The sequence below is a fragment of the Sedimenticola hydrogenitrophicus genome, from assembly GCF_025175675.1.
GTDB classification, from domain to species: Bacteria; Pseudomonadota; Gammaproteobacteria; order Chromatiales; family Chromatiaceae; genus Sedimenticola; species Sedimenticola hydrogenitrophicus.
This window is the reverse complement of the sequence record NZ_JANIOA010000040.1, coordinates 1-42,054: the sequence shown is the minus strand read 5'-3', so window position 1 is coordinate 42,054 and position 42,054 is coordinate 1. Positions and strand designations below refer to the sequence as shown.

Here is a 42,054-nt window from a genome sequence, read left to right as displayed (position 1 = left end):
CAGACTGCTGATCCAGGCGGCGGTCTCCTTTGGTTTAAGCAGCAGCGAACCGGCGGGCGCGGCGCTGCGCTCAGGCATTTTAAAACCGAGTGTGTTCTTCATCTCCATGAGATCGTTATCATCCTGACAAACAAATGGATTCAACTGCTTGCTGAATACGGAAACTGGACGCTTACTATTTATTCGCCGGTTATCGCAAGCAATGTGAAAGTAGGCCAACAATCAATAATGCCGGCTTGAATAAATTGCCCCAGTGTTCGCTAACCGTCCGGTTGTTCCACTCCCGGCCTTTGCAACGGTCAATCCGTAACACCAGATGATACTGTTGGACATCACCGCACAGGTACGGATGTCAATGGCAAAGACGCCGATCAACTTACGCAACCGGGGGGTCACCCAGGTTCTACGGTGCTTATAGTAATTGCCGGACGTGTCTTCACTTCGGAGAAAGACCCGTCGTACACGACAGCTGATGCGGTGATAGTAAGGTATGGCGACCTGGCAGAGACACTTGCTTCTTGCGTGGGTCATGACTTCCTCCTTGAAGTATTTTTATTCGTAGCGATAGAGTCTACGGATTATCAAATGCTTGTCAATTAAATTGTAGGTGTCTCAGTTTACCCAGCGGGATTTGTTGACGACTGTTGTTGCGGGATAGGTCTATTGCCGGCGGTCACAATACAGGTTTTTCGCAACGCACGTCCTGGCTGATACGCAACCGCTTTTTCGCCACAACGCCGGTGATGTCCGCCTCGACAGACTTCTGGTTCAGGATAACAAGGTACAGCAGACCCACAATTCTATGGGTGCAGGGGGAAGGCGCCCAGGCCGAATAGCCTCATCCTGAAATATTTCACCCGTGAATAGGGTCACCTAGGGAGAAGTGGACGGGCGGCAAAGCCGAGTCTGCCTCTATACTCCTGAAATGGTGTTGAATTCTAAGCCGACAGCATTATGGTTGTTGGCCATGCGGTTGAATTGAAGGGAGAATATTGTGAATCATAAGGCGATACTTATACTAACCGTGAGCGCGCTCCTCGGTGCAGCCGATGTTGCCGCGGAGAAAGCGGTATTGGCGGGTGGCTGCTTCTGGTGCATGGAGGCCGACTTCGAGAAGCTCGAGGGGGTGACCGATGTCATCTCCGGTTTTACCGGCGGCACGGCGGAGAACCCCACCTACAACGGCGATCACACTGGCCACTACGAGGCCGTGGAGATCACCTACGATCCGGACAAGGTCAGTTATGAGCAGTTGTTGGATCACTACTGGGTTAATGTCGATCCGTTCGACGATGGTGGACAGTTCTGTGACCGGGGTCCGAGTTACCTGAGCGCCATCTTTGTCGCCAACGAGCGGGAGCGCGCGCTTGCCGAACAGTCGAAAACGAAAGTGGCGGCGCAATTTCCCGACCAGGAGGTGGTGACGCCAATCCTGGATGCGGCCACCTTTTATCCCATCAAGGGCGACGAGAGCTATCACCAGGATTACTACAAGAACAATCCGGTCCGCTACAACTTTTACCGCTGGAACTGCGGTCGTGATCAGCGGCTGAAGAAGATCTGGGGGGACAAGGCGACCCATTGAGCCGACAGGGGTTACGTCTTTCCGCTTGCACCCATCCGGTTTCCCGGTAAAAACAAACGGCCCTCACTCGAGGGCCGAAACGTTATAGTTATATTGATTGCTTCTTAGTGGAACTATTTACCGGCGATCTCTTCCAGCGACTTGGCGCGGATGATCTGGCCGTCCAGAGCCGAGTCCTTGCTGTTGCGGCCGAAGGCGACGCTCATCAGCTGGCTGTAGTAGACCACCGGCATGTTGAACTTGCTGCCGAAGCGGGCGTTGATCTGGTCCTGGTAGATCTCCACGTTGGCCTGGCACAGCGGGCACGGGGTGGCGATCAGGTCGGCACCGTGGTCGTAGGCCGCCTCGATGATGCCGTGGATCATCTCCTGGGACTTCTCCGGCTCGGAGAAGGCCAGGGCGCCGCCGCAGCACTGCACCTTCTTCTCGTAGGTGGGGATGGAGTCGGCGCCCACGCTCTCGATCAGGTGGTCCAGGTAGACCGGGTTCTCGAACGACTCCTCGGCGATGCCGAACGGGCGGTTGGTCTGGCAGCCGACATAGCTGGCGATCTTCAGCCCCTGCAGCGGTTTCTTCACCTTCGCCTTGATCGCCTCGAAACCGATGTCCTCCACCAGCACTTCCACCATGTGGCGCACCGGGGTCTGGTTGTTCAGTTTCAGGTTGATCTCGTTCAGCGCGGTGTTGGCGTCGCGGAACATGTTGGCGTCTTCATGCAGGCGCTCTTTCGCCTCGCGGGTGGAGAGCCAGCAGGCGGCGCAGGTGGCGACGATCTCCTGGCCCGGGTTGTGCTGCTCGGAGAGCGCGATATTGCGCGCCGACAGGGTCAGGCGCGGCAGCTCGCCGCCACCGCCGTAGCCGATCGAGGCGCCGCAGCAGTTCCAGTCCGGGATCTCGTTGAGCTGGATGTCCAGCTCGTCGCACATGGTCTGGGTGGCGCGCATCATGTTGGATGATGAGGCCCCTGTCTGTGAGGAGCATCCCGGGTAGTATGAGACTTCTTTCTTAGCCATCTTGGTCGGTCCTCACTTAGCTGTTGCCCTGGATTTTGGCATCTTCGATCTCCTGGGCCTTCTTGATCATCTTCTGCAGACCGCCGGTGTCCTTGATGCTGTGGCCGCCAAAGAACTCCATGGCATTCATGCGCTTGGCCTTCATCATGTTCTGGCCCAGCTGCTTGTTGGCGAGGGCGTTCTTGATGCCCTGGCCGAAGCCGTCCTTGAAGTAGATGGCGAGGCCCAGCTTCAGCTCGTTGACCCGGCCCTTCTTCATCAGGTTGTCCCAGAAGATCTGCGAGAACTGTGCGGTTGGCTGGTTCTTCGGCACCAGGCCGAGGCGTTTGGCGTAGTGCGCCAGGCCGTGCATGATGTGGGTGATGGGCAGGCCGCGTGGGCAGCGTGCGATACAGTTGTAGCAGGAGGTACACATCCACATGGCGTCGGACGAGAGCACCGCCTCGCGCTTGCCGGCGCGGATCATCATGAACAGTTTCTGCGGGGTGTGCTCCCAGGCGTTGCCCAGCGGGCAGGAACCGGCGCAGACGCCGCACTGCATGCACATCTTGACCCATTCGCCCTCTTCGACGTTGGCCTCAACCTCCTTGAGGAAGCTGTTGTGGTACCTTTCGGTCATTGCGCTATTTAAATCGCTCATAATCCGTATCCCCTAGAACTTGAACGGGCTCAGGCCGATCTTCTCGACCGTCTCAGCCATATCGTTGATCAGCTTGGGCGCACGCTCGATATCGGTGATTGCCACCTCGTAGACCACGACCCGCTCCGGCTCCAGGTTGAGGGAGGAGAGGGTGTCCCCCACCTTGTCCATGCGTTCATGGGCCATGGCCGAGCCACGCACAAAGTGACACTGATAGTCGTCGCCCTTGGCGCAACCCATCAGCACGATGCCGTCATAGCCGCTGTTGAGCGAGTCGGTGATCCAGGAGAGGCTGACCGAGCCGAGGCAGCGCACCGGGATGACCCGGGCCCAGGGGTTGATCTCGACACCGTTCATGCCGGCCTGGTCGAGCGCCGGGTAGGCGTCGTTCTCGCACGCCAGCACCAGGATACGCGGCTTCTCGTCGAACTCCTCCGGCACCTCCACGTTCTTGATCTGCTGGTTGACCGACTCCACCGAGTAGTTCTCGAACGAGATCACGCGCACCGGGCAGGCGCCCATGCAAGTGCCGCAACGGCGGCAGCGTGACTCGTTGAACAGCGGGTAGCCCTTCTCGTCCTCGTTGATGGCGCCGAACGGACACTCCACGGTGCAACGTTTGCACTGGGTGCAGCCATCCATACGGAAGCTGGGGAACGACAGGTCGCCGGCACGCGGATGGGCGGCCATGCCCTTGCCGGCATTCTCCGCCGCCTGGATCGCCTTCATTGCGGCACCGGCGGCGTCATCCTGCGCCTGGCGCATGTCCATGGGACGGCGCAGCGGACCGGCGGCGTAGATGCCGGTGCGGCGGGTCTCATAGGGGAAGCAGATGAAGTGCGAATCGGTGAAGCCGTTCTTCAGATGCGGCAGGTCGGTCCCCTGGCGATAGTCCAGGTTGAGGATCGAGTCGACCGTCACGGTCGGTGCCCTGGGCGTCTCGCTGGCGGCCTCCGCCTTCTCGTCGATGACGATCGGCACGGCGTAGGGATCGGGACCGGAGTTGGGCATCATGCCCACGTCCAGGACCACCAGATCGGCCTGCATGCTGGTCTCCTCGTCCAGGATCAGGTCCTGGAACTTGACCTCCAGGCTGTCGCCGGGGACCACTTCGCTGACCTGGGCCTTGGAGAAGGTAATCATCTTCTCCTGGCCGGCGCGGTAGAAGTCCTCGCCGGCGGCACCTGGGGTGCGCAGGTTGTTGAACAGGATGGTGGTGTCGCAATCGCTGTTCTGATCCTTGAAGTACATCGCCTGCTTGATGGCGATCAGGTCACCGATACCGGAGTGGTACGACAGCTGACCCTCTTCGCTGGAACTCTGGCCGACGTTCTGTACGAAGGCAACCGCCTTCACTTCCTTGCCGTCGGAGGGGCGCTTGACGGGTCCGCCGGCGGCGGCCTTGACCAGCTTTTCCAGCTCGGCATTGGTAACGATGTCCGGGCTGCTGCTGTAGCCGTACTGCTGCAGGTTGGAGGGATCGTACAGCTTGAAACCGGTAGCCTGGATAATGGCGCCGAAGGTCTCGTTGCTGACGGCACCGGATTCGGTGGCGATATCCACATTGAAGCGGCCGGGCGCGCCGGCGGTCTTGGCCACGGTGCTGTTGAGGTGCACGGTGATCAGGCCGCTGGCCTCGATGGCCGCGATCATCTCGGCCACGCCGGTATCGCGCGGCTCCTTGTAAGGTGAACGGGTGGGGATGGCCTTGGCGTAGCCGGCCGCCTGACCGCCCAGGGCGCCCTGCTTCTCGACGATGTGCACCGGATAACCGGCCGCCGCGGATTCCAGCGCCGCGGTCATGCCGGTGATGCCGCCGCCCACCACCAGGATGGTCTTGTTCAGGCTCTGTTCGCCGGAGGCGTGGGGCAGCTTCAGGGAGCGCAGTTCGGCGCAGGCCATGCGGATGTAGTCGTCCGCCATCTCCTGGGTGGTCTCCTGGTGCTCCGGTGCATCCGGGCGCACCCAGATGACGCCCTCGCGCAGATTGGCGCGGGTCATGGCGACTTCAGGGAAGTTGAAGGCCTCCACCTTGGCGCGCCGCGAGCAGGCGGCGATCATGATGTGGCTGGCACCCTCACTGCTGATGTCGTCCCGGATCATCTGCACTCCTTCGCTGCTGCAGAGCATCTCATGCTGCTTGCAAGACTGCATCTTGCCTTCGCGGGTGGCAATCATCTCCAGCTGGCTGGAGTCCAGTCGCTCACCGATTCCGCAGCCTGTGCAGATATAACCGGCAAATTTCTTTTCGTCAGACACGTTGTTAACCCTCCGTTCCGGCGACGCGGTTTACTACCTGAATGGCGCGCAGTGCGGCGCCTGTGGCCTGCTGGACCGCGCGATTCACATCCAGCGCATCGGAAGAGCAGCCGGCTGCAAAGATACCGCCGTTTTCTGTTGCGGGCTCGATGAAGCCCTCTTCATTGATCACGATATCCACCGGGAAGCTGGCCTTGTCGACGCTGGGCTGCATGCCCACCGCCAGCACCACCAGGTCATGCTCGTTGGCATAGCGGTGATAACCCTCGGTATCCACCCCGTTCAGCACCGGGTTGCTGTTTTCCTTGTTCTGGGTGATCGAGGCGACCTTGGACTTGATGAAGGAGACGTTGGGATTCTCCCGCACCGCCTGGTAAAAATCCTCGAACCGGTCGATAGCGCGGATATCGATGTAGTAGATGGTGGACTTACCCTCGTCGCCCAGCGCCTCCTGCACATAATGGGTCTGCTTCAGGGTGGCCATGCAGCAGATGCGCGAGCAGTGCAGCAGGTGGTTCTTGTCACGCGAACCGGCGCACTGGATGAAGGCGATGTTCTTCGCCACCTCGCCATCGGAGGGGCGCAAAATCTTGCCGCCGGTCGGTCCGTTGGGATCGGCCATGCGCTCGAATTCCACATTGGTGACGACATTCTGGAAGCGGTCATAACCGTAGGGCTGGATCTTGTTGGCGTCGTACGGCTGCCAGCCGGTGGCCCAGACCACGGCGCCGGCCTTGAAGGAGACCGTCTCTTCCTGCATCTCCAGATCGACCGCGTTCACCTTGCAGGCTGTCTTGGCCTTTTCCGCCTCGTCGGTGCCGAGGATCGCCGGGTCGATCACGTAGCGTTGCGGATGAGCCATGCGGTGCGGCAGGTAGGCTCCCTTGCGCTTGCCCAGGCCGTAGTTGAACTCATCGTCAAACTCGGCGCTGACCGCCCGGGCGCAGTCGCCGCAACCGGTGCAGTTATCATTCACGTAGCGGGGACTGATCTTCACGCTGGCGGTGTAGTTGCCCGCGTCGCCCTGGATGTCGGTCACCTCGGCCATGGTCAGGATGGTCAGGTTGGGGTTCATCTTCGCCCGGCGCTGATTGATTTCCAGTCCACAGGTGGGGAAGCAGAGCTTGGGGAAATATTTGTACAGCTGGGTGACACGACCACCAACATAGGGACGTTTTTCAACCAGGACGACCTGCTTTCCTGTTTCGGCGGCTTCCAGGGCGGCGGTGAGGCCGCTGATACCGCCACCGACCACCAGGATGGTCTGGTTGGTTGCAATTACTTCCGTCATGGATGTTCCTCCGTCGCGGAAAGGGTTCAATCGATTATCTGGGCTGACAAGGGATCCCGATGGGAATTGCGGTCACCATTCAGGGTACGTAAAAACCCATAATTTAGAATTTGGTAAGATACTCTTCTCGGTTCGATCCCGCCAGATTAAACCGGTGTTGCGGCAATCGAAATTTCCGATGCGTGCATAGGTACGTTGTATCAGGTGCGGCCCGGATATGAATAATGTTGATGGGTGTGGGCGGACTATACTCTGGATATGGGAATCTGATGAATCCGGCGGCGACGGGCCATTGATGGCGACCGGGGGGCGTAGCGAACCGCGGCGGTCGTCGTCGGGCGAAACCGGGGGTGTCGCGATCCCCGCCAGCAGAACACTATGCCAACCCAGGAAAATAATAAGGAGAACTGCCGTGGCCGAGAGCACCAATCCCTATCTCCTGCCCGGACGTACACCATTGCCCAAGGGTGACGATACTTTCGAACCCAGGCGCTTCAAGCAGCTGATGGAGCAGTTGCCGATCGGCAATATCGGCCAGGTCGCGCAGGATTTACATCAGCTATTGCAGCGGATGAACGCCTCGATAATGCCGGTGGCCAGCCGGGTGAGCAATCTGGAGGCGCTGGCGAACTCGTTAATGGTGGTGCTGGAGGCGCTGGAGAAGGGTTATGCCCGGATACCGCTGCCACTCAGCCGGCGGGCGACGCTAATGGCCGACATGCACGGCAGCCTGTGCATCCTGGCCACCCAGGGTTACAAGGTGGTGCTCGATCAGTATCACCTGGAGCATTTAACCGGGCAGTTGCTGCACAAGGCCAATCGTGCCTTGGCCCTGCACCGGGTACTCTATTTCCTCGGCCGGCGGCTGCTGCAGGAGTACCAGCTCTATCGGCCGGCACCCGCCCACATCTGGCGGGAGATTCATGGTATCCACCACTACGCCTGCGACCAGAAACTGGCGGACCGGCAGGTGGGAAATCTGGATAGGCGCCTGCCCACGCAAGCCACGGTAAATGATCTTTACAAGCAGATATTACTGCTCTCCCTGGCGGGCCCCTATCGGCTGCTGCAGGGGGAAGCTGTGCGGGTCTATCTGGCGCTGCCGCGCTGGGTGCCGGAGGCGCGGCTGCTGGATCTGGGCCGTTCGAGTAGCGACGACGGCCCCTTTATCGTGGATATCGGCAGCGATGAGCCGCCTCGACGTATGGGGGGCGAGCGCGATCATCAGGTGCAGCGTGGCTGGGTGCTGGACACCAGCGATCTGGCGGTCGGCCTGGCCTCCGAGTTGGAGGCGGTGGACGCCCTGCATGGCGCCATGCGGCCCCAGGATGCCCCGGACAAGATCTCACCCGATCTGTTGGCGCGGCTGATGCTGATCTGGGGGATCGGATCCAGTCGGGTGACCGAGCGAGACCAGACGGAGGGAGAGGTGGTTCTGGTCCGGGGCCTGGAGGCAATTTACCGCGAGTTGGGTGGCGAGCGGATAGCCGACGCCGGCGCCAACCCCGGTGCCTTCAATTCAGCCGGTCCACGGAAAGAAACCAGTAAGGCCGCCCGCGGCATACCCCGTTCCGACCTGAGTGCGGATGAGCATGTGATTGCCGGCGCCGGGTCCACCGCCAAGGTCGGAGAGGTTCCGTCGGCATCGACCCTCCCGCTCTCCCACAACTGCCCGGTATACAACGAAGGCAGCAGCGGCTTCCAACTGGGCTGGAGTGCCAACGCGGCGGAGTCTATCAGTGTCGGGGAACTGGTGGCGGTAACTCATTGGGACAGAGAAGGCGAGGAGTCGTTGCGTCTGGGTGTGGTGCGCTGGATGCGCACCGAGCGTCCGCAGGTGATCGACTTCGGCGTGGAGCTGATAGGTGGTGATGTGGAGACGGTGATTTTTTACCGCCAGTGGGGGGGCGGGCAGGAGAGCTACAGCTCCGGCCTGTTGCTGCAGCGCCCGCAGGAGGATCAAACGATCATTACCCTGCCATTCTTCTCCGAAGCGGGGGAGCGCACCTGGCTGGTGACGCAGGGCCAGAAACGGGAAATCGTGCTCAGTCGGGAGATCGAGGCCACGGGCGCCTTCATCCAGTTTTATTATCATGACCAAGCCCTGCCGGAACCGCAGGCGGTGGATGACCAGGGGATCGAGGTGGCGGATTTCGAACAGCTCTGGAACAGTATCTGAGCGCGCCGGGAACGGCATCGTACCGGTCGCTGGTTGAACTCCGCTTGTCTGCCCAATGTCTGCTGTTAAGATGAATTCAACGCGGACAGCGGTGGGGATACGATGAACAACGGGCAGGGCGGCGGTGTCGGGGGTATCGGCAGGTGGATGATGATCCTCTCCTGGGTGCTGCTGCTGGGGCTGATGGCGTTTCTGTTCAACGGGATCCTGGAGAAGCAGCACAATCCCAACCAGGCACCGCTCACGCTGCGGGATAATCGTGGGGCACAGGTGGTACTGAAACGCAACCGCGCGGGCCACTATGTGGCGAGCGGCCGTATCAATGGTCATCCGGTGCTGTTCCTGCTGGATACCGGCGCCACCGATGTGGCCATCTCCGATGAACTGGCGCAGCGCCTGGAGCTGCCCAGGGGACGGCAGTCGCTGAGTCAGACCGCCAACGGCACGGTCGCCTCGTGGCAGACGCGGTTGTCCGAAGTCGGGCTGGGGGAGATTACGCTGACCGATGTGAGCGCCAGCGTATTGCCGACCATGACGGGCAGCGAGGTGCTGCTGGGCATGAGTTTTCTGAAGCAGCTGGAGTGGACACAGCGGGGCGATCAGCTGATGCTGAGAAAGTTATGACCGGGGGTAACTACTCACGGGGTGATTGCCTTGCCGGCCTCACACGATGGCTGGATCAAGATCGGCCAACAAACCAGGCCAATTACTTGCAGGCCGGGTGAGTAGCTACGACCGGGGAAACTGCCACCGGCGCGGGTGGACCTAAATGAAGCGGGCGGCGACTGTCGGACAGGCCGCCCGTTTTATCTATCAGGCGACAGTGTCTTTCAACGCCTTCAGCGCGGTGACCTTGACCACGGTGGTTGCCCGCTTGGCGGCGATCTTGATCGGTTCGCCGGTGGCCGGGTTGCGGCCCATGCGCGCCTTGCGTGCCGGTTTGACCACCCGGCGGACCTTGACGCCGGTTTCAGGGATGGCGAATTCACCGGATCCGCGACGGATCATGTGTCCCTTGACCAGGCCCCCCAGTGAGTTGAACACGTCACCGACCTGCTTGCGGCTGAGACCGGTCTCTTCGGCGATGGCCTGAAGGATCTGGGTCTTGGTCTGTTTGGCGGTGATGGCCTTGGGTTTTGCTGGAGCAGCGGCTTTCTTGACGGGGGCCTTTTTCGCGGCGGCTTTCTTGACGGGCGCCTTTTTAGCTACGGCTTTCTTGGCGACGACCTTCTTCTTTGCTACGGGTGCTTTTTTAGCGGCGGTTTTTTTTGCAGCTTTTTTCTTGACGGCCATGGAAAACTCCTGGGTTAGACCTGATGAGTGCGCGCTAAACATAGCATAGATTTGTGTTTTTCCAAGTACTTCCAAGCGGAAATGCAGTAAAAACCGGCCTTTTTCACATTTCCCCGGATTTTCCGGGGCGCGGCGGTATGGATCAGGTCTGACGGGTACGCCGCGCTTCGACCCTTTCAGGGTTGGCGTGCGGGATCACAAGCGATAGCAGACGCCGCCCCGGCGACTGTCGCCGCAGCCGGAGAGTTGGCCATTGTTTTTGCGCATCACCGAGTGGGCGCCGCCAAAGAACAGGTTTTTTTCCGGCCAGCAGCGGATGTCGGCAAACTCCTTTCCCAGTGCCCGGAGGGTGGCGGCGGAAGGTCCGTTTTCGATATTCAGCAGGTCGGACTCGAAATGCACGCGTGGTTGTTCGACCGCCGGTTCGATCTCCATGCCGAAGTCGATCAGATTGATCAGCACCTGGAGAATGGCGCTGCGTATCCTGTTGGAGCCGCCCGAGCCGAGCGCGATGGTATCGCCGGCGGCGGTGTTCACCAGGGAAGGGGACATCATGGAAGCGATGCGCCGATTGTACGGCCAGCGATTGAACCCGTGCGGATTGATATCCTCTTCGCCGAGCATGTTGTTCAGCATGATGGCGCATCCGGGCAGCACATAGCCCGACCCCTCGCCGTTGGACAGGGTCATGCTGGCCAGATTGCCTGCCCCGTCGGCGATACTGATCTGGGTGGTGCCGCGGGAGAAACCCTTGTGATTGCGCATCACCTCCCGGTAGCGGCCGAGCAGTTCGCTGGAGAGGATGTCGAGCCCGGATGCTGCCGTGCCACCCGCGCCGATCCCCTGGTCGCTGCGCAGTTGCTGGGTCAGCTTCATGGCGTGGCTGATGCGACCGAGGTGGGCGGCGCTGTTGACCCGGTACTGCCCCAGCCGCTCCTGCTCCAGCAGCGCCAGGGTGAAGGCGATCAGGATACCGCCGATGGAGGGCGGCGGATTGGTGAACAGCCGGGTGCCGCGATAGTCGAGGGTCAGTGGTAATCGCCGTACCACCTGATAAGACTCCAGGTCGGTCGGGGTAAGACAGCCGCCATGGCCATGGCAGTCGCTGGTCAGCTGGCGCCCCATCTCGCCGCGGTAAAACAGCGCCTCCCCTTCCAGTGCCAGGATCTCGAAGCCATCCGCCGTGGTGGGATTGCACACCGTCTCATCCCGCCCGGCGATCACGCCCGGTTGCCGCGCGCTGGCATGCAACTGCAGCGCCTCCGGACTTGACTGGATGATGGGGGATACGATCTCGGCGATGTAGTGCTGAAAGCTGTTTACCCGCACGCCGTCGCGGGCGGCTTCACAGGCCGGCTGAATGATCTCCCGCAACGGCATACTGCCGAGGTCGCGGTGGATGGCGAAGGCCCCCTTGATCGCCCCCGGGGTGGCGATCGATCCCATGCCGATATGGAACTCCTGCTGGGCGGTGCCGAAGTCGGCCAGGATGGGATAAAAATCGAGTTCTGATTCAACCGGCCGGGCATGGGGTGTCTGGGCGAAAAAGTCATACAGCAACGGTTGCGAGTCGGCGGACTGGGCCGTCAGGAAGCCGCCACCCCCGAGGGAGGCCAGCACCGGCTCGGCGACGCAGGCAGCGAACAGTGCCGCCAGCGCGGCATCAAAGGCGTTGCCGCCGGCGCGCAGAATCTCCGTTGCGGCGCTGGCGGTGACCGGATGACCGGCCGCCACGATTCCTGCTGATTTTTTCATTTATGTTGTGCTCGGGTTGAATCTGTGGCATCAGTTCAAGTATTAGTCTAATGATACCGATAAACTCTATGTTTCCATTGGCTAGTTTCTATCCTGAAACGGCGGCAGGCAAGGCGGTATCCGCAGCGATCCGGACCGCGCCGGTACTGGACTTGCCCGGTATGAAAACAGATTTTCTTCCACTCTGACAACAGTATGGCATCGCCCGATGGTGGATGAGGGCGGCCCGAAGCCGGGATGGTTTGATCTATGCTTTGCGTAGGATTACCCGCCGGAACGCAGGTGCTGGCGTGGAAAGTGAACATCGATTGTGAACGCCCTCAGGGCGGGCGCATGGGGGATTGTCTATGGCGGTAGTGCCAAAACAGAACGGTTTGAATATTTTGCGGAAGCTGGTACCGCTGAATACGCTCACGGAAGAGACCCTGGCCGAGCTGATGGAGGCGGTCGAGTTTGAGAAGATTGCCAAGGGCGATTACCTGTTCCATGAAGGCGATACCAATCCCGAGCGCATCTATCTGCTCTCGGGCAGGGTCGCCCTGCTGGAGGATGGCAAGGAGGTGGATGCCGTTGCCGCCGACAGCAACATGGCGCGCTATCCCGTGGCCCACCACCTGCCGCGCAAATTTTCCGTTCAGGCCAGAACCAAGGCCGAAATTGTCCGCATTGACAGTCACCAGCTCAGTGAGCTGCTGACCCGTGGTGGTAACGCCCTGTATCGGGTTGAAGAGCTGAGCGCCGACGCCGACGATGACTGGATGGGCCAGCTGCTGCAGTCACCGATTTTTCAGCGCATACCGGCGGCCAATATCCAGAATATCATGATGCGCATGGAGGAGGTGCAGGTTGCGGCCGGCGAGCTGGTGATCCGCCAGGGCGACGACGGGGACTACTTCTACCTGATCAACCGCGGCCAGTGCTCCATCACCCGGGAACGGGGGGATGGGGAGATCGAGGAGCTCGCGCAGGTCGGTGCCGGCCACTGCCTGGGCGAGGAGTCGCTGCTCTCCGGCAAGCCGCGCGGCAGCACCGTCTCCATGCTCACCGACGGCGTCCTGTTTCGGCTGGGGAAAAAGGATTTCGTTGAATACATCAAGTTGCCGCTGGCCAACGCCATCAGCTATGAGGTGGCGCTGGACAAGGTGGAGAAGGGCGCCGTCTGGCTGGATGTTCGATCGCCCCAGGAGCATCAACGCGTGCAGATTCCGAACAGCCGGAGCGTACCCTTCAATGCCCTGCGCTCGGCACTGCCGGAACTCGATAAACAGAAACCCTATGTCATCTACTGTCAGGACGGATTGGTGAGCTCCACGGCGGTCTATCTGCTGATGGAACAGGGGCTGGATGCCTATGTGCTGCAGCGGGGACTCGAATCGGTACCCGATGAGGCGTTGCACCGGGACAAGTCCCGGGAGCGCGCGCAAGTCATCAACCTGCACCCGGAACAGGCGGGTCCCGAGGAAGGCGTGCCGGATATCGGCTCGGCACCGGATGACGAGGCCGGGCTGCTGCGCGAGCGGCTGCAGAAAACCGAGGCCCAGGCCCAGGAACAGATGCAGCGGGCACTGAAAATGAAGCTGATGCTGGAAAAGCTCAAAGGGCGTCTGGTGGAGGCGGAAGCGGCGGAAACCCGGGAGGGCGAAGCGAGCCGACGGCTGGCCGGCGAAGTGGAGCAGCTGCAGAAACAGCTGGATGCCGGCGAGAAAACCCGCGAAACCCTGAAAAAGCAGCAGACATACATTGAGGCGCAGCTGGCGGATGTGGCCGGCGAGCGTGATCAGCTGCAGGACAAGCTGGGCGAGGTCTATCAACAGATAGGCAAGCTGGAGAAACGCCTGGAGGCGCAGCAGCAGGGGGAGGCGCGACTGCAGCAGTCCCAGACCGAGGCCCAGGAGGCGTTGCAGCGGGCGCTGAGCGGCAGCCGCACGGAACTGGGCGAGCTCCAGGCGGAAAAAACCATGCTGGCACAGGAGGCCGGAAGGTTGCAGGAAGCCCTGGAGGGGGCGCGCGCCGAGCTGGAGCAGCTGGGGGGTGAGCTGACGCACACAAGGCAGGCGGCCGCAGCGGCGTTGGCGAAACAGCAGGAAGAGGCAGGGCTCAGGGAGTCCCTGGTCGAGGCCCAGGAAACACTGCAGCGGGCGCTGAGTGACAGCCGCACGGAACTGGGCGAGCTCCAGGCGGAGAAAACCACGCTGGACGAGGAGGCCGGAAGGTTGCAGGAGGCCCTGGAGGGGGTGCAGGCCGTGCTGGCGCAACGGGGGGATGAGCTGAGCCAATCCCGGCAGGCGGCGGAAGCGGCCCAGGAACAACAGCAGGCGACACAGCGCGACCTGCAGGCGCTGCAGGAGGAGGCGGCCGCGTTACGCGCCGCCCATGAACGGCAGCAGAGCGAGGCGGCCGAACAGGTGCAGGCCATGGCCGAAATCCTGGCGGCGGCCAACAGCCGGATCGAATCACTGGAGGCGGCCCTGGCGGAGCGGGGTGCCGATGACACCGCGCGCGACGCGGCATTGGCGAGCGCCGATCAACAGCAGCGGCTGCTCAATGCCGAACTGGACCGGCTGCGCGCCGAACTGGAGGCCGCCGATGCCCGCATCGGTGATCTGGATGCCGAACGGCAGGTCCTGAAACAGGCGCAGACAGAGCGACAGAGTGATCAGGAGGCGGCGCTACGGCAATCACTCGATGAGGCGGTCGAGGGACGGAATCAGGCACAGTTCGCATTACAGGCCGCATCAGATGAGCGGGACCGGGTGGCGGCGGAGCTGGCGGTGCTGCAGAAGAGCTTTGTTCAGCTGCAGCAACTCGCCGATGAGCGGGAGAGCGGCCTGGTCGAACTGCGCTTGCAGATGGAGCGGGAGCAGCGCGCCGGGACCGAGGACGAACAGGCGCGCGGCCGGCAACAGGATGAACTGGAGCGGCTGACACAGGCGCTCGCTGCGGCCAACGCGGAGCTTGAGTCGGCCCGCCAGGCGACACAGGAGAAGACGCAGTCCCTGACGGAGTTGCAGCAACTACGGGACACGGATCAGGCCGAGGTGCAGGAGACAACGGCCCGGCTGGAAGCGGCCGAGCAGGCGCTGCAGGAGTTACACCGGGAGCGTGAACAGCTGACCGCCGAGCTCTCCGGTCTGGACACCGAACGCGGCGACCTCACCCGGCAGCTGGAGAACGATCGCCAGCGCCGCGCCGAGCTCGAAGCCCGACTGGCCGAGGCGGCACAGGCGGAGGAACGGCCCTCCACCGAAGAGGTGGATTTCCTGCGTGCGGAACTGGCGGAGGCAACCGCGGCGCGGGTCGCGGCCGAAGATGCCCTGGCAGCGGCCGGCCGGGTGGCCGCCAGTAGCCCGGCGGCACAGAATGAAATCAAGGCGGTGCAGGCCGAACTGGAGACCCTGAACGACGCGCTGGACGAGGCGGACAAGGCCTACGACACGCTCGTCCGGGAGAAGGCGCAGCTACAGGAGGAGCTGGAGCAGTTGCGCGCGGCGGCGCCGGGGGCGGAGGACAATGCGCGGCTGCGGGAACAGAAGGCGGCTGCCGAGCAGGAAGTGGCGCGTCTCGGCGAGGCCCTGGACGCGTTGCGTGAGCAGGTCGAGGCCGAGGCGTACCAGCGGTGCCAGGCGGAGGAGGCCGCGGTGGAAGCGCCGGCCACCGGAACACCGGCCAAAGGGGTAGCCGAACTGCAGCAGGCGCTGGAGGAGGCGCATGGCGCACTCAAGGAGCTGGAGCTCAACAGCTCGGTCGATGCCGCGGAGTGTGAAGTACTGCGCCAGGATATCGACAAGCTGAAGCGTTCGCTGGATGAGCGCAGCGCCGAGCTGGAAAGGACGCGCAAAGAGAGCCTGCTGCTGGAAGAGAAGACCGAAGAGCGCAACAGCGAGATCGATCGTCTCAAACTGGCACTGGAAGCGGCCCAGGTCGAGGCCGACGAGGCGACTTTCAAAAAAGATGAGGCGCTGGAGGCGCGCAAGCAGGTCGAGGATTCGCTGTATGCGCTGCAGAAGCAGATCGAACACGGGCGTCCCCGGGATGATCTGCTGGACAAGCGGCTGGCCGCGTCGATGGGCCCGCTGGTGGTCGGCCACAGTTCCAGCCGACAAAAACTGGTCGGTGTGCTGATCGGGGCGGTACTGGCCTTCGGGGTGGCGGAGGCGCTCTCCCTCCTGGGGGGCAATGGCGAGATCATCAGCGGCTTCCTGGGGGCGGCGCCGGTTGTCTCCCCGAGCCCGGAGAGTGAGCCCGTTGCCCCGGTGGCGCCACCGGTCGCCGCGCCGCTCGCCAAACCGCCTCGGACGCCGACGCCCGCGGTGCCGGAAATACCGCGGGCGCCGGTGGTTGCCCCGCGTGAGCCGGTGACGCCCAAGCCCCCCCCTGAGCCCCGGGGAACGGCCACCGGCAGCTTGATCCAGGACCCTCTGGCCACCGGCGGAAGCGGCCCGGAGATGGTCTATGTCGCGGGTGGGGTATTCCGCATGGGCAGCGCCATCAGCCAGCTGGCCAGTGAAGAGCAGCCGGTACATGAAGTGCGTTTGCGCAGCTTTAGTATCGGGCGCTACGAGGTGACCTTCCGGGAGTATGCGCGGTTCGCCGCCGCCACCGGACGCGGATTGCCGGATGACCTCGGCTGGGGACAGGGGCCGCGCCCGGTGATCAATGTCAGCTGGAATGACGCCAGGGCCTATACCGACTGGCTGAGCGAGCAGACCGGCCAGCGCTACCGGCTGCCGAGCGAGGCGGAGTGGGAGTATGCGGCCGCGGCGGGTACCGATACGCCATACTGGTGGGGTTTTGATCTGGGCTCGGGTAACGCCAACTGTTTCAACTGCGGCAGCGAATGGGACGGTGCCTCAACCGCGCCGGTGGGCCGCTTCGTGGCCAATCCGTTCGGCCTTCACAACACCGCGGGCAACGTCATGGAGTGGGTGGAGGACTGTTACCACGGCTCCTACGAGGGCGCGCCGACCGATGGATCGAGCTGGCAGGAGCCGGGGTGTCGCGAGCGGGTGGTGCGGGGTGGTGCATTCAACAAGCCGGGCGTGAGTCTGCGGGTCACCCGGCGGGGGCGGCATGAAGTGGATACCCGGCTGCTGGTGCTCGGTTTCCGGGTAGTCCGTGAGGTGCGCTGATTGCCGCGCCTGATGCGGGCTCCTTGTGATAAGGGCCTTTATTTCTTGACAGGCCCTAATGAAAAGGCCCGTGACGCTGCAGCATCACGGGCCTGTGGGTGGGTGTCTATTTTAAACGAAGAAACTATCGATAGGTTTCAGTATGAGATCGGACTTCAGCCATGCCGGCTCAGGTTCGTACACAAGCGGGATCTCCTGGAGTTGAAGGGTGGGGCGCAGGATGTCGCAGGGTCCCTCACAGTGGACCGGGGTTGGCCGCCTTTCTGAACGGCTCTGTGGGAGTCGTTCGCCGCTGGTCATGTCATATACACGGATCATATTGCACCCCTGGAGTCGGTGGACTGATTGATCTCACTATAATTAGCGGACGCCGCCGGCAAACCTTTAGGGTTTCCTGATTTCCCAGCTAACCCGGCTGTGCTCAGGAAAACGGATGTCGCTAACGATGCGGTTCACAAGCCCGCCGCGCCGCACCGGCGCTGCTGCCGGAAGCCCGGTGCAACCATCCATCGCCCCGGATCACCTATACTGTGAATGAAGTAATGTCGTGGGCACAGGGCAGGTATGGCAACAGAGCGAGAACGAGTGCGGGTGACGGCGAAAGGCGGCGGTCGGGCGCGGATGCTGGTGGCCGCGCTGATCGGGGCGATGATGCTGAATCCGCCGCTGTTGGAGATCTTCTCCAGCGCCACGGGTAGCCGTCTCTTCGGCTGGCCGCTGATCATCCTCTATATTAACCTGATCTGGTTGTTGCTGATTGTCCTGGTGGTCTATCCGAAAGTCTGGCGGCTGCTCAGGGAAGCCTGGCGTTCCAGGGCCGGCACCCTGCGCAAAGGGCGGTATTGATGCCGTTTGTCTGGCTGGTCTTCGTTACCTCGCTGGCCTACCTGGGGCTGCTGTTCCTGATCGCCCACTATGCCGACAGGCGTGCCCGGCAGGGGCGCAGCATCGGCGCCAATCCTTATGTCTACTCGCTGTCCCTGGCGGTCTACTGCACCTCCTGGACCTTCTACGGCAGTGTCGGCCGGGTGGCGACCGACGGCATCGGTTTCCTGCCCATCTATCTGGGGCCCACCCTGGTGTTTCTGGTGGCGCCGTTTCTGTTGCGCAAGATCCTGAAAATTGCCGAGGCGCAGCACACCACCTCGATTGCCGACTTCATCTCCTCCCGTTACGGCAAGAGCCAGAAGCTGGCCGGTCTGGTGACGGTGGTGGCGGTGATCGGCATCATGCCCTACATCGCCTTGCAGCTGAAGGCGATCTCCACCAGTTTCGATATCCTGGGGGGCTACCCCACGATCAGCACCTATCTTCCCCACACCACCAGCGTACTCAATGACAAGGCGTTCTACGTCACTATCGTGCTGGCCTTGTTCACCATCCTTTTTGCCACCCGGCGCCTGGACGCCTCGGAGCACCATGAAGGATTGATGGTGGCGATCGCCTTTGAGTCACTGGTCAAGCTGTTTGCCTTTTTGGCGGTCGGCGTCTTTGTCACCTTCTTCATGTTTGACGGATTCGAGTCGATCTTTGACCGGGTGGAAGCGGATGAGGGGCTCGCCCGCCTGATCTCCGGAGAGGCACTGTTCGAAAGCGGCAGCTGGACCTCGCTGATGGTGCTGGCGGGGCTGGCGATCTTCTGCCTGCCGCGCCAGTTTCAGGTCACGGTGGTGGAGAACACCAACCGCTCGCATCTGGATAAGGCGATGTGGCTGTTTCCGCTCTATCTGCTGGCGATCAACTTTTTTGTACTACCGATCGCCATCGCCGGGCTGGTCACCTTTCCGCCCGGGGCGGTCAATCCCGACACCTTCGTGCTGGCGCTGCCGATGGTGGCGGAGCAGCCGGGGTTGGCGCTGCTGGTTTATATCGGCGGCCTCTCCGCCGCCAGCGGTATGGTGATCGTGGCGACCGTGGCCCTGAGTACCATGGTCTCGAACGATCTGATCGTGCCGCTGCTGCTGCGCCTGCGCCTGTTCCATTTCGGCAGCAGGGCCTCCGACACGGCCACCGGCATGCTCAAGGCGCTGCGCCGGCTGAGTATTCTGGGTGTGCTGTTCCTCGCCTACAGCTATGTCACGCTCATCGGCGACTCCTATGCGCTGGTGACCATCGGCCTGGTCTCCTTTGCGGCGGCGGCCCAGTTTGCGCCGCTGATCATCGGCGGCATCTTCTGGAAGGGGGCGACTCTGGCCGGGGCCCTGACCGGCCTGATGAGCGGTTTTCTGGTCTGGGGCTACACCCTGGTGCTGCCGGCCTTCGCCCAGTCCGGCTGGCTGCCGCTGTCCATCGTCGAGCTGGGACCGTTCGAGATCGGTTTGCTGAAACCCCAGGCGCTGTTTGGTGTGGCCTGGGAAAATCCGCTGATTCACAGTCTCTTCTGGAGCGCCTTTTTCAATATCGGACTCTATCTGCTGGTGTCCCTGTTCTCCCGCCAGAGTCTGATCGAGCGAACCCAGGCGCGGGCGTTTGTGGATGTGTTTTCGCCCAAGAGTGAGTACGCCACCCGCCCCTGGGAGGGGCAGATCCGCATCGCCGACCTGGAGCGGATCGTTGAGCGGTTCGTCGACCGTCACCGGGTGGAGCAGCTGTTTGGGCGCTATCGCGACAGCGGCTCCTCGGCCTATTCGCCCGGCATGGATGCACCGGCGGATCTGCTCACCCAGGTGGAGAAATTGCTCGCCGGGGTGGTCGGCTCCGCCTCCGCCCGGGTGATGATCAACAGCAGTCTGCGGCGTACCAATATCAACCTGGACAGCGTACTGGACATTATTGACGAAGCCTCCTCGGCCGTGGAGGGGAGTCGCGAAGTACTGAAGTCGGTGATTGAAAATGTCGATCAGGGCATCTCCATGTTCGACAAGGAGATGAATCTGGTGGCATGGAACCGGCGTTTCGTGGAGATCAACGGGCTGCCGGAACGGATGTTGCGCAGCGGCGTCACCCTGCGTGATATCTGCAGCTATAACATCGATCAGGGTGAGTACGGCCTGGTCGAGGATCGGGAGGCCTTTATCCAGCAGTACATCCGGGACACCTTCCAGCCGCAGCGGATGGTGTTTGAAAAGGTGCGGCCCAACGATACCGTGCTGGAGCTGTGCCGCACCCCCCTGGCGGCGGGCGGCGTGGTCACCACCTATACCGACATCACCCAGCGCAAGCAGGCCGAGCTGGAACTGACCAGGCTGCGTAACCTGCTGGGCAACATCATCGACTCCATGCCGTCGGCGCTGATCGGTATCGATGTGGCGGGCCGTATCACCCACTGGAACCGGGAGGCGGAACGGATGAGCGGGATCAAGGCGGCAGCCGCCATTGGTGAGACACTGACCCAGCTGATCCCGCAGTTTCCGGACGTCCTGCAGAAGGTAGAGCGGGCCATCGGCGAGCTGGCGCCGGCCCAGGAGACCAATCTGCGCTGGGAAGACGCCAAGGGCGAGGTTCATTACATGGATGTCACCATCTATCCGCTGCTGGCCGAATCGGTGGAGGGGGCGGTGATCCGCCTGGACGACGTGACCGAGACGGTGCGTATGGAAGAGATGATGGTGCAGTCCGAGAAGATGCTTTCGGTGGGCGGCCTGGCGGCGGGTATGGCCCACGAGATCAATAATCCGCTGGCCGGTATTGTGCAGAGTGTGCAAGTGATGAACACCCGGCTGGGGCCGGAGATGGCGAAAAATCGCCAGGTGGCGGAGGCCTGCGGCACCTCGATCGAGGCCATCGACCGCTATATGGATAAACGCGGCATCGCGCCACTGCTGGAGATGGTTTCGGAATCCGGCAAGCGCGCGGCCAAGATCGTCAGCAGCATGCTCAGTTTCAGCCGCAAGAGCGACCTGAAGTTTGAGCTGCGGGATCTGCGGCTGCTGCTCGATGAGACCGTGGAGATCGCCTCCAATGACTACAATCTGGCCAAGCACTACGATTTCAGACGGATCTCCATCGTACGCGAATATGCCGCGGATCTGCCGGAGGCCTGGTGCGAGGGCGGGCAGATCCAGCAGGTGCTGCTCAATCTGCTGAAAAACGGTGCCCAGGCGATGTTTGAGGCCGCCACCAACGGCGACCAGAGCGGTGGCAATGACCGCTTCATCCTGCGTGCCTATCGGGATCGGCAGTGGGCCTGCGTGGAGATCGAGGACAACGGCCCCGGTATGAGCCCGGCGGTGCGCCGGCGCATCTTTGAACCTTTTTTCACCACCAAGGAGGTCGGCTCCGGCACCGGACTCGGGCTCTCGGTCTCCTACTTCATCATTACCCAGAACCATCGCGGCAGCATCGAGGTGAAGCCGGTCAGGGAGGGAGGCAGCTGTTTCGTCATCCGTCTGCCGACGAAGCCGCCGGAACGGGTCTGATTCATTCCCGGTCAGCGGAAAGCGCCGGTTCGGCTGGAACGGCCGCGCCGGCTGTTGTATTGTCGTCGGCTGGCACGCCGGGACCGCGCGATGCCCTAACAACAAATGACGGGAGGCTCCATTGAGCTGGTGGGGAAAATTGGCCGGCGGCGCGTTCGGCTTCATGGTGGGGGGGCCGATCGGCGCGCTCCTCGGGGCCGTGCTGGGCCACAATCTGGATAAGGGCATCAAGGGGCTGTCCGGGGACGAGCGCTTCGCCCCCGGCGACCAGGAGCGGGTACAGACCGCCTTCTTCACCACCACCTTCTCGGTGATGGGCGCCATCGCCAAGGCGGATGGGCGGGTCTCGCCGGACGAGATCGCCCTGGCCCGCTCGGTGATGGCGGAGATGGACCTCAGCGAGGAGATGCGCCGCACCGCCATCAACCTGTTCAATCAGGGCAAGGCGGCCGGGTTTCCCCTGGACGGGGTGCTGGAGCAGTTCCGTACCGAGTGCCATCGCCGCAATACCCTGATCCAGATGTTCATCGAGATCCAGCTGCAGGCGGCCTACGCCGACGGTAGCCTGCACAAGGCCGAAGAGCAGATGCTGCTGCACATCTGCAAGCGGCTTGGCATTCCCGAATTCGCCTTCCGCCGCCTGGAGAAGATGATCCGCGCCGAGCGCCATTTCGGCGGCGGACGTCGCGCCGAGGCGAAGCCCGCCCGCCCCTCGCTGCAGGACGCCTACGCCATGCTCAATGTCCCCTCCGATGCCAGCGATGCCGAGGTGAAAAAGGCCTACCGGCGGCTGCTGAGCCAGCACCATCCCGACAAGCTGGTCTCCAAGGGTCTGCCGGAGGAGATGATGAAGGTGGCCACCCAGAAGACCCACGAGATCCGCCAGGCCTATGAGCGGGTGAAAGAGGCGCGGGATATGTAGCTACCCATGTTTCCGAGGGTGTGATGCGGCCAGTGCTTTCTTGGAAACGTAGGATGGGTGGAGGAGGAACGACGTAACCCATCAAGTGGAAAGGCAATGGTAGCGTGGGCACGTCTTCCGTGCCCACGCTGTCTCCGTGGTGTTGTTTCCGCGGGGGCAAAAAAAGCGTGCCCACCAATCTAGAGCCACGGCATTACCGCGACCGGAGTACGGGGTTCAATAGTCGGCGTAGACCGCGCTGTTGCCTTCACGGTCAAAGGTGAGCACCTGATAGGGGTCCTGGCGCGCACCCTCCATGCCGGGCGCACCCATCGGCATGCCGGGCACGGTCAGGCCGGCCACCGCCGGTTTCTCCCGCAGCAGACGGCGGATCTCGTCGGCCGGCACATGCCCCTCGATCACATAGCCGGAAATCTCGGCGGTGTGGCAGGAGGCGTGTTGCGGTTTCACTCCCAACGACTGCTTGACCTGGTCCATGCGGTCGGTGTTGTGGGTCTGCACCTCGAAGCCGTTCGCCTTCAGGTGTTCGACCCAGGCGCCGCAGCAGCCGCAGGTGGGGGATTTGTAGACAGTGATCAGCTCCCCGGCAACGCCAACGGTGGCGGCCAGGCTCAGCAGGCCGGTGGCGATCAGTTTGGCCAGTGTGTTCATGGGCGTTTTCATGGGTAATTTCCAGACTGTGTTGAAGAAGGACCGGGTTCACTTGACCTCGCGGTCGCGTACCCCGAGCAGATAAAGTATACCGTCCAGTCCCAGGGTGGAGATGGCGTGGCGGGCATTTTCCCGCACCACCGGTTTGGCATGGAAGGCGACGCCGAGGCCGGCCAGGCTGAGCATCGGCAGATCGTTGGCGCCGTCGCCCACCGCGATCACCTGTTCCAGGCCGATGCCAAGGTCGCGCGCCATCTGCTGCATCAGTTCGGCCTTGCGGGCGCCGTCGACGATCTCGCCCTTCACCTCGCCGGTGAGTTTGCCGTCGCGGATATCCAGCTCGTTGGCGGAGAAGAAGTCGACCCCCAGTTTCTCCTGCAGGTGGCGGGCGAAATAGCCGAAGCCGCCGGACAGGATGCCGACCTGATAACCGAGCCGTTTCAGGTTGGAGATCAGCCGTTCCGCCCCCTCGGTGATCGGCAGCTGCTCGGCGATTTCCGCCAGCACCGACGCGTCCAGCCCCTTGAGCAGGGCCATGCGGCGGCGGAAACTCTCCTTGAAGTCGATCTCGCCCTGCATCGCCGACTCGGTGATCGCGGCCACCGCCTCACCGACACCGGCGGCCTTGGCCAGCTCGTCGATCACCTCCACCTGGATCAGGGTGGAGTCCATATCAAACACGATCAGGCGCCGGTTGCGGCGATACAGGTCGTCGGCCTGGAATGCCACGTCCACCTCGTCGCGGCTGCTGATCTCCAGCAGATCCTGACGCAGCGCGCCCAGGTCGGCGGGCTCGCCGCGCACCGTGAATTCGACACAGGCGCGGCGGTGGGGGTTGGCGCTACGCAGGGAGAAGCGCCCCGACAGGCGGGTAATGCCGTCGATGTTCATGTCGTGCCGGGAGACCACCTCGGCCACATGGGCGATGGTGCTGGCGCCCAGTTTGCGTCCCAGCAGGGTGACGATATAGCGCAGTTTCCCCTGGTGGCTGACCCAGGTCTCGTAGGCCTCCTCGTCAATCGGGGTGAAATTGATCTGCAGGCCCAGCTGGTGCGCCTGGAACAGCAGATCCTTGATCACCGGTCCCGACTGGGCCTCGGGCGGAATCTCCAGCAGCATGCCCAGCGAGAGGTGGTCATGGATCACCGCCTGGCCGAGATCGAGGATATTGATCCGGTGATCGGCCAGTACCCCGGTCAGGGAAGCGGTCAGACCGGGGTGATCCTTGCCGGTGACGTTGAGCAGGATGATTTCGCGCATGATTCAGATGGTCTCGCCGTCATACAGCTCCGGTACCAGATTGGGTGGTATCTGCAGGTGGTAGCCCAGGCTGCGCAGATTGGCGATCACCTTGCTGACATCCTCGCGTGCCAGTTGGCGGTCGGGGTGCAGCGCCAGCTCCATCACCGGCAGCGGGGTGCCGAAGCGTTGTAATAGCGCCTGTGGCACATCCTCGAAGGCGTCCTGGCGGGCGAGATAGAGGTACATCTCATCCTTCTTGCTGCTGCGGTAGATCCAGCAGGGGGTGGTGTTCGGCGTTTCGGTCATGGTGTCGGACGCAGGCTGAAAACAGCTATTCTAACGCGAATTCCCCGGCCGCGCAGAGATCAGGCACCGCTTTTCCGCGGCGCTCAGCTGTCTGATCTCCCATTCCCGCCGGCAGGCGGCCGAGCGTGACTCGGCCGCTTCCTGATAGGCCAGGGCCAGGGGGCGACGGGCGCGGGTGTATTTGGCACCTCTCGGGCCGTGGTTGTGCTCCCGCAGCCGGCGCTCGACATCGGTGGTGACGCCGGTGTAGAGCGTGCCGTCGCCACAGCGCAGGATATAGATATACCAGTTTCGCATGCTTATTTACTCAGTTTTCGGAGTTCACAAGGGTCGTTCAGGGTGGGCTACCCGCTTTCCGGGACCGTCGGAGGCATGGATGCCGACGCCGAGCGTACAGGGACGTATTCACACCGCGTCCCGGAAAGGGGGTGGCCCGCCCGGCGTTCAGAACTGAACTCCGAAACTTGAGTTATTCAGCGGTGACCCGGTCCGGGTTGGCCGGCTTCAGAAGAACTCCTCGTCGGAGATGGCCATGGCGCCGCTGTTACCTTCCACATTGCCGCTCTCCGCGAGGCGGATCTTCAGTGACAGGTTGTTGCGCGAGTCGGCATTGGCCAGTGCCTCCTCCAGGGTCACCTTGCCATCCTTGTAGAGCTTGTAGAGGGCCTGGTCGAAGGTCTGCATACCGCGCTCGTTGCCCTGCTCCATGGCCTCCTTGACGGCGTGTATATCGCCCTTCTGGATCAGTTCGGCGACGAAGGTGGTGAGCAGCATGATCTCCACCGCCGGTACCCGTCTGCCATCCTTGCTCTTGATCAGGCGTTGCGAAACGACCGCCTTCAGATTGAGTGACAGGTCCATGAACAGCTGATGATGGGCCGTATCGGGAAAGAAGTTGACGATGCGGTCCAACGCCTGGTTGGCGTTATTGGCGTGCAGGGTGGAGAGACAGAGGTGGCCGGTCTCGGCGTAGGCGATGGCGTGCTGCATGGTCTGGCGGTCGCGGATCTCGCCAATCAGGATCACATCCGGCGCCTCGCGCATGGCATTTTTCAGCGCCACCTCGTAGGAGAGGGTATCCAGTCCCACCTCGCGCTGATCCACCACCGACTTTTTGTGGGTGTGCAGGAACTCCACCGGGTCCTCGATGGTGAGGATGTGCCCGGTGGCGCTGGCGTTACGGTGGTCGATCATCGAGGCCAGCGAGGTGGATTTGCCCGAGCCGGTGGAACCCACCACCAGGATCAGGCCGCGCGGCATCATGATCAGGTCCTTCAGTGATTGCGGCAGGTTCAACTCCTCGATGGTCGGAATGTCGCCCTTGATATAGCGGATCACCATGGAGACGTCGCCACGCTGGCGGAACACATTGACACGAAACCGCCCCAGCCCCTTCATGGAGACGGCCAGGTTGCACTCCATGGTGCCTTCAAACTCGGAGATCTGGTCATCACTCATGATCGAGTAGGCGAGCTTGCGTACCGCACCGTGTGCCATCGGGGTGTCGCCGATCGGCATGGTGCGTCCCTCCGCCTTCAGATTGGGAGGGGCACCTGTGCTGAAAAACAGGTCAGAACCGTTTTTCTGAACCATCAGCTTCAGGTAGGGGATGATCTCCATAACTATTTTCTCCGGCGGGCTGGCTCATAGGCATTTCTTGTCCCATTATAGGCGGCAGATTTTCCTAAGAATGAAGGGCGGGTTTTGAGGATATTTGTGAAGTCCATCACGCCAGCCCCTGTGGACAAATTCTGCCAGGCCGGATAATACGGCACTAACCGGTCAAACCACTCTGACCGCCTGGCTGTTGAAAGGAGCACACATGAGCCAACTGACTCTCAGCGGACTCTTTTTTTACCCGGTGAAATCCCTGCGCGGCATCGCCCTGGAGCGCGCGCCGGTGGATGGCCGGGGGATCCATTTCGACCGCCACTGGATGGTGGTGGATGGGACCGGGAAGTTCATCACCCAGCGTCAGCATCCGCGCATGGCGCTGGTTCGCACCGCGCTCACGCCGGGGGGGCTGCGGCTGTCGGCGCCTGCCATGCCGGACCTGGACGTGGCGTTCGAACCCGCGGACATGGAGCCGGAGACGGTGCAGGTGTGGCGCGACCAGTGCCTGGCGCAGAGCGCCGGCGCGGAGTCGGCCGCCTGGCTGAGCCGGTTTCTCGGCATCGACTGCCGGCTGTTCTTCATGCCGGAGCAGACCGAGCGGGCGGTTGATCCCACCTATGCGGGTCCGCAGGACCGGGTCGGCTTCGCCGATGGTTTCCCCTTCCTGCTCATTTCCCAGGCCTCGCTGGACGACCTCAACAGCCGGCTGGAGCAAGCCTTGCCGATGCTGCGCTTCCGCCCCAACCTGGTGGTCTCGGGCTGCGCCGCCTACGCCGAGGACAGCTGGCAGCGCATCCGCATCGGTGGACTCACCTTCCGGGTCGCCAAGCCCTGCTCCCGCTGCGTCATCCCCACCATCAATCCCGAGACCGGCGAGAAGGGGGTGGAGCCGCTGCGCACCCTCAATCGCTACCGGCGCGAGGGCAACCAGGTCTTTTTCGGTCAGAACCTGCTGCACGACGGGACCGGGGAGCTGCGGCTCGGCAGCACGGTTGAGGTGCTGGAGTAGCCGTACTACCCTGGGTTCGCGGGCAAGGGGTCGGAGTCAAGTCGCGCGGATCGGTAGGAATCTTCCACCGCCGCTACGCGACTTGACTCCGACCCCTGTCTGTTCTTCCTGACTACGACACTACCCGGGCGCCGCGTAACCCACCGACTCCCCGACCGCCGAATGGTGGGTTACGGCGCGCGCAAGGTGCAATGCAATCGGCCTTCCCGGTGCCGGGCGCGCCTAACCCACCCTACAAAACTACCCGTTCAGCATGGCCGCCACCTCGGTGGCGATCGCCTCGCCCAACACCCGGTGCGCCGCCGCGTCCAGGTGGATACCGTCGACCGGGCTGGCCCGAATCACCCGGTTGGCGTCGAAGAAGCCGGTGGCCTGTTCCCGGGCCACCTCGCGTAGCGCCTCCACCAGCCCCTGGCAACGCCGGTCAGCGCCGGCAAACTTGCCGGCGATGGCGCCTTTCGGCTGGCCGATCAGGGGTGGGGCGATCAGCAGTATATCCGGCACCGGCATGCCGGGTTCGATCGGCGCCTGGCGCATGATCTGGACCAGCCGCGCCACGCCCTGGGCCGACAGCCAGGCGTTATTGTCGTGGCTGCGCTGGAAATCGTTGGTGGCCAGCATCAGCAGCACCAGCCTTAGCGGGGCGTGCATTTCCATCACCTGCGCCAGCCCTTCGCTGCCGTTGCGGCCCGCCTTGAACGGGTCTTCCCAAACGCTACGGCGCCCGTTGAGGCAGTTCTCGATCACCCGTGTCGGGTGACCCCGGGCGTTCAGACCCTGTTCGAAAACCCCCGGCCAGCGCTCCGTAAAGGTGAGGCGCAGGCGGGTGTCGGGGATGATGCCCCAGCTCAGGCTGTCGGCATAGACGAGCATCTGGTCCATATGTCGGTTCTCCCGAGTGTCGGTGTTAGGGACCCGGTTGGCTAGCGGGCCGTTGCATGGACATTATCCCGGGCCGCCATGCCGGCTGTGAACCCGGCGTGGCGAGCAGGGCTTGTGGGGAAGAATCACCGGCGCTAAAATATCACTGACCGACCGGTCAGTCAGTCAGTCAGTAAACCAGAGTTTCCAATGACACCATCACAAGCCAGCGATACCCCCAATCCGGCACAGGGGGATGACTCCCGTTCTCCCAGTGCGCAGGCCATTCTCGATGTCGCCGCCGGCCTGTTCGCCGAAAAGGGCTACGACGCCACCTCCATGAGCGAGCTGGCGCGCTGCGCCGGGGTGAGCAAGGCCAATGTGTTCCACCATTTCCGCAGCAAGCATGAGCTCTACCTGGCGGTGATCCGCGAAGCCTGCCGCGACAGCAGCGCGGCGTTGCGCCAGGGGCGGGTTTCCGGGAGCACGGTTACCGAGCAGCTCTCCGCCTTCCTCGCCCATCACCTGGAGACCCTGCTGCGCCGGGAACAGGTCTCGCGCCTGGTGGTGCGCGAGGTGATGGAGTCCAGCCCCGAGGGGGGCAAGGAGCTGGCCGAGCAGGTGTTCCTCGAAGGTTTCAGCGAGCTGCTGGCGATTGTGCGCGAGGGGCAGGAGAGCGGCGAATTCCGTCGCGACCTGAACCCGGCGCTGCTGGCGCACCTGATCATCAGCACCAATGTGTTTTTCTTTCAGAGCCGCAACGTGTTGCGTCATTTTCCCTTTGTCGATTTCGCCGACGATCCCCGCCGTTTCGCGCAGATGGCGGGTGATCTGCTGTTTCACGGCTGTTTGTGCGAACCCGCGGCGGGCACTTCCGGTGCCGCGGCTGGCGACCCGGTTTCATTGCTAAATTCCCAGGATAGAGATACATGATTAAACGGCTGATTATTCTCCTGCTGCTGTTCGGTGGCGCTGCCGCGGGCGTCGGTTACTGGAAGTTCCAGCAGTTCCAGCAGATGAACGCGCAACTGACCGCGCCCCGCCCCCCGGCGGTGATCGCCTCGGCCCGGGTACGACAGGAGAACTGGCAGCCGATGCTGCGCGCCGTGGGTAGCCTGCGGGCGCAGAGCGGCATCGAAATCACCAACGAGGTGCCGGGCATGGTGAGTCTGATCAATTTCGACTCGGGTCAGGTGGCCACGGCCGGCGAGGTCCTGCTGCGGTTGGAGGATTCGGTGGAACTGGCCACCCTTGAGTCACTCAAGGCCGACCAGCGCCTGGCCGAGGTGCAGTTCCGGCGCACCGCCGAGCTGATGCCGAAGCAGGCGGTCTCCAAATCGGAGTTCGATATCGCCAAGGCGACTTATGAAAGTGCCCAGGCCAAGGTGGCGCAGCAGCAGGCCACGGTGCGCAAGAAGGTCATCAAGGCCCCCTTCAGTGGCATCCTCGGCATCCGCCAGGTGGACCAAGGACAGTTTCTCCCGGCCGGCACCCCGATCGTCAGCCTGCAGGCCCTGGATCCGCTGTACGTGGACTATGCGCTGCCGGAGCGCGAGTTCAGCCGGGTGACCCCGGGCCAGGTGGTGCGGCTGCGGGTTGCCGCCTATCCGGATGCGCCGTTCAGCGGCCGCGTCAGCGCCATCGATGCCGGCGTGGACGAGGGCAGCCGTTCGATCCGGGTCCGCGCCACGGTACCCAATCCGGAGCGTCGTCTGCGTCCCGGGATGTTCGCCGAGGTCGAGACCCTGATGCAGAATGAAAATGCGGTGCTCACCGTGCCGCGTACCGCCATCAGCTACAACACCTACGGCAATTTCGCCTATATCATCGGCGAAGCCGAGGGCGGGGGGTTGCGGGTGCAACGGCGTCAGGTGGAGACCGGCACGGTGCGCGAGGGACGGGTGGCGGTCATCCGTGGCCTGGCGGCCGGGGAACGGGTGGTGCGTGCCGGCCTGGTCAAGCTGCGCGACGGCCAGCCGGTCACCATCGATGATTCGGTAGTACTGGATGACGGCCAGGTCGTGGAACAATGAACTTCACCGACATCTTTATCAAACGCCCGGTACTGGCGACGGTGGTCAGCCTGCTGATCCTGATTGTCGGCCTGCGTTCCATCGGCATGCTGGAGGTGCGGCAGTATCCGGTCATCGACAGCACCGTGGTCAAGGTGACCACCAACTACCCGGGGGCCAGCTCCGACCTGGTAAAAGGCTTTGTCACCACCCCGTTGCAGCAGGCCATCGCCGAGGCCAACGGCATCGACTACCTGTTCTCCACCAGCAGTCAGGGCAGCTCCAGCATCGAAGTGCACATGGAGCTCAATTACGATGCCAACGCCGCCGTCGCCGAGATCCAGGCCAAGGTGGCCAGCAAGCGTAATGTGCTGCCGGCGGATGCCCAGGATCCGGTGATCGAGTCCACCACCGGCGACTCCACCGCCCTGATGTATGTCGCCTTCTACAGCCAGGAGATATCCCGGGTGCAGCTCGCCGACTATGTGCTGCGGGTGGTGCAGCCGCAGCTGCAGGCCCTGCCCGGGGTGGCCAAGGCGCGCATGTTCGGCCAGCAGTTCGCCATGCGCATCTGGCTCGACCCTCGGCGCATGGCGGCGCTGGGGGTGACCGCCGATGATGTGGCCGGGGTGCTGCGGGCCAACAACTACCTGGCCGGTATCGGCTCGACCAAGGGCCGCTACGTGGCGGTGGACCTGACCGCCAGCACTGACATCAATCGGGCAGAGGATTTTCAGCGCCTGGTGGTGCGGGGCGGCAACGGCGCGCTGGTGCGCTTGGGGGATATCGCCCGCACCGAGCTGGGGGCCGAGAACTACGACTCCACCGCCTGGTATAACGGCATCCCCGCGGTGTTCATCGCCGTCGAGCAGGCGCCGGGCTCCAACCCGCTGACCGTGGCCGGGCTGGTCAATGACGAGGTGCCGAAGATCCGCGCCCAGCTGCCGGCGGGGATGCAGGTGATGATCCCCTACGATGCCAGCACCTTCATTCAGAACTCCATCGACGAGGTCTACCGCACCATTATCGAGGCGGTGCTGATTGTGCTGTTCGTGGTCTACCTGACGCTGGGGTCATTCCGCGCCGCCGCGGTGCCGGCGGTGGCGGTACCGCTGTCGCTCATCGGCGGCGCCTTCGTCATGCTGCTGCTGGGTTACTCGCTCAACCTGTTGACCCTGCTCTCCATGGTGTTGGCGATCGGTCTGGTGGTGGATGACGCCATTATCGTGGTGGAGAATGTGCATCGGCATATCGAACGCGGCGAGACCAAGTTCCACGCCGCCATCTACGGGGCGCGGGAGATGGCGGTGCCGATCATCGCCATGACCACCACCCTGCTGGCGGTGTATGCGCCGATCGGTTTCATGGGCGGGCTGGTGGGCACCCTGTTTACCGAGTTCGCCTTCACCCTGAGCGGTGCGGTGATCATCTCCGGTATCGTCGCCCTGACCCTCTCGCCGGTGCTCTCCGCCCATGTACTCAAGCCCCACGGCAGCCAGGGGCGCTTCGAGCAGCGGGTCGAGGCGTTCTTCAGCTGGCTGGCCGACGGCTATCGGCGGCTGCTGCACGGTTCGCTCTCCACCGTGTCGGTGAGCGTCATCTTCGCCCTGCTCACCCTGCCGGCCGTCTACCTGATGTTCGTCACCAGCCAGAACGAACTGGCGCCGACCGAGGATCAGGGCATTCTCTTCTTCCAGGCCAGCGGTCCGCGCACCGCCACCCTGGATTACCACCGCGCCTATGCGCGGCAGATCCAGCAGGAGTTTCAGGGGATTCCCGAGTACAACGACGGCTTCTACATCCTCGGGCGCTCCCAGGACACGGTGTTCGGCGGCTTCAAGATGACCTCCATCGACCAGCGCGAGCGCACCCAGACGATGGTGCAGCCGGAGGTCCAGACGGCCCTGGACAAGGTGGCCGGGTTCCAGAGCGTGGCCTTTCCCCGGCCCAGCCTGCCCGGTTCCGCCGGCGGCCTGCCGGTGCAGTTCGTGATTACCAGCGACCGCACCTATGAAGAGATCATCGAGCTGGCCGATCAGATCATCGGTCGCGGCATGGGCAGCGGCAACTTCATGTTCCTGAAGAAATCGGTGGACCTGGACCGCCCGGTCACCCGCCTGCAGGTCGACCGCGACCGGGCGGGGGACCTGGGCATCAGCATGCAGGATATCGGCCGCAACCTGGGCACCATGCTGGGTGGCGGCCACGTCAACTGGTTCAATCTCGATGGCCGCAGCTACAAGGTGATACCCCAGGTCGAGCAGGCCTACCGGCTCAGCGAGGCGATGCTCGACGACTACTATATCCGCAGCGGCGGCGGCGCGCTGGTGCCGCTCTCCAGCGTGGTGCGCATGGAGAGCCGGGTCGAACCCTCGAAACGCACCCAGTTCCAGCAGCTCAACTCGGTGGCGGTGGAGGGGGTGACCTTCCCCGGGGTCAAGCTGGGTGATGCCCTGGCCTTCCTGGAGGCCCAGGCCCAGGAGCTGCTGCCGAAGGGCTACAGCTACGACTATGCCGGCGATTCGCGCCAGTACGCCCAACAGGGTAGCGGTCTGGTGGTCACCTTCTTCCTGTCGTTGCTGGTGATCTACCTGGTGCTGGCGGCCCAGTTCGAGAGTTGGCGCGATCCGCTGATCATCCTCATCTCGGTACCGCTCTCCATCGCCGGGGCGATGCTGTTCATCACCCTCGGCTTGGCCTCGGTGAATATCTACACCCAGGTCGGCCTGATCACCCTGATCGGGGTGGTGGCCAAGAACGGTATCCTGATCGTGGAGTTCGCCAATCAGCTGCAGATCAAGGAGGGGTTGTCGAAGCGCGAGGCAGTGGAAAAGGCCGCGGCGATCCGCCTGCGGCCGATCCTGATGACCGCCGTGGCGCTGATCGTGGCCATGCTACCCCTACTGACCGCCAGCGGCCCGGGGGCGGTCAGCCGCTTCGATATCGGTCTCACCATCACCACCGGGCTGGGGATCGGCACCTTCTTCACCCTGTTTGTGCTGCCGGCCTTCTATCTGCTGCTGGCGCGTGACCATAACAAGGCGCAACTGGCGCTGGAACGGGAGGAGCAGGCCGGCTGAGTGGTTCCGGTAATGCGGGGTGTGGCTGGTAGTCTTCCAATTTTATTAGCGGGGTACAGCTGATTCAGCTTTGGGTGGGTTAGGCGCCCACGGGGCGCCCTATGACCGGTTTTTTGGGTAGGATGCCGGTGAGCTTGCGAACCGCATCATTGGCTGGCCGCCGGACCGATGCGGTTCGTTTTACGCACCGCATCCTACAGGTTGTAGTCTTAAGGGTGGACAATTCGGTAGGCACATCCACCATTGCTGCTAGTCGTCGCTGCCTGGTTTTGCCTGCGGTGTCTCGGCCTTTTTCACCCGCATCCGGCTGCCGGCCAGCTCCTGCCCGTTCAGGCTCTTCATCGCCGCCTTGGCTTCCCCCGGCTTGGGCATGTTGACGAAGCCGAAACCCTTCGACTGGCCGCTCGCCTGATCCATCACCAGGGTGCAGGACTGCACCGTGCCGTACGCCTCGAACAGGGCGCGGAGTTCCGCTTCGGTGGTGCTGCGGGCGAGGTTGCGTATCAGGAGTTTCATGCGGCACATCCCTGTGCCGCACCCTTCGGGCAGCTTCGCTGTGCAAAACGGCTATCCTGCCGTCTTGTCATGCGGCATGCACATCCCTGTGCCGCACCCTGACGGGCGGCCTTCGGCCGTGGAAATTGTCTATCCTGCCAATTTTTCATGGGGTCACCGTGTTTTGGAAAGTGCGCTGATTATACCCCTGTTAGTGCCCGAGGAGCGGGTTTTGTCAGCGTGGAAATGATCCGCAACGACTTAGGGCCGTTATCCGGGCGTGATCTGCCGGACCAGATAAAACCCCCGGGCGGGTGCCAGCTGCTGCTGCAGCAGCGGCAGCAGTTCACCCATCTGCCCGGGCAGGACCCAGGGCGGATTGATGGCGATGATGCCGCTGGCGGTCATGCCGTGCTCCCGGTTATCCGCCTGCATGCCCAGCTCGAATTGCCAGACATCCTTCAGCTTGGCGGCGCGCAACTGCTTGATCAGGCGCTCGATCCAGTCGCGCTGTACCACCGGATACCAGAGCAGGAAGGTGGCATTGGCCATGCGTTTGTAGCCGGCCAGCAGCGACTCCACCACCGTCTGGTACTCACGCTTCACCTCGTAGGCCGGGTCCATCAGTACCAGGGCGCGTTTCTGCGGCGCCGGCAGCAGGGACTTCAGGGCATGGTGTCCGTCACCCTGTTCGGTGCGCACACGACGGTCCCTGGCAAACAGCCGGGCGAGTTTCGGGTAATCGGTGGGATGCAGCTCAAACAGCCGCAGCCGGTCCTGTTCGCGCAGCAGGTCGGCGGCGATGAGCGGTGAGCCGGGATAGATCCGGCGCCTGCGGTAGCGTTCGATCAGCTTGCCATAGGGGGCAAAATCCGCTGGCAGTTCGGCGAGCCGCAAGGCGCCAGCGCCATCCGCATACTCGTTGGTCTTGCGACTCATGGCGCTGTCGAGCGGATAGCTTCCCGCACCGGCATGGGTATCGATATAGAGCAGCGGCCCCGGTTTCTGCAGCAGATACTCCAGGCTCCTGACCAGCACCAGGTGCTTGAAGACATCGGCGAAATTGCCGGCGTGGAAGGCGTGACGATAACTGAGCATGAAGGTACACCGGGAACGCTGGGTGGGGCGACAATGTGCACCCAAAGCGCCATTTTGGCAAGTGAGCCGGGTCAGAACCGGTCGTTTCGCACCAGCCACGCTTCCTCGGGCTCGTGACCGGCGTGCAATGCCGCTTTGAGAAAGCGGGTCGTCGTGGCAATGGCCTGCTGGATCGCCTCACGCTCGGACCCATAGGATATGCGAGTGGGATAATAGGGGGCCGCCTGCTCAGGCGTATGCACATGATGGCTGACTTCGAAATGGAACGGGGTATCCGGAATCAGGGTGCTTTTGTATATTTTTATCTTCAGCTCCGGATGAAAGCGCTCGTGTTCCAGCTCCAGCTGTAACTTTATTTCGCGAATCAAGACATAGGATTCCATTACCTCTTTATTCTCTTTAAGAACCCACACCACGTCATCAACGGACATTTTATTCTCCTGAGCTGCTGTCCCCGGGTAATCGGCGAATTCGCCTGACCCTCGCCGATCCAGCTGTTGCGTTAGCGGCCATGATCCCGCCTCTGGTGATTAACTGCAAATCGCGGGCCCTTAGTCCAGTTCGCCACTCAATGCGGTCTCGGCGGACTCCAGGGCCTCGCACGCCTCCAGCCACGCCTCTTCGGTCTGCTGCTGTTGCCGGGTGAGTTGGCTCTGGTCGGCCAGCAGCTGTTTCAGTTTGTCCTTCTGGCCGGACTCGTAGAGGGAGGGATCGGCCAGGGCGGTCTCCAGGATGTGCTGCTTGCCGGTCAGCTGCTCGAGCATTTTTTCGTGTTGTTCCACGGCTTTTCTCAGCGGCTGAAGTTGCCTGCGCCGCTCCGCGTCGGCACGCTTGCGCTCCTTGCGGGCGCCGGCGCTGTGTTCGACGACGCCGCCGTTTTTCTCCTGGCGCTGGTCGGCGTTGCGGTTGTCGGCCAGCCAGCGGGGGTATTCGTCCAGGTCGCCCTTGAATTCGTCCACTTTGCCGCCGTGCACCAGCAGCAACTGGTCGGTGGTGGTGCGCAACAGGTGCCGATCATGGGAGACCACCACCATGGCGCCTGCGAAATCCTGCAGCGCCAGGCCCAGGGCGTGGCGCATCTCCAGGTCCAGGTGATTGGTCGGCTCGTCCAGCAGCAGCAGGTTGGGCCGCTGGTAGACCAGCAGGGCCAGCACCAGGCGCGCCTTCTCGCCGCCGGAGAAGGGGGCCACCGGGCTGTCGGCGCGCTCCCCGGCAAATCCGAAGCCGCCGATGAAGTCGCGCAGCGACTGTTCGGTCGCCTTGGGGTCGAGACGCAGTAGGTGGGCCAGGCCGCTCTCCTGCGGATTGAGCTGGTCCAGCTGGTGCTGGGCGAAGTAGCCGATCTTCAGCTCCTGCGCCGTCTCCCGCTTGCCGCCGCTCGGCTGGAGTTCGCCGGCCAGCAGTTTGATCAGGGTCGACTTGCCGGCGCCGTTGGGGCCCAACAGGCCGATGCGATCACCCGGCGCGAGGTTGAGCTTGACCCGGTCGAGGATCTGTCGCTCGCCATAACCGGCGCTGGATTCCAGCAGCTTGAGCAGCGGATTGGGAGTCTTGTCCGGTGTCCTGAAACTGAAGTGGAACGGCGAGTCGACGTGGGCCGGGGCGATCAGCTCCATCCGTTCCAGCGCCTTGAGCCGGCTCTGGGCCTGGCGCGCCTTGGTTGCCTGGGCGCGGAAGCGGTCGACATAGCTGCGGATGTGGGCCACCTCCCGCTGCTGCTTCTCGAAGGCCGACTGCTGGTTGGCCAGGCGCTCGGCGCGAACCCGTTCGAACGCGGAGTAGTTGCCGCTGTAGAGGGTGATGCGCTCCTGCTCGATATGGGCGATGTGGCTGGTGACGGCATCGAGAAAATCCCGGTCATGGGAGATCAGCAGCAGGGTGCCGGGGTAGGCCTTGAGCCACTCCTCCAGCCAGATGACCGCGTCCAGGTCGAGGTGGTTGGTAGGCTCGTCCAGCAGCAGCAGGTCGGAGCGGCACATCAGCGCGCGGGCCAGATTGAGGCGCATGCGCCAGCCGCCGGAGAAGCTGTTGACCGGATGGAGTTCCTCGCCGGGGCGGAAGCCGAGGCCGTGGATTAGCCGGGCGGCGCGGGAGCGGGCGGTGTAGCCGCCGATGGTGTCGAGCCGGGCGTGCAGTTCGGCCGCCTTTTCGCCCTGGTGGGCCAGCTCGGCTTGCGCCAGTTGCTGTTCGATGCGGCGCAGCTCCTCGTCGCCGTCTAGCACATAGTCGAGCGCCTGGCGCGGGTCGGCCGGGGTCTCCTGGGCGACGTGGGCGATGACCCAGTCCCGGGGGCGGTAGAAATCCCCGGCATCGGCATGCAGCTGGTCGCGGATCAGGGCGAACAGGCTCGATTTGCCGGTGCCGTTGGCGCCGGTGATGCCGACCCGCTGACCGGGATGGATGATGAAGCTGGCGTCGGCGAACAGCGGTTTTACCCCGCGCCGCAGGCTGAGTCTGTCGAATCTGAGCATGGCGGCGGATTCTACCGCTTTCTGCTGCGGATAGGGAGCATCCGCGTGGAAAGACAGCCATTCTAAGTATGGCTTTCAGTAGCCATTCAATTATCAGCGGTTTGGTTATCCCGGGCCGGTTAGTAAGGAACCACGGATGGACACGGATTCACACAGATAGGAGATCAGAATCCGGAATCCGTGTTTATCTGTGTGAATCCGTGGTTTTCCAGGGTTCAGCGGGCGACGGGTGCCCGGCGGGTGCGGGCTGCGAGCACGTCATAGCCCTTCAGCTGGTATTCGGCAATCTCGATGGAGCGGTCATACTGCCGGTTGAGCAGGGTGATAGCCTGCGCCTCGCCGCGTTCCCAGGCGCGGCCGGCGAACGCCTCGGCGAGGGCGATGAAGATGCGCTGGGTGTGGTAGTGGGTCAGGTCGTCAGTCGGCTGGTGGGCCTGCAGCCGGGTGAGTATATGGAACTTGTCGAGCAGCTCGGCGTGATAGGCGCGGTTATAGAACAGGTTGGCGATGGCGGTTTCATCACACTTCGCAGCCACCTGGCGCAGCTGCGCGGGGGGGTATTCGGCGCTGTGGGTAAAGGGGTTGTCGCAGTCGTTCGGGTTGGCGGCGGAGCCGTTCAGACTGAACAGGCCACCGAGCACTCCCAGGATGAGCAGAATACGATAGTTCATGCGACACCTCCCCCCTCTGACCGGTGCAAATCAGGCCCTTATCATTCAGTGTAGTCAGGATCTTACGGTTGTGTGGCGAAAGGGTTACAGCGCTATGACAGCGCCGCTAATTTCGGCGGTCTTGGCGCCGGTAACCGATGGCTTCGCTGAGATGGGCGGTGTGGATGGTATCGGATTGCACCAGGTCGGCAATGGTGCGGGCCAGCCGCAGGATGCGGTGATAGGCGCGGGCGGAGAGGCCCAGCTGGTCCATGGCGCGGGTGATCAGCTGGCTTGCCTCGGCGGAAAGGCCGCAGGTTTCGTCCAGCCGGCGCCCGGCCAGCTGGCTGTTGGGACAGCCATTGCGCACCAGCTGGCGCTGCCGGCACTGCTCTACCCGGGCACGCACCGTTTCGCTCGTTTCGGCAGCGGCGGGCCCGCTCTCCTGGAGGGCCTGGGCCGGCAGGCGGGGAACCTCGATGGTCATGTCGATACGGTCCAGCAGCGGCCCGGAGATGCGGCCGCGATAGCGCGCCACCTGGTCGCTGCTGCAGCGACACAGTTGCCCGCTGCTGTCACCCAGATAACCGCAGGGGCAGGGATTCATCGCGGCAATCAGCTGGAAGCGGGCCGGGAACTGCTCCTGGCGGGCGGCGCGGGAGATGGTCACCTGGCCGCTTTCCAGGGGTTCCCGCAGTACCTCCAGCACCTTGCGGTCGAACTCCGGCAGTTCATCCAGAAACATCACCCCGTTGTGAGCCAGCGAGATCTCCCCCGGCCGCGGATTGCCGCCGCCCCCCACCAGGGCAACCCCGGAGGCGGTGTGATGGGGGGCGCGGAACGGCCGCTGGCGCCAGTCGGCGGCGGAGAAGCCCAGGCTGCTGATGGAGCGGATGGCCGCCGTCTCCAGCGCCTCCTGCTCGCTCATCCCGGGGAGGATGCCGGGCAGACGGGAGGCGAGCATCGACTTGCCGGTACCGGGCGGCCCGATCATCAGCAGACTGTGGCTGCCGGCGGCGGCGATCTCCAGCGCCCGCTTGGCGTGGGTCTGCCCCCGCACATCGGCCAGGTCGGGGTGGCGGACCGTCACCGGGGCCGCGGCAAAACCCGCCAACGCGGCGATGCCGTCGCCCTTGATCAGGTGGTCGCAGACGGCCAGCAGATGATTGGCCGGAAACAGCGGGATCCGGCTCACCAGGGAGGCCTCGGCGGCGCTCCCCTCGGGCAGGATCAGGCCGCGTCCGGCCTCCCGGGCCGCCAGGGCCACCGGCAGGACCCCCCTGACCGGACGCAGGGCGCCGGAGAGGGCCAGTTCGCCGATGATTTCATACTGGTCCAGTGCCAGGTGCGGGATCTGGCCCGAGGCGGCCAGGATGCCCAGGGCGATGGCCAGATCAAACCGCCCGCCCTCCTTGGGCAGGTCGGCCGGGGCCAGGTTGATGGTGATGCGGCGGGCGGGAAATTCGAAGCCGGAGTTGAGCAGGGCGCCGCGCACCCGGTCCTTGCTCTCTTTCACCGCCATCTCCGGCAGACCGACGATGGAGAGGGCCGGCAGGCCGTTGGCCAGGTGCACCTCGATGGTGACGAGCGGGGCGCGGATGCCGCTGCGGGCGCGGCTATGCAGGGTAGCGAGGGACATGTTCACCTTCCGTGGCGAGTGTCGGGCCGGTCGTCACTGAACGGCTTCCGTGGTCATCAATCAGCGGACTGTTTTGTCTCCGCTTCCAGATCGGCGATGCGCTGTTCCAGCGCCTCCAGTTTCTCCCGGGTGCGCAGCAGCACGGCGCGCTGGATCTCGAACTCTTCCCGGGTCACCAGCTCCAGGTGGCCGAGGCCGGCCTCCAGTGACGAACGCAGGTTTTTCTGCAGGTCTTCCTGCAGCAGTTGCAGACCGGCGGGCAGGCTGCCGGCCACCCGCTTGGCGAGATCATCTAAAAGCTTGGAGTCAATCATGGGCGCAAGATAGCGGGGGCGGGGGCGGTTGTCCAGTCCCGCGACGCGGGATGGTGGGACGATGTCATCTGAATTCGGGCGGGGCGAGGATCTGCCTGCTTGCTTGCCGGGACGCCGTAAACCCATCCCTGGGGGTTTGCCGCGGCCATCCATGGCCGCGGACACCCGTCAATCAAGCAGGCAGATCCATGCTCACAACCAGTTGCGTGTTTAGATGACGTGGCCCTGAGTCCCGCGGCGCGGGATGACGGGCCAACCCCTCGATTTTGTTTGCACCAGATTAGTGCGTATATTTCGCGCAGCCTCTTCTTGGTGCGCCTTATTTACCATGTGTTCTGTCTGGTTTTTTTTATCTTATTGAATATAAATTAAAAATTACTGTTGGCACGGGAGCTGCAAAAGAGAGGGCAAGCCGGACCGGCTGGTTCCGGTCCATGGACAAAATGGCTCACCATCTTAAAAACAGCAGGAGAACATGTATGAAACTGGTTTCTGCAATCATCAAGCCGTTCAAGCTGGATGACGTACGTGAAGCGCTTTCGGAGATTGGCGTTTCCGGTATCACCGTCGTGGAAGTGAAGGGATTCGGTCGTCAGAAAGGTCACACGGAGCTCTATCGCGGCGCCGAGTATGTGGTCGATTTTCTGCCCAAGATTCGGGTGGATGTGGCGATTGCCGCCGACAAGCTGGATCAGGTGATCGAGGCGATCAGCGAGGCGGCCAAAACCGGCAAGATCGGTGACGGCAAGATCTTTGTCGCCAATCTGGAGCAGGTGGTGCGTATACGTACCGGCGAGACCGGCCCGGATGCACTCTGAACTCAAACAATAAGCTTTAAAATATAGAGGTTAATGCTATGGAAGATATACTCAATCTTCGCTATGCCCTCGATACCTTCTACTTCCTGGTATCCGGTGCGCTGGTGATGTGGATGGCGGCGGGGTTCGCCATGCTGGAGGCGGGCCTGGTGCGAGCCAAGAACACCGCCGAAATTCTGACCAAGAACGTGGCGCTGTACGCCATCGCCTGCGTCATGTACATGCTGATGGGCTACGGCATCATGTATCCGGAGGGGGGTAACGGGGTGATTCCCGCGCTCGATCTGTCATTCATGTTCGGCGGTGACAACGATGCCGCGGCCGTGCTGGGTCAGGACCCGGCGGGCTGGTATGACGGCGACTACTACTCCGGCATGTCCGACTTCTTCTTCCAGGTGGTGTTCGTGGCCACCGCCATGTCCATCGTCTCCGGTGCCGTGGCCGAGCGTATGAAGCTCTGGAGCTTCCTCATATTCGCCGTGGTGATGACCGGCTTCATCTACCCGATGCAGGGTTACTGGAAGTGGGGCGGCGGTTTCCTCGATGCGCTTGGGTTCCAGGACTTTGCCGGTTCCGGCGTGGTCCACCTGGCGGGTGCCTCCGCCGCCCTGGCCGGTGTGCTGCTGCTGGGGGCGCGTAAGGGCAAGTACGGTGCCGACGGCGAAATCCGCGCCATTCCCGGCGCCAATATGCCAATGGCAACCCTGGGTACCTTTATCCTGTGGATGGGCTGGTTCGGCTTCAATGGCGGTTCGGAACTGGTGCTCTCCAATGTGGGCGAGGCGAATTCGGTGGCCGCGGTGTTCGTGAACACCAATGCGGCGGCGGCCGGTGGCGTGATCGCGGCTCTGCTGACCGCACGCGCCATTTTCGGCAAGGCCGATCTGACCATGACCCTGAACGGCGCGCTCGCCGGTCTGGTGGCGATCACGGCGGAGCCCCTGGCGCCCAGCCCCCTGTGGGCCACGGTGGTGGGAATGATCGGTGGCGTGCTGGTGGTGTTTGCCATCCTGTCGCTGGACAAGCTGAAGATCGACGATCCGGTCGGTGCCATCTCGGTACACGGTGCGGTCGGTATGTGGGGCCTGTTGGCGGTTCCCTTCTCCAATGGCGACGCCACCTTCGGCGCACAGCTGACCGGTCTGCTGGTGATCTTCGGCTGGGTTTTCGCGGCCAGCTTCCTGGTCTGGCTGGTGCTCAAGGCGACGGTCGGTATCCGGGTCTCCGAAGAGGATGAATATAACGGCGTGGACTTCAGTGAGTGCGGGCTGGAAGCCTACCCCGAGTTTGTCGGCTCGCGCGGCTCCGGCATCTGATAACGCATCTCAATGCGACGAGTTGGGGCGCCCGGGTGGCGCCCCTTTTTTTTG

At 63.0% G+C, this 42,054-nt stretch carries 33 protein-coding genes; 14 read left to right on the top strand and 19 right to left on the bottom strand.

The genetic code is table 11. From position 1 onward, the window contains the following. Nucleotides 1-240 (top strand): hypothetical protein (locus NPX02_RS17420; protein WP_260295102.1); only part of this gene is annotated, 240 nt, incomplete at its 5' end. A 754-nt stretch (nt 241-994) separates the two neighbouring features. Continuing rightward, entirely contained in the window at nt 995-1,585 is a 591-nt protein-coding gene (gene msrA / locus NPX02_RS17415; protein WP_335342598.1) for a peptide-methionine (S)-S-oxide reductase MsrA, read from the top strand. 113 nt (nt 1,586-1,698) lie between these two features. Here msrA and NPX02_RS17410 read toward each other — a convergent pair whose 3' ends face one another. From NPX02_RS17410 to NPX02_RS17395, 4 genes are read right to left on the bottom strand one after another with little or no spacing between them, the layout of a single operon-like run. Further along, complete coding sequence (locus tag NPX02_RS17410) at nt 1,699-2,598, bottom strand: CoB--CoM heterodisulfide reductase iron-sulfur subunit B family protein (RefSeq protein ID WP_260295101.1); 900 nt, start codon at nt 2,596-2,598, stop codon at nt 1,699-1,701. A 16-nt stretch (nt 2,599-2,614) separates the two neighbouring features. Continuing rightward, nucleotides 2,615-3,238, bottom strand: coding sequence for a 4Fe-4S dicluster domain-containing protein (locus NPX02_RS17405; protein WP_260295099.1), 624 nt, complete (start codon nt 3,236-3,238; stop codon nt 2,615-2,617). Between the two features lie 12 nt (nt 3,239-3,250). Continuing rightward, nucleotides 3,251-5,497 carry a hydrogenase iron-sulfur subunit gene (locus NPX02_RS17400; RefSeq protein ID WP_260295097.1) on the bottom strand — a complete coding sequence of 749 codons (2,247 nt, stop codon included), beginning with the start codon at nt 5,495-5,497 and terminating at the stop codon, nt 3,251-3,253. Nucleotides 5,498-5,501: 4 nt separating this feature from the next. Continuing rightward, on the bottom strand, nt 5,502-6,788 hold the full coding sequence (locus NPX02_RS17395; protein WP_260295096.1) for a CoB--CoM heterodisulfide reductase iron-sulfur subunit A family protein: 1,287 nt from the start codon (nt 6,786-6,788) through the stop codon (nt 5,502-5,504). A 412-nt stretch (nt 6,789-7,200) separates the two neighbouring features. Here NPX02_RS17395 and NPX02_RS17390 point away from each other — a divergent pair, with 412 nt between their 5' ends. Together NPX02_RS17390 and NPX02_RS17385 are read left to right on the top strand one after the other, a co-directional pair. Continuing rightward, nucleotides 7,201-8,967 (top strand): hypothetical protein, encoded by a 1,767-nt coding sequence (locus tag NPX02_RS17390; RefSeq protein ID WP_260295095.1) that lies wholly within the window; start codon nt 7,201-7,203, stop codon nt 8,965-8,967. A 102-nt stretch (nt 8,968-9,069) separates the two neighbouring features. After that, nucleotides 9,070-9,591, top strand: coding sequence for a retropepsin-like aspartic protease family protein (locus tag NPX02_RS17385; protein ID WP_260295094.1), 522 nt, complete (start codon nt 9,070-9,072; stop codon nt 9,589-9,591). Nucleotides 9,592-9,780: 189 nt separating this feature from the next. Here NPX02_RS17385 and NPX02_RS17380 read toward each other — a convergent pair whose 3' ends face one another. Both NPX02_RS17380 and NPX02_RS17375 read right to left on the bottom strand, forming a co-directional pair. Next, nucleotides 9,781-10,260, bottom strand: coding sequence for an HU family DNA-binding protein (locus NPX02_RS17380; protein WP_260295093.1), 480 nt, complete (start codon nt 10,258-10,260; stop codon nt 9,781-9,783). A gap of 195 nt (nt 10,261-10,455) precedes the next feature. Beyond that, nucleotides 10,456-12,015 carry a gamma-glutamyltransferase gene (locus tag NPX02_RS17375; RefSeq protein WP_260295092.1) on the bottom strand — a complete coding sequence of 520 codons (1,560 nt, stop codon included), beginning with the start codon at nt 12,013-12,015 and terminating at the stop codon, nt 10,456-10,458. A 347-nt stretch (nt 12,016-12,362) separates the two neighbouring features. On the opposite strand from NPX02_RS17375, the gene NPX02_RS17370 reads away from it, so the two are divergent. From NPX02_RS17370 to djlA, 4 genes are all read left to right on the top strand, one after another. Continuing rightward, nucleotides 12,363-17,144, top strand: a complete 4,782-nt coding sequence (locus NPX02_RS17370; protein ID WP_260295091.1) for an SUMF1/EgtB/PvdO family nonheme iron enzyme — start codon at nt 12,363-12,365, stop codon at nt 17,142-17,144. Between the two features lie 564 nt (nt 17,145-17,708). After that, on the top strand, nt 17,709-17,990 hold the full coding sequence (locus NPX02_RS17365) for a hypothetical protein (protein WP_260295090.1): 282 nt from the start codon (nt 17,709-17,711) through the stop codon (nt 17,988-17,990). Beyond that, nucleotides 17,990-21,502 (top strand): PAS-domain containing protein, encoded by a 3,513-nt coding sequence (locus tag NPX02_RS17360; protein WP_260295089.1) that lies wholly within the window; start codon nt 17,990-17,992, stop codon nt 21,500-21,502. The genes NPX02_RS17365 and NPX02_RS17360 overlap by 1 nt, the downstream gene beginning before the upstream one ends. Nucleotides 21,503-21,623: 121 nt before the next feature. After that, complete coding sequence (gene djlA, locus NPX02_RS17355; RefSeq protein WP_260295088.1) at nt 21,624-22,424, top strand: co-chaperone DjlA; 801 nt, start codon at nt 21,624-21,626, stop codon at nt 22,422-22,424. A 216-nt stretch (nt 22,425-22,640) separates the two neighbouring features. Here the strand turns inward: djlA and NPX02_RS17350 are convergent, their stop codons facing one another. The 5 genes from NPX02_RS17350 to NPX02_RS17330 form a co-directional block, all read right to left on the bottom strand. Next, nucleotides 22,641-23,075 (bottom strand): DUF411 domain-containing protein, encoded by a 435-nt coding sequence (locus NPX02_RS17350; RefSeq protein WP_260295086.1) that lies wholly within the window; start codon nt 23,073-23,075, stop codon nt 22,641-22,643. 48 nt (nt 23,076-23,123) lie between these two features. Next, on the bottom strand, nt 23,124-24,335 hold the full coding sequence (gene serB, locus NPX02_RS17345; RefSeq protein ID WP_260295084.1) for a phosphoserine phosphatase SerB: 1,212 nt from the start codon (nt 24,333-24,335) through the stop codon (nt 23,124-23,126). 3 nt (nt 24,336-24,338) lie between these two features. Beyond that, complete coding sequence (locus NPX02_RS17340) at nt 24,339-24,623, bottom strand: YcgL domain-containing protein (RefSeq protein WP_260295083.1); 285 nt, start codon at nt 24,621-24,623, stop codon at nt 24,339-24,341. Nucleotides 24,624-24,653: 30 nt separating this feature from the next. Next, nucleotides 24,654-24,920, bottom strand: coding sequence for a GIY-YIG nuclease family protein (locus tag NPX02_RS17335; RefSeq protein WP_260295082.1), 267 nt, complete (start codon nt 24,918-24,920; stop codon nt 24,654-24,656). Between the two features lie 207 nt (nt 24,921-25,127). Continuing rightward, nucleotides 25,128-26,243, bottom strand: coding sequence for a PilT/PilU family type 4a pilus ATPase (locus NPX02_RS17330; RefSeq protein WP_260295081.1), 1,116 nt, complete (start codon nt 26,241-26,243; stop codon nt 25,128-25,130). Nucleotides 26,244-26,445: 202 nt separating this feature from the next. Between NPX02_RS17330 and NPX02_RS17325 the strand changes: the two genes are divergently transcribed. Beyond that, a complete protein-coding gene (locus NPX02_RS17325) occupies nt 26,446-27,246 on the top strand; it encodes an MOSC domain-containing protein (RefSeq protein WP_260295080.1) in 801 nt (266 codons plus the stop codon). A gap of 240 nt (nt 27,247-27,486) precedes the next feature. Here NPX02_RS17325 and NPX02_RS17320 read toward each other — a convergent pair whose 3' ends face one another. Then, nucleotides 27,487-28,128, bottom strand: a complete 642-nt coding sequence (locus tag NPX02_RS17320; protein WP_260295079.1) for an SGNH/GDSL hydrolase family protein — start codon at nt 28,126-28,128, stop codon at nt 27,487-27,489. 189 nt (nt 28,129-28,317) lie between these two features. On the opposite strand from NPX02_RS17320, the gene NPX02_RS17315 reads away from it, so the two are divergent. Genes NPX02_RS17315 through NPX02_RS17305 form a run of 3 tightly spaced genes read left to right on the top strand, consistent with a single transcriptional unit; the run spans nt 28,318 to nt 33,199 of the window. After that, nucleotides 28,318-29,040 carry a TetR/AcrR family transcriptional regulator gene (locus NPX02_RS17315; RefSeq protein ID WP_260295077.1) on the top strand — a complete coding sequence of 241 codons (723 nt, stop codon included), beginning with the start codon at nt 28,318-28,320 and terminating at the stop codon, nt 29,038-29,040. Continuing rightward, on the top strand, nt 29,037-30,140 hold the full coding sequence (locus NPX02_RS17310) for an efflux RND transporter periplasmic adaptor subunit (protein ID WP_260295076.1): 1,104 nt from the start codon (nt 29,037-29,039) through the stop codon (nt 30,138-30,140). Before NPX02_RS17315 ends, NPX02_RS17310 begins: the two co-directional genes overlap by 4 nt. Further along, nucleotides 30,137-33,199: an efflux RND transporter permease subunit gene (locus NPX02_RS17305; protein ID WP_260295075.1), complete on the top strand. Its 3,063-nt coding sequence runs from the start codon at nt 30,137-30,139 to the stop codon at nt 33,197-33,199. The genes NPX02_RS17310 and NPX02_RS17305 overlap by 4 nt, the downstream gene beginning before the upstream one ends. Before the next feature lie 249 nt (nt 33,200-33,448). On the opposite strand, the gene NPX02_RS17300 is transcribed toward NPX02_RS17305, so the two are convergent. The 7 genes from NPX02_RS17300 to ubiK all read right to left on the bottom strand — a co-directional run bounded on the left by NPX02_RS17300 (nt 33,449) and on the right by ubiK (nt 39,866). After that, nucleotides 33,449-33,715, bottom strand: coding sequence for an RNA recognition motif domain-containing protein (locus tag NPX02_RS17300; RefSeq protein WP_260295074.1), 267 nt, complete (start codon nt 33,713-33,715; stop codon nt 33,449-33,451). Between the two features lie 249 nt (nt 33,716-33,964). Continuing rightward, the gene (locus tag NPX02_RS17295; protein WP_260295073.1) at nt 33,965-34,792 is read right to left on the bottom strand and encodes a 23S rRNA (adenine(2030)-N(6))-methyltransferase RlmJ; all 828 of its coding nucleotides are present in this window, start codon (nt 34,790-34,792) and stop codon (nt 33,965-33,967) included. Nucleotides 34,793-34,863: 71 nt separating this feature from the next. Continuing rightward, nucleotides 34,864-35,223, bottom strand: a complete 360-nt coding sequence (locus NPX02_RS17290) for a hypothetical protein (RefSeq protein ID WP_260295072.1) — start codon at nt 35,221-35,223, stop codon at nt 34,864-34,866. Between the two features lie 120 nt (nt 35,224-35,343). Further along, nucleotides 35,344-37,263: an ATP-binding cassette domain-containing protein gene (locus tag NPX02_RS17285; RefSeq protein ID WP_260295071.1), complete on the bottom strand. Its 1,920-nt coding sequence runs from the start codon at nt 37,261-37,263 to the stop codon at nt 35,344-35,346. A gap of 215 nt (nt 37,264-37,478) precedes the next feature. Next, entirely contained in the window at nt 37,479-37,934 is a 456-nt protein-coding gene (locus tag NPX02_RS17280; protein WP_260295070.1) for a hypothetical protein, read from the bottom strand. Nucleotides 37,935-38,040: 106 nt separating this feature from the next. Continuing rightward, nucleotides 38,041-39,552 carry a YifB family Mg chelatase-like AAA ATPase gene (locus NPX02_RS17275; RefSeq protein ID WP_260295069.1) on the bottom strand — a complete coding sequence of 504 codons (1,512 nt, stop codon included), beginning with the start codon at nt 39,550-39,552 and terminating at the stop codon, nt 38,041-38,043. Nucleotides 39,553-39,608: 56 nt separating this feature from the next. Continuing rightward, nucleotides 39,609-39,866: a ubiquinone biosynthesis accessory factor UbiK gene (gene ubiK, locus NPX02_RS17270; RefSeq protein WP_260295067.1), complete on the bottom strand. Its 258-nt coding sequence runs from the start codon at nt 39,864-39,866 to the stop codon at nt 39,609-39,611. A gap of 479 nt (nt 39,867-40,345) precedes the next feature. Between ubiK and glnK the strand changes: the two genes are divergently transcribed. Both glnK and NPX02_RS17260 read left to right on the top strand, forming a co-directional pair. Further along, entirely contained in the window at nt 40,346-40,684 is a 339-nt protein-coding gene (gene glnK, locus NPX02_RS17265; protein ID WP_260295066.1) for a P-II family nitrogen regulator, read from the top strand. A gap of 38 nt (nt 40,685-40,722) precedes the next feature. After that, nucleotides 40,723-42,000, top strand: coding sequence for an ammonium transporter (locus NPX02_RS17260; RefSeq protein WP_260295064.1), 1,278 nt, complete (start codon nt 40,723-40,725; stop codon nt 41,998-42,000). Nucleotides 42,001-42,054: the final 54 nt, after the last annotated feature.

What these genes read in the sequence shown, in the direction of transcription:
- NPX02_RS17405 (WP_260295099.1), bottom strand. Translation starts at nt 3,238, where the DNA reads ATGAGCGATTTAAATAGCGCAATGACCGAAAGGTACCACAACAGCTTC.
- NPX02_RS17320 (WP_260295079.1), bottom strand. Translation starts at nt 28,128, where the DNA reads ATGGACCAGATGCTCGTCTATGCCGACAGCCTGAGCTGGGGCATCATC.
- NPX02_RS17260 (WP_260295064.1), top strand. Translation starts at nt 40,723, where the DNA reads ATGGAAGATATACTCAATCTTCGCTATGCCCTCGATACCTTCTACTTC.
- NPX02_RS17395 (WP_260295096.1), bottom strand. Translation starts at nt 6,788, where the DNA reads ATGACGGAAGTAATTGCAACCAACCAGACCATCCTGGTGGTCGGTGGC.
- NPX02_RS17370 (WP_260295091.1), top strand. Translation starts at nt 12,363, where the DNA reads ATGGCGGTAGTGCCAAAACAGAACGGTTTGAATATTTTGCGGAAGCTG.
- NPX02_RS17330 (WP_260295081.1), bottom strand. Translation starts at nt 26,243, where the DNA reads ATGGAGATCATCCCCTACCTGAAGCTGATGGTTCAGAAAAACGGTTCT.
- NPX02_RS17335 (WP_260295082.1), bottom strand. Translation starts at nt 24,920, where the DNA reads ATGCGAAACTGGTATATCTATATCCTGCGCTGTGGCGACGGCACGCTC.
- NPX02_RS17385 (WP_260295094.1), top strand. Translation starts at nt 9,070, where the DNA reads ATGAACAACGGGCAGGGCGGCGGTGTCGGGGGTATCGGCAGGTGGATG.
- NPX02_RS17315 (WP_260295077.1), top strand. Translation starts at nt 28,318, where the DNA reads ATGACACCATCACAAGCCAGCGATACCCCCAATCCGGCACAGGGGGAT.
- NPX02_RS17410 (WP_260295101.1), bottom strand. Translation starts at nt 2,598, where the DNA reads ATGGCTAAGAAAGAAGTCTCATACTACCCGGGATGCTCCTCACAGACA.
- NPX02_RS17375 (WP_260295092.1), bottom strand. Translation starts at nt 12,015, where the DNA reads ATGAAAAAATCAGCAGGAATCGTGGCGGCCGGTCATCCGGTCACCGCC.
- NPX02_RS17310 (WP_260295076.1), top strand. Translation starts at nt 29,037, where the DNA reads ATGATTAAACGGCTGATTATTCTCCTGCTGCTGTTCGGTGGCGCTGCC.
- NPX02_RS17280 (WP_260295070.1), bottom strand. Translation starts at nt 37,934, where the DNA reads ATGAACTATCGTATTCTGCTCATCCTGGGAGTGCTCGGTGGCCTGTTC.
- glnK (WP_260295066.1), top strand. Translation starts at nt 40,346, where the DNA reads ATGAAACTGGTTTCTGCAATCATCAAGCCGTTCAAGCTGGATGACGTA.
- ubiK (WP_260295067.1), bottom strand. Translation starts at nt 39,866, where the DNA reads ATGATTGACTCCAAGCTTTTAGATGATCTCGCCAAGCGGGTGGCCGGC.
- NPX02_RS17325 (WP_260295080.1), top strand. Translation starts at nt 26,446, where the DNA reads ATGAGCCAACTGACTCTCAGCGGACTCTTTTTTTACCCGGTGAAATCC.
- NPX02_RS17350 (WP_260295086.1), bottom strand. Translation starts at nt 23,075, where the DNA reads ATGAACACACTGGCCAAACTGATCGCCACCGGCCTGCTGAGCCTGGCC.
- NPX02_RS17305 (WP_260295075.1), top strand. Translation starts at nt 30,137, where the DNA reads ATGAACTTCACCGACATCTTTATCAAACGCCCGGTACTGGCGACGGTG.
- NPX02_RS17285 (WP_260295071.1), bottom strand. Translation starts at nt 37,263, where the DNA reads ATGCTCAGATTCGACAGACTCAGCCTGCGGCGCGGGGTAAAACCGCTG.
- NPX02_RS17290 (WP_260295072.1), bottom strand. Translation starts at nt 35,223, where the DNA reads ATGTCCGTTGATGACGTGGTGTGGGTTCTTAAAGAGAATAAAGAGGTA.
- NPX02_RS17365 (WP_260295090.1), top strand. Translation starts at nt 17,709, where the DNA reads ATGGCAACAGAGCGAGAACGAGTGCGGGTGACGGCGAAAGGCGGCGGT.
- NPX02_RS17300 (WP_260295074.1), bottom strand. Translation starts at nt 33,715, where the DNA reads ATGAAACTCCTGATACGCAACCTCGCCCGCAGCACCACCGAAGCGGAA.
- NPX02_RS17380 (WP_260295093.1), bottom strand. Translation starts at nt 10,260, where the DNA reads ATGGCCGTCAAGAAAAAAGCTGCAAAAAAAACCGCCGCTAAAAAAGCA.
- NPX02_RS17295 (WP_260295073.1), bottom strand. Translation starts at nt 34,792, where the DNA reads ATGCTCAGTTATCGTCACGCCTTCCACGCCGGCAATTTCGCCGATGTC.
- NPX02_RS17275 (WP_260295069.1), bottom strand. Translation starts at nt 39,552, where the DNA reads ATGTCCCTCGCTACCCTGCATAGCCGCGCCCGCAGCGGCATCCGCGCC.
- NPX02_RS17360 (WP_260295089.1), top strand. Translation starts at nt 17,990, where the DNA reads ATGCCGTTTGTCTGGCTGGTCTTCGTTACCTCGCTGGCCTACCTGGGG.
- NPX02_RS17340 (WP_260295083.1), bottom strand. Translation starts at nt 24,623, where the DNA reads ATGACCGAAACGCCGAACACCACCCCCTGCTGGATCTACCGCAGCAGC.
- serB (WP_260295084.1), bottom strand. Translation starts at nt 24,335, where the DNA reads ATGCGCGAAATCATCCTGCTCAACGTCACCGGCAAGGATCACCCCGGT.